Here is a 57671-nt window from a genome sequence, read left to right on the forward strand (position 1 = left end):
TTCTCTGGGCCTGACTCTGCTCTACAAAGGGTGCCGGATATCGGAGGCGCTGGCTCTGACACCGAACGACATCCAAGTTGAAACTCGCGTGATTACATACCGGACGCTCAAACGACGCCGAAGGAACGTGTTCCGCGAAGTGCCGATACCAACTGAGCTTGCAGATGTTTTGCAGGGCTACGCCAATCAAACACAACCTGACGCGCCGCTCTGGCAGCACCGCAACCGGCCACTCAATCGCAGCACTGCCTATCGCTGGATCAAGCAGCTGATGGCAGAGGCGGACATCACAGGCGTGCAGGCTTGTCCCAAGGGGCTCAGGCATGGGTTTGGGATCCATGCGCTCAATGCCAGCATTCCCCTCAATCTCCTGCAGAAGTGGATGGGGCATGCCGATATGTCCACAACGGCGATCTATGCAGATGCCAGTGGAATGGAGGAACGCGGGATTGCCGAGAGGATGTGGTGAGGGTGAGGGTGAGTTTGGCACTCAGAAGGATAAACATCCAGGGCGGCACGAACACCAATGTGCACAAACAATCATTCACTGGTAGTCCAAGCGACGTCCGACGTAATCCGCCTCTGGGAATTCGCGTCGAACGGAGCATCACATGCTTGCTGAAACGCCTCTCCTCTGCGCCCTTCAATTTGGAGTTGCGTATTTCACCTGTGCCGATATGGTTTCTTTAGGTTGTAGTCCAACTTTTCACAATTGATACATTTTGGTGATATTACATGATTTTTCTCAAGCGGTTTGCTGTAGCTGTTTTGGCATTCTCTCTCGCGACGCAAGCGTACTCCCACGATGAGAATGTTGCCGAGCAGTTCTTTTCTCGCAGCTCAATCTCGAATTTCCACGCAAATGATGTCCCCGCGCAGTGCCTGATAAACGCGAAAGTTAATGACCCTCCGTCCGCCCAAAACACCCGCGTCACTGCCATTGAGATTTTTGAGCATTTTTCTGCGAATGGCGTGCGTACAGGCACGGATTACACTTGCCATGCAGCACATGATGGATTTGGCAGCGTTACCCCGCCAGGGACATTCAGCGTTGGTGGTGATGAATACTGCGATACTGACCCAAGCGTGCACAGTACCTCGACCTTCGGCCTTGGTGCCTGCATGCCCGAACAAATCACCTTGCAATGTGACGTTGAGGATAAGGTCGGGAACCCAATTTATCTGGCAACCGGTCAGAAAAGTGAGGCGGTCACTGACTGGGCATCCCCCCTTGATCCAAGATTTAATTTCACCCGTTTCTACCGCACCGATGGCTTCACAAGCACCAATCGATCAACCGATGGATGGGGCCAAAACTGGTTCTCCAAGTGGTCACAGCGCATTGAGGTGCATGGATCGAGCACGCGCGTGGTTCACCTTGCAAATGGCACCATCCTGCATTTCTCGGGATCAGGTGCGACACCTGTCAGCGGAGACCACAACTACACCCTGGCGCTGTCGGTGGTGGTGGAAGGCGGACGCCATGTCCTGAGCCATGGGTCAGGTCGTGAGGATTTGTACGAGGACATTAACGCGGATGTCTCACTTCTCTCGGAAATTCGTTGGCCCGACGGCTATGCGATTTCTATAAACCGGGATGTCAACAACCGGGTTTCTTCTGTTTCTGACAATCGTGGGCAATATGCGGAGTTCACATGGGATGAGACGTTGAATCCCAGTGCTACCGTGCCGGTTGTCTCGCAGATTGACATCGATACTGACTATGATGGCGTTGCGATCTCTACGGATGTCGCGATCGATCTGGGCTATCAGGTTGCTGGTCTTTTCACAAACCGTCTCCTGATGACTTCTGCCACCGTCACGGATGTGAGTTCCAGTACGGTGATGACTGACAAAGCGTTCGCCTATGACAATACCGTTAGCAGTGTCAGCCGCGATCTGCTTGTGGGCATCTCAGACGGTCGTTTGGGCTGGACAGACGCATCGGAGGTACAGGTTTTCGCTGCGAGTGTGGAATCGAGCTCAGACTATGATGTCGCCTTGTACCCCCCTTCGAATGTAATTGATGGTTTGAAGTGGCGCGGAAACTTCGGTTCCACAAACAACGGTGCACTTGAGTTCTTCAAGTTGGATATGGGGTCTGATAAAACGCTGGCCACAGTAGTGGTTTCAAACCGGGATCGGCGAGGACGCGTCGGAAGGCGCCTGAATGGTGCAATGATCGTTTTGTATGACTCAGCAGACAACGAGTTACATCGATCCGCACCAATTACCGGTGCTGGCGACGAGTCAGTTCATACAATCTCAACCGGGGCCGTTGCCAATGTCCGCTACGTTTCATTGGAACATAGCAACCAATATCTGCATGTCTCGGAAATCGAAGTGTTCGAGCTCGTGCCGGCTAGCATCGGTACATACAACTACTCCGCGTTTGAGTACGATAGCCAGTATTCGACAACAAAGCCGCGTGCCATCACGACCAGCCACTTTGGTGCTGTCGATACGCACACGGTTGGCATGCCCGTTGATACAACAAATGGCTTCTCGATTACGGCAACCAACCCGCTGGGCAAAGATACGGTTTACTCCTTCGAGGAGATTGCGGGTCAGGACCGGATTGTTGGTGTGCAGGGTATCTCGACATCCAGTTGTCTGCCGTCTGACACAACCATGTCATACAATGCCAATGGGCGCATCATTGAGCGGATTGAGAAGAATGGTGCGCGGACCGCGATCACGCGCGATAGCATCGGTCGGATCTTAACACGGACCGAAGATGCGGATGGCACTGCACCGCGTGTGACCACATACACTTGGCCAACAGGTGATCTGCGCAAGCCTCTGTCCCGCGTGACCTCCGAGCTGTCTGAGACCTTCACCTATGACGCCGATGGCTTGCTGACATCCTATGCTCAGGAAGATGTGCTGACCGGCAGCCCTGACTTTGGTGAAGTGCGGACGTGGACCTATACCTACACCGCGCTGGCCTCTGGCCTGAAGGTGTTGACCTCACTTGATGGCCCGGGCTTGGTTGCCGATGGTGTGACCGATGTCACAACCTTCACCTACAACGCGCGTGGACAGGTTCTGACCGCAACAGATCCCAAAGGGCTGATGCAGGAGGTGTTGGCCTACGGGCCATCCGGTCAACCAACATCAATCCGTGATCATCAAGGCTTTGAATGGGCATTGACCTATGATCTCGAAGGTCAGTTGGTGCAGTCGGTGTTTGAACCAACCGGCGTCAATGACGTCACCACATATAGCTACGACATCATCGGTCAGATGACCTCGTCCACCGATGCGCTCGGGCGCATCTGGGACTATACCTATGATGAGGCCAAACGTCTGATCGAGATCGAGGCCCCATCCGGCGAGGCCATCACGTTTGATCATGATGCGATGGGCAATGTAACCGAGACGGAATACCGCGATACCGGTGCTGTGGCCACATATCTCGCACAGACCCAATACGATGAATTGGGGCGAATCCTGCAAAGCCTTGGGTCCAACGGGCAAAGCACAGCCTTCAGCCATGACGTGGAAGATAATCTGGCAACGGTCACGGATGCGACCAGCCTGACGACAACCATGTCCTATGATGCGCTGAACCGGATGACCGATCTGGTTGACCGGGCCAGTGGCACCACCACGATGGACCACGATGAGAGTGATCAGCTGACCAGCTACACTGATCCACGCAGTATCGCGACCAGCTTTGCCTATAACGGTTTTGGGGAATTGGTGAGTGAGGTCAGTGCGGACCGTGGGACCATGAGCTACAGCTACAACAGGCGTGGTCTGGCGACGTCCATGACCGACGGGCGCGGAACAGTCGCAAACTACACCTATGATGATGGCGGGCGCTTGCTTTCCAAATCCTTCCCGTCAGATGCGGCATTGGATCAGGTCTTCACCTACCACAATGATCCCTTGCAGCCGCAGAACATCGGCACGCTGGCCTCTGTCACCGATGAAAGCGGGCGTTCGGATTACAGCAACGGCACGGCACGCGGGGCCTTCCTTGAGGATCTGCGGACGTTGGATGGGATCGCCTACAGCACGTCCTATCAGAGTGATGCGGTGGGGCAGATCACCGAAGTTGACTATCCCAGTGGCTCACAAGCCTTGCTGAGTTATGACACGGATGGCGACCTGAGCGGAGTACAATGGCGCGCCTATGACCCGCTCACGAGCACCTATGGGCCTCCAGTCGATGTGGTCAGTGGGCTGACCTACCTGCCCATGGGGCCGATGTCGGCAATGACATATGGTGATGGAGGCACGCTCACAGCGACTCATGACAGCTCGTATCGCCTGACAGGGCTGCTGGATGTCCGCAGCGGGACCACGCTGCGCGATGAAACCTACAGTTGGACCAACCGGGACAATCTGGGCGCGGTTACAGACAACCTGACGCCAGCCCAAAATGAAACCTTCGGCTACTCCCCGCGCGAGTTCCTCTCATCAGCGGATGGGGCCTGGGGTGAGCTGGACTGGCTCTATGACGGGGTTGGCAACCGGACGCAGCAGATGTCCTTTGCTGGTGGCAGTACCACAACGGATACTTACACCTATCCAACGACCTCTAACCGCCTCGACCAGATCGCGTTCAGCGCCGGTGGCACCCGCACGCTGACCTATGATGCAGCGGGCAATGTCACCTTTGATAACCGCAACGGGCCCGGCTACGGCTATAACTACGATGCCGCCAACCGCATGTCCTCCTTTGCGATCAACGGGGTGATCCAGGCGGAGTATGACTACAACGCCCTTGGCCAGCAGGTCATCCGGCGGCTGACTCAAGCCGGCCAGACGATCCATTCCATCCATGACCGGGACGGGAACCGGATTGCCGAGTATGACTACGATGAGACAGCTGGCACCAGCAGCCTGATCCGTGAGTATATTTGGGCGAATGGCACAGTTGTCGGGGTTTATGAAAACGGCACGCTCTACTTCGTCCGCACCGATCACATCGGACGGCCGGTGTTTGCAATCGATGGCGCGGGCACAAAGGTTTGGGAAGCCAGCTACTTGCCATTTGGCGGGGTGCAGGCGTCAACTGGGCCGAACAGCGAGCTGCGCTTCCCCGGCCAGTGGTTCCAGGCCGAAGCAGGCCTGCACCAGAACTGGATGCGGGACTACGACCCGACAACCGGGCGGTATATGCAGGCTGATCCGCTGGGGCTCGTCGATGGGGCCAGCGTGTATGGGTATGCACTGCAGAACCCGGGGAGGTATATTGATCCACGGGGGGAGTTTGCTATTCCTCTAGTGCCACTAGCGTTAGGTGGCGCGGCGTTCATTTGGTGTTACTTCTACTGTGAGAAACCCGTAAACGACTTTATAGACGCGTGCGGGATGCTGATTGACGATTTGTTCAAACCGCCGATTATCTCGCCTTCTTCTCGCCCTCCAGGGTATCTGCCGGGTGACGTCGGAGCAATTGCTTGGGGCGGTCTAAATGGAGTAGGACCCCGGGATGCGAAAAATAAATTTCATGGAATCAAACAGCACACTCCAGATTCCAGAGGAGACGATGACTATGCCGTAAATCCTGATACTGGTGATGTCATAGATCAAGACGGTGAAAGCGTAGGAAACTTGTTTGATGAAGACTGATGAAGAGGAAGCAGAGGTTTTTATGCAAGTATCAATAAACCTCTTTGGTGACTTTCTTAATCCCCAACTTGTTGACGATGCACTTGGAGTTGCGGCGACAAAGTCATGGCGAAAAGGTGATAAGTTCACTGGACGTGGTTCTGAAATCATTAGAAAAACAGGTCTTTGGTCATATAGAATGCGACGGAATACCAAAGATTTGACGGTACTGGTGGATGATTTTTTTGGCAAACTACCCATGAGAACAGATTTACGCAAAGCTATACCTAACGTCGAAGCCGTACGTATCTCAATCTTTGTTTCGTCCCGGTTAGACGACAGAAACTCAAGTTCAAGGAGTTTGAATTTTTCCGCAGAACAAATCCAGATAATGGCTAGGTCTGGTGTTGAACTAGCCGTTGATGTGACTTCAGGAACTGAAGGGTAGCGAGTCTGGCCTGAGACTCAACACCTCTATGCCAAGAACGTGGCGAACCAAAAGTGAAAAGCACCGCGTTTAGCGTGTCATTGTCTGAATACGGCTATAACTACGATGCCGCCAACCGCATGTCCTCCTTCGCGATCAACGGGGTCATTCAGGCCGAGTATGACTACAACGCCCTTGGCCAGCAGGTCATCCGGCGGCTGACTCAAGCCGGCCAGACGATCCATTCCATCCATGACCGGGACGGGAACCGGATTGCCGAGTATGACTACGATGAGACAGCGGGCACCAGCAGCCTGATCCGTGAGTATATTTGGGCGAATGGCACAGTTGTCGGGGTTTATGAAAACGGCACGCTCTACTTCGTGCGGACCGACCACATCGGGCGACCGGTGTTTGCGACAGATGGGGTTGGCACCAAAGTCTGGGAAGCCAGCTACCTGCCCTTCGGCGGCGTGCAGGCATCCTCAGGCCCGAACCCCGCGCTCCGCTTCCCCGGCCAATGGTTCCAGTCCGAGACCGGGCTGCACCAGAACTGGATGCGGGACTACGACCCCACGACAGGACGGTACATCCAAGCCGATCCGCTGGGGCTGGTGGATGGGGCGAGCGTGTATGGGTATGTGCGGCAGAATCCGGGGCGCTATGTGGATCCGAGGGGGGAGCAGAGTACAACGACTATCTATCCCGGAGAATCTGGTTCGGACTTGCTCCCAAATACCGGTCAGTCGCCGGGTCTGAATGGAGTAGGCTCGGGTGCCAGCATAACCGCACGGATTGCCGCGCTGACGTTAACTTTGGCAGTGACGCCGACCGCTATGGGAAATGGGGAGGCGCTGCCGCTGAACTGCGGTGCTGACCAGTGCCTTGAACATTATAAAGCCTGCACTCTTTCCAGATTAGGGGGCTTCCCAGGTTCAGTATATGGTGAAAGTAGATGTCAAACCTGTTATAATGCATGTAGAGGAACCGGTGTCTGGCCGAGTTCTGTTCCCTCGGCCCGGAACGGTGCACTTACATGCCGGTATTGGCCGCGACGTAGAGGTTGAGATTTCGAACATGAAAGATGACTTTTCTTCATCAATTGAAGCGGAAATAACAAAGCGTAGGCAACTAATCCTACTTCTTGTGCTGGAGAACAGAATCCCAGATGCGAAGCGCGAACTATCAGACTTGTCAAAGCGGATTAAACACTGCGACCTGACTTTTGATCAAAAAAGAGAAGCACGTTGCAGGCTACTCGAATCAGAGATTGACATTGCGGAGTATGAAACTGCCCCGAAAAGGAGTCTCTTGAGTGTCATGAAGCGGATTCTGATGTCAAAAGATTTTACACGGGAAAGACAAACAGAGGTTCTGCTTCGCGGGTTATCACGTCTCGAATTGTTGGAGCAGTGAGTTACCAAACAGGCTTTTGAAGTGACGCTGACCCTCCTAAGAATTCCGGTATGTAAACTTTTGCCGCTTTCTACCGCATTTCCAGTAGTCGTGATTGCGTCGCCGATGAACCAAGATTGACCACACCAATCAGCCGTTCTCCCTGCCTGCCAGCCCGATAAACTGCAAAGTTTGCCATTGACGGCGCTGCCTCATCATTGACGGCTGCAATCTCCAACACGGCGTCTAGTGCGACGCTGGGTGCTATGCCACGCCGCCCGGAATGCACGGTCGCTACAAATTGCATGTCATCTAGCAAAATCGCATCAGCATTCGTCACCCGGATCACATCATCAATACGGATAAACCGCTGCCCATCTTGTTTCCAATCCCTCACAGATCTGGCGGCATCTTCCGGAAACCCAACCACGTCAAACATGCGTTCAAGCAGCTCCGGCGACGCAGTATTGAGATCAATCAACCCGCCAACATCCTGCAGTCTTACCGTTGCGCCCTCGAATGGGACGGGCAACGTCAGGGTGTCGAACGAAGCTGCTTCATCACCCATATCGCGTAGAATGGTCAAAATCGCGGCGTTCTCGTGCCGCTGTTTGGCCAAATAGCGTTCAGCGCTTTGGGTTTGCACATGCGCCATACTGCGCTGGCTGGCGATGGCAAAAAGTATTGTGAGGATCAGCAGCGACGAAAGCACAACGATGATCGCAAATCCACTTTGCCCACTTGTCCGATATTGTCTTGCCGTCGTTTTCATCATACCCGCAGTCCCATGACCTGGATGCCACCTTCACGCATATCGTTGATTGCGCTGCACGTCACATTCTACGCTGGTTTTGCGGTCGCAGGGTATTGGCATCTGCCGTTCCCATTTGCGCAGGCATTCATCTTGGCGGCCCTGCTGATCTGGATCAGCGTTGTTGATGTTGAACGTCTGGAGATACCAGACGTAGCAGCCTCCTTGCTGGCCCTGACCGGTGGTGCGTTTGCCTATGCCACCGGCAGCAATCTTATCGACGCGATTTCCGCCGGGATTGTTTGGCCCCTCTTGTTTTGGATTGTCGGCGCTGGCTATGGAAAGCTGCGTGGCTGGCAAGGTCTGGGATTTGGCGATGTGAAGCTGATGGTCGGCATCGGCTTGTGGCTGGGGTTTGCACAGACAACGCTGGTTGTCTTTACCTCGGCTCTTTCCGGGATTGCGGTCATTGCGTTGACAAAGCTGATCAATAGGCAGTCAACTGCGGATATCGGGACAACAGCGGTTGCGTTTGGCCCATTCCTTTGTCTTTCTACCTGGGTGATCTGGCTGTTCTGAAGGATACGGTGTGCATTCATCAAAAGATACCAAATGGACACGGACATCAGGTGTCACAATCCTCGAAGTTCTCGTTGTCCTGTCGATTATTGCGTTGATTGCTGCCGTCGCGGGACCACGGTTGATTGGCTATCTGGGTCGCGCCAAGACTGACACTGCCGACTTGCAAGCCGAACAACTGCGCCAGGCCGTGCAGCTCTTCTATATTGATGTTGGCCGATACCCTTCTGATGGAGAGGGCTTGGCAGCACTGCTTGCCTCTCCACCTGGAGAATCATCCTGGCAAGGGCCTTATCTGGAAACTGAGGATGCGATTACAGACCCTTGGGGCCGCGATTATGTCTATGTGGCACCTGAAGAGGGTAGCGATTTCAGCGTAATGTCTTTTGGCCTCGATGGCACACGAGGTGGTACTGGCGAAGATGCCGACGTTGGCCGCTAACCACTCTCTGCGAACACCAACCGGACAGTGAACTCTGGCCACGCTGGCGTACTTCCCTCATCTGCAATGATGCGGATCAGCAGCGGCAGTCGGTTTGGGTTGTCCCAATGATCGCGCCAACCAACGGCATCGGGTTCATTGCTGTAGTAGCTGATCTCAGCACCGCTGATCCCTGTTGCAAGCGTGCGATCATGCGTTGCGATCACACCCCCATCATCGTCAAGCTCCTCAATACGGAGAATTATTGCTTGCGCGCTTATATTAACGGTCATGCGCAGTGCCGCGCTTTGCGGGGCAAAGGGTGCAGGTGCCAGCGTTGTAAATTGAATTCCCGTCGCATCACCGACGATGCCTGTCCCATGATCGGTGACTGTCGCCGGAGATGTGGCTGTTCGAAGCCAATGCCGCAACCTCAGCCGCAAAGCGATCTCGGCGCTTGTTTCTTCCAAATTGCGCGTCCGGTCGAGGACCTGGATTCCAAGGCTGGTCGATGACGCAAGCCCAGTGGCGATGACGGCAACCAGAACCAGAGCCACCAAGAGCTCCATCAGCGTCATCCCACTTCGGCCGTGCCAGTTCATCGGGCGACCTTCAGCGTCTCGGCTGTGGCGAGGATTCGGTTTTGCTGATCACGCACGACAATGGTGATTGCGATTGTATCGACGCCATTTGCCAGTGCGCCACCCGGCAGAACCTCTGTTGTGACCTCCCAGTCGCGATAACTGTCCTGTTGGGTCTGCGCGACCAATGGTGCAGTCTCTAAAGCTGCTATGCGGGACAGTGCGTAGTCATAGGCAAGCAATTGTTCTTCCTGCATAGCTGCACGCCCGAGAAGTTGGGCTTGTCCGGGGATCAGCGCGGCGAGGACCAGGCTCATGATCACGAAGGCAATCAGAACTTCGAACAAAGAGTATCCGGCGCGGCGCGTCATGGTGCGTCCATTCGGGTCAGCAATCCCGTGAGCGGATCGAGATGCAACCAGTAGAAGTCCTCTTCGCCAGCCAAACAAATCTGTATCTCAGCGGCTGAGCCATCTGCAAAATACGTCAGAACCTGGGGACTACCCGAACAAAGCGGTTCGGTGATTTCAAACTGCTGCTGTGTGCCTTCAAAGATAGCTTTTGTTCGTGCCTGAGCCGCTTCGGCAATAAGATCACTTATGCGCGCTTCTTGCCGCATGCCTGAGGACGGCCCAGGCCGGGCTGTCGCAAATACCGCGACCGTGAGCGACAGAATTGCCAATACAACCAGAGCCTCCAGAATGCTGAACCCCGCTTGTCGATTGTCAGAGCACCACATCATTGAGATCCATGATGGCTGAAATCGTCGACAAGATAATCGCACCTACTGCCAGGCCAATCACCAGTGTTAGGATCGGTGTCAGCAACTTGACTGTCTGTGAAAGCATCTGAGATGTCTGCACCTGCAAGGTCGCAATCGTTGGGCCAAGGACAGACACCAGCTGATCGCTTTCTTCACCCGTCTTCAGAATTGTACTCGTCATCTGGTCAATGCGGGGATCACCTAGCAGCGCTTCACCCAGAGATTGGCCGTCTTCGATACCTTGGTTTGCCTTGGTCAGCATCGCGCGCCAGGATTGATTGCCGGTGGCGTCTGCTGCGGTTCTGAGGGCGTCGGTGATGTGGCCGCCACTACTCAGCATCAGATAGAGGGTTTGGCAAAGGAGAAGGGTTTCTTTTTTCGAGGTGTATTTCCTGTACCCTGGTAACCACCTGAATAAGGCATGGACGAGCGTTTTGATGCTTGAACGCGCTGCATAGCCCAACACTCCAATTGCAGTGATCCCAACAAGGATCAAAGGCCAATCCGTGGCTGTTGCGCGCTGAACCGCAAGCATGATCGCAATGATTGTCGGAGGTGCGGTGTCTGCCGACGCAAACACCGGTGCGAGGGTTGGTGCGAGATAAAAGATCAGGACACTCAACACAAAGACAGACATAGAAAGCAATATGATCGGGTAAATCAGCGCTTGCTGTACTTCACCGCGCAATCGCGCCTCGGACTCCAGCATCCTGGCCGCACGTTTTACGACTGGCCCGAGATTGTTCGAGCTCTCCCCCAATCGGATCATTGTTACCAGTCGCTCTGGGAATGAAGGGCTGCCGTCCGACAGAGCGTCTGCCAAAGACAGACCGTCTTCGATCTTTTCGAGAGCATTCTCCAGAAGCGGTTTCATCATCGGGTCAGTGGTAAGGTCTGCGCAGAATTCTAACGCTTTTGGGAGTGGCGTTTTGGCCATCAACATGGCTGATAGTGCAGAAAAGAACGCCTCGAGTTCCTTGGGTTTGAGCGCCGCTTCGCCAAACAACGCGATGTCGCGGTTCCACCAAGGCTGTGAGTGTGCGGCAGTGCGTAGGTCAATAGGGGTCAGCCCCTTTGCCGCCACCAGATCCAAAGCACTGATCTGATCAGCCGCGACAACTTCTCCGGTGGCGCGGGCCCCGCCTTGATCAATCGCGTTGTAGACAAAGCGTGGCATAGAACTACTGCACGATCCGATGGCCGACACTTGGTGTTGCAATACCATTTGTGATCAATCCGTCTGCACCACCAATCCGTTGTCGCAACTCATCAGTGACACTGCGTGCTTCCTGTCCATTGCGGATGACGCGCGGTGTGATCAGGATAAGGAGTTCTGTTTTGGCTGCCGTGTCGGATCTGCTCCGGAACAGCGTGCCAAGGATTGGTACGTCGCCTGCACCAGGTACCTGTGCATTGGTGCGATTGTTGCTTTCCTGAATGAGCCCGCCAAGCGCGATGGTTTGTCCATCACTGACAATCACTGAAGTCTCGATCTTGCGCTGCGCAATGGTTGGGCTGTCGATACCGGATGTTGTGGTGTTGGAAACGCTGCTGACCTCTTGCTCAATCTCCAGGATCACCTGCCCTCCGCTGGAGACCCTTGGTTTGACCCGCAGAATGATGCCGGTGTTGCGGAAAGAAATCGTGTTCACCACGGGGGCATTTGCGGCACCGGTATCGCGAACTTGTTGCGTGGCAATTGGCACCTCATCACCGATTTGCAGCTTCGCTTCCTGATTGTCGAGGACAAGCAGACTAGGTGATGACACGACATTGACGGTTGTGATTGAGTTCAATGCGTTGATCGCAGCCGAGGGCGACGCGCCATTGAAGACCAAAGACAGTCCGGGGAAGTTTGAAGTAACAGCACCATTGGACGCATCGCTGAATGTGCCGGACGCATCCCCGTTTTCAAAGAACCACCGGAGGCCAAACTCTAATTCGTCATTCAGGGACACTTCTGCGATGGTTGCTTCAAGTAAGACCTGGACCGGTGTTGTGTCCAGGGACGCGATGAGCCGTGCCAGGTTCTCTTGCTCTGTGTCATTGCCCCAAACAATGATTGCGTTCTTGGTATCATCCGCCACGATCCGGGCAGTGCCTTGCACAGGGCCACCATCTTCAGCCGCAACCTCCTGCAACATCTCTGTCAGTACCGGCGCAAGTTCCACCGCTCCTCGGTTTTGGAGGTTGTAGACAACGGGCCTGCGGGTCGCACCGCCTGCGGTGCGATCAAGATCACGAATCCAGCGTTCCGCGTCATCAAGATAGCTCTGCCGGGATGTGACCACCAAAACAGCGCTCAGACGTGTGGAGGGCACAAAAGTGACAACGTTCTGCAGGCTGCCACCTTCGCGGGTCTCAAAGATGACATTCAGCTCTTCAACGACGGCTTCAGGCTCAGCAGCACGGAGCCGGAACAGACCAACGGACTTGCCTTCCAGAACATCAACGTCAAAGAGGTTCACAGCCTCAATGGCAGCATTAATCTCGTCCCGGGTGCCTGCAATCAGCAGGATATTGCGCTGTGGGATGGGTTGCAGACGGACGCCGTCGCCAACGATTGGTTCAAGAAGTCGCATCATTTCGGCGGTGCCAATGAATGCCAGCGGTACCGCAACAACGCGCGCGCCCAATTGCTGCGGATCTCCGAGCCGCCCCACGCGTTGCGTCGCACCTGCCGCTGGCACGATGCTGATCAGGTTCTCATTGACCTGCATCACAGCACCATTGAGCTCTAGTATTGTCTGGAAAGTCTCAAGCAGCGCCCGCTCGGACAGGGGGCGGGTTGTCTGCAGCGTTACGGCTCCCACGACGTCTGGTCGGACCGAGTAGTTTCGGCCCAATGCTTCACCAAGAACGGCGCGTGCGGCCTGATCGATGGGCACGTTCACGAGATTGAGCGTGAAGGCGCCGTCAGTGGAGGTTTCGACCAGATTTGCGTTCCCACCAGGGACGTCCGACAGAAATGCGTCCGTACCCAAGACCCGTCGTTCGGGGGCTGGGCCATTCAGGAGAGTCCGAAACCGTTCAATGGCGCTGCCGCCTACACCCGCAGCATTTTCCTGATTGGCGAGAAGACGCGTGCGTTCTCTGTCTGAGGGTTCTGTACAGCCAATGCCCAGAATACACAGCGCCCCAATCATTGCCCGGGCGAGACCACCAAGAAATCCATTCTTCATTCAAATAACTCCAGGCGGACGTGTTCATCGCCAGCGGTAAATACGATCCAATCTGCCCCGATTTCGGTGACGCGCCAACCCTCAAAACTGTCATCAACGCGAAACCACTCTCCTTCATCGTTGTTCGCCACAATGAGAGCCACAGGGTCATCACCGGTGCCCAATACACCTGACAAGACGATGTCATCGGGCCAGCTCTGGGTTTGAGCTTTCGCTATCGGTTCGCGCGCAACCGACGTCTGTGCAACCAACAATTCCGTCGGACGGCGTGTTGGCGCAAAAAGTGGGCGGTGCGTGATGGCGGCATAGACCGTGTCGGGTTGTGCCGTAGGTAACGCCAGGTTTGCAGATTGCGATGGGAGCGGATTTGACGGGTTCTCTGTGGTGTTTTGACGGCTTAACGGCATCTGCTTTGGAGCGCCCGTGATGGCCAGATACCCCAGGCCGCCCGCACATGCGGCAAGCAGTAACGTACCCAACAATGGCAGCAACTTGCTCATCCTTCGCCTTCATCCGTGAGGGTTACAGGTGCGGCGAGCTCGATCTGCACAAAAAGTTCGGGTTGCGGATTGCTCTGATTGGGTCGTGAGAGCCTGCGCAAGTTTGCGCGGGTTACAACAAGAGCGGGTTGGCCAAATTCCACAGCCTTCAGAAACGGGACCAACTGATCAAGATGCGCTTCGAACTCCAGACGGAATCCAATGGCACTCTCGATCTCCGTTTCAGATCCTGAAGCGGGTGCAATAGAGCGCAAAACGATGCCGTTTTCTCGTGCCGTGTCGTTCACAGCGGACTGCACGATCGCCGTCGCCTCCGCCATTTGCGCAGCTTCCCATGTCAAACCCGATAGATCATCGGAGACAAATGATTGTTGCCCGATGGTCAGTGTCGCTACGCGAGCTTCCAGTTGAGCAATCTCGTTTTCGACTGACGAAAGTCCTTCAAGGCTGGCGCTTCGCCAGGCGCTCAGTGGTGCAACCACGGCAAGATACAGCGAGGCGACGAACATCGTGATCACCGAGAAAAGGATGAGACGTTGGCGGATCATTGACGGGATCCATTCGCATTGAACACAATCCCAAATCGCTCTTTGCCTTCAGCGGTGCGCGATACTGATCCGGACAGTGCAGGTTCAAATGGCAATCCCGCATCCGTTAATTCCAGCACGAGAGCTGCTGCTGACTGTGAAGTTTCGCCATTGATCAATATTTGCTCCGCCACAAATTCAACATCCGATACCCACACATGATCTGGCAGCGCGACGGTCATCTGGTGCAGCGCATCAACCAGTTTTGGGCGTTCGAACACATTCTCAATGAAAGCGGCTCGCGCCGTATCAAGCCCTTTGAGCGCCTCAATTTTGGTGCGGAGCGCTACCGCCTCACTGCGAAGCGTGTCCCGCGCGGCGAGCTGACGATCAGCTTCGATCTTTGCTTGCCACGCGGGTTGCAGCCAAAGCAATAGACCTGCGCCAATCGCTCCGATCAGCAATAGTACATTCATTCTGCGCCAGGTTGCTGCACGGGGAGCCACGTCCGAGGTGAAATCCGCAAGCACAGCTTGTCCTTTCTGACCGGCAACGACAAAGCGCCGGACCCGGTAGCCATGTGACAACAGCATGTTCCGGTAGTGTGAAAGATCACTCCTTTTGGCGACCCACTGGCACAGGACATCTGACTTAGACGTGGCATCACCACTCAGAACCCAGTGCACCTCTGAGAGGTTGAAGGGCGTTCGCCGCAGCAAGTTAAGTTCGGCAATTGCACGATGCTTCGAGACGGCGGTTGGCGGTATCTCGATGCTACGTTCCAGCAGTATCTCCTGTGGCAGAACAACGTCCACATTGCGTCGACCTGCAACGTTTCCCTGCGTTGTGAGAACCGAAATTGACTCATGAATTATGCCGCGAGCTGGTATCCCGTCAAAGCGCAACACTCTTGCAGACGGCTCTGCAAGAAACATCACCCGTACCCAACACGGCAGTGCGTCGTGAAGGACGCGGCGGATAGCGCGCCAAAGGTGCGAAAGGGTATTTGCGGTCATAATGTGTCCAGGCAGCGCTACACGCACACGTTTTGCGCTAGCTTAGTGTACTACTTGTAGTATGCATACCGCTGAGTAGAGGCAAATGCGTAGTAAGACATTGGCAAATCCATTGCAGTCGTTCGACGAAACAGCTTTTTTGGCCTTTCTGGCTGATCAGGCCCTCTTGCCAGAAATCACAACGCGTCGTGTCAGTATTGCTGCAAACGAAACCGGCATCAGCGTTATGCGGGCAGTTCTCGAACTGGGGTTACTGGAAGAAGATGCCGCCTATGCAGCATTGGCCAGCCATCTTGGCGTCAGCTATCTGACATTCGACGAGCTAGATCATGGACTGCTTCACTCGGGGCTGTTGAAATTCAACTTCATGAAGCGGTCGCTGGCAATCCCGGTCGCTCAAGGGCCCGACGGCTATGTCATTGCCACCTCAGATCCTAAGTCCGACGACATATTGGCCAGCATTGCATATCTTCTAGATGCACCCGTGCGCCGTGCAATTGCATCTCCGACAACCATCAAAGCGGCTTTGGAGATGGCCGAAACGAAAGATCAGGATCGCGCAGAAGGCGCAAACCAGAGCGATGTCGCGCGTCTTGAGGCCCTTGCCAACGATGGGCCGGTCATCACACTGGTCAATGACATCATCGGCAAAGCCGTCAGCCTGGGCGCGTCAGATGTGCATGTGGAAACACAAGAACGCGGCGCGCGGGTGCGATACCGGGTTGATGGTGTGCTCCAAAACGACCGGGCGATCCCGGATGATTTGCGGAGTGCCGTCGCCTCGCGCCTGAAAGTCATGGCCAACCTCAACATATCAGAAAGACGCAGGCCCCAGGACGGACGGGCTGACATCGTTGTGCGTGGTCGCAGCATTGATATCCGCATGTCCAGCATGCCCACGCAGCACGGTGAAAGCATCGTACTTAGGCTCCTCGACCGCAGTCGCATGCAACTTGACTGGAAATCTTTGAAGTTTCCACCCGAGCGCGTAGCCGAGATTGAGCAACTGATGGCCTGCCCAAACGGGATATTCCTAGTGGCTGGCCCAACAGGCAGCGGCAAGACAACAACGCTCTATACGGCTTTGCGCGGGATAAACTCCGAAGACCGCAAGATCGTCACTGTTGAAGATCCCATTGAATATGCGCTTGAGGGGGTCAATCAGGTCCAGGTCGATCCGGCCATTGATATGTCGTTTGCCAAGGCTCTTCGCGCGATCCTGCGGCAAGATCCAAATGTCATGATGGTTGGCGAAATCCGCGATGAGGAAACAGCAGAGATTGCGGTTCGCGCTGCTTTGATTGGCCGGTTGGTTCTGTCAACGATCCATACCAATGATGCGATAAGTGCAGTCGATCGCCTGCTTGATCTTGGTATTGCACCGTATCTCGTTGGCGCGACCTTGCGAGGTGTGTTGTCGCAAAGACTGGTCCGCACGACCTGTGAAAGCTGCCACGGCGGTGGGTGTGGCACCTGCAACACTACCGGCAAACAGGGCGGCATGGCGGTTTCCGAACTTTTGAGAATGACACCGGATCTCTCTGAAGCAATCGCGCAAGGTGGGCGAGGGTCGACGCTTCTGACACTTGCACAGAAGGACGGCTTTGTCGGCATTGCTGCACAAACACATGCTCTGGTCGAGGCAAGGACTATTTCACTGGATGAAGCGCATCGGGCGTTGGGGTTGGACTGAGCCATTCATTTGGAGCGCCCGGGGTGCTTTTGTATGTGAGAAGGGCAACCGATTTCAAACCAGACTGGTAAACGTCGTCTGTCCTGGCCATCAAAGCCGAGGTTCTTTTCTGCGAGAATGGTTGATATCCAATAAAAAACCGCCCCACACGGGACGGTTTCAGGTGTTTCGTATATGGCGTGGCTACCCCATCGCTGCGGCTAACCGTGTCGGCGGCCCCTTGATCACCTTGTCGGCCAGTGCCAAGGCTTCGAACAACACCATGCGGCGCGGTTCAAAATCAAAGATGCGCCGCTTCTGCTTAGGCAAGTAGCCTGCGCTCTCAGGATAGGCCTTTGCAAGCGCCTGTGCCTCCTCATACTTTGATGGGTATTGCCGTGGCCGGGATACGGACACGTCCAACACCGGGTTGTGACTGGCTAGCTCCGTGATTGATCGGATGAGCTCTTTGGCATGATCACCCTTGCGACAGCCCTTGCCGATCTTCTCGGTCACAACAACGTCTGGCTTCAACTCATTGATCAGCTCTTGCACAAAGCCAACCAGATCAGCACTGGACTTTGTGACTTTCACGCCAATGCCCCAGTCCTGCAGCTTGCCGCCTGAGATGTAGACATAGCCCACCTTGCTGGTGGCCACTGCAATGGCCAACACACTAAGCGCTGCCATGCGGTCTGGGATTGGCAAGCCGCTCATGCAGGGCTTTGAGCGAGGCGCCTCGGTTAAAGGTATGCACTGTCTGCCGCACATTGCTGGGCAGATGCTTCAGACGCCGTTTGAGGCGCCGGGTGCAGTCTTCCATCATCTCAGCAAAGAAGGCCTCAAAGGACCGTCCATAGATCAGTGACAGGGTGATAATTTGGGTCAGGTCAGGACGGGTTGTTCCGTCCTCGAGCTCTGAGACCACTGACTGGTGGTCACAAAGCAAAGCGGCAACATCCGCTTGGGTATAACCCGCCTTTCTGCGTGCAAGACGCAGATCAGCGGAGAATTGGGTTCTCATAGACTTTTGATTAATGGCTAAACGTCTGGAGCTTCAGTCTATGGGGGGAGACAAAGACATCCTAGTAGTCAGGATATCCCGGAGGGCAATACGGTGAGTGCTATGCAGAGAGAGACGCACATGGTGTGGTGATACATGCGCTTGGGGACCGGAACACCTGACGTGTTCCGCCGACAAACGCACATCTCACCCCCACCTGTTCATCTCTGCCTGCAATCTGATCGGCTGTGCAGCAATTGCGACTGATGCTGTACAACTCTGGGACAAGCGGCTGAACTATCCCAAGGCTGTCTACGATTTGACGGAGATATCGGGCCGGACTTACAACCCAAAACGGTTCCACCACATGATCGAAGCGCAGGCTAGCAGCACGGGCCACAAAGGAACCACATGCAATCCAACAAACGGGAAAGCCCCGGCACAAGGCCGGGGCTTGGGGAAGAGCAACCGCTTGCCTATGTGCATCCACTTGGGGAATGTGTGAGTGTCGCAGATACACGTAGATTCGATACGGTTGACGCGAAGGTAAGTTATCTACCTCAGATTGCAAGAAGCCTTGTGTTCGCGCATCGGCAACAAATTACGAACTGCAAATTTGTTACAACCGAGTAGTGAGGCGGCAGCGGACTTGCCAACCACCTCTGATCGTCACATCGTGATCAGGCCAACGACCGATTTGAGCCCCACTTCGACCGATGCTGCGCAGCACATGAACGACCGCTTTAGAGAATACCGCCCGCCCAAGTCTGGGGCGCTCATCCTGCACACAGACGACTACGTCAGACATCAATCTCGCTTGTTGACAGAAAATCGAACGTGAACAACGTTCACGTATGTTGATATGGAACGCCATATCACTATCAGGAGAGAAACTTTGCAAAGAATGACACCGTTACTATTGGTCGTAGCGCTTTTGACTGCAGCACCCGCGTATTCACAAGAGCAGAGCGTCGATCTTGATGCGGGCTTTGGCAATATTCGATCACTCTGGAAGTAGTTCCTAGAGATATCGTAGAACGCCAAACGGAGCAGTTCTGCTTAAGCGATAGCGATTCAAGCATGACTGCAAACGAACTGATCGGCCGCATGAGCCAAGATCAGTGTGCAACGTCAAATGAGCTTTTGCTGGTTGGTCGAGGATCGGCAGACATGACGTGTCAGTATCCGGAAGACAACGCGCGTGGACAAGGTCGTTTCGAAGCCACTTACACAACCACGACATACGACATTGACGCAAACATGACCTTTGTCGGACCTGGTGGCACAACACGCGCCATTTTCTCTGGCGAGGGGCAACGCATTGGCGACTGCTAGAGCACTGGCATGAGTTTTTCCTATGATATTGTCCTGACGCTGACCTAAGCGCTGGATTCAAGACTGCTCAGTGACTGAAACGGTAGGTCTTCTAGCGAAGGTCTCCGGATCATAGCCATCTTGACCTGCCTCGTTTGTATTGCATCAGACGAAACGTGGATCGACCAATCCGCGATTTCACGATCAGGGTTCTTGATGTTAGTCTCAGGTACCGCCGCGAGCCAAAGCCAATCCTTATTCAACGAAGCGCACAGTCAATGTCATAGCTCCGAACCCCGGGACCGGTGAAATCCCTTGAGATTGCACAATCAGCCGCATCGGCAGATGTGACAAGAAAGGCTTCTCTTTCATCCTCGAATTGAGCTGCGGCAAAGGTAATGCGACCGGTGTCTTGTGCGATCCTAAGCACAAAGTCGGTGTAGGCGCGATAAGAATCCTCGACATCAAGAGGTGCCCAAATATGGTTGTTCAACTTATTGATGGCATTCGCATTCAGATTTGCAACGACGGCGTCGGTGCTTTCCATGACGCGGGTGTCAAAGGGCAATTCACCCAAGATTGATATCTGCGGTTCTGGGTTGCGATTTTCATAATAGCGCAGCGTACGGGCAAACAGTAAATTGGGAACGACAGGGATGTCTGGGCGGGTCTGGATGTGTTCATATAATGCGCTTGTATCCTGGGAGATGTACCAGCCAGACAAAGTGAAGGAAGGCAGTCGAACGGCATTGGGCAACGTAAGTGTCGCGATGATCAATGCCACAGCGAGCCTAATGGATCGCGATTCTTCGCCCCATTTGAAGACTGCAAAGATAAATGCGGCCCCAGCAGTTGCTTTGACGGGTTGCGTGAACAATAGTTGCCGACCATTAAAGATCGGATATTGCCCGAGCACTGACAATAAAACAACGCTGCTGATCAACCCCACGCCGAGACGCAAAAACAGATAATCTGGGTTTCTGAGAATATGATCTGCTTGCTTTGACCGCCTATGCTTTATCACCATTGCAATGCCCCAAAAGATGCTTAGCCCGAGTGAGATGCCGAAATAGGAGGGGAATACCAAATGCTTCAACGGTGTTAAGAGGCCAGAACCTCCACTTTGTAGTATGGCCAGCAAGGTGTGATTGTCGTAGGATTCAGAATAGTTTGTGAGTTGATAAAATGTGACCGGCTTGAAGATGGTGACGTAAAGCCCAACCCATACGATGACAAAACCCACGAGTGCAGTGCCCCAAAGCAATCGGGTCCGTCCATTTGTGCGAAAAAGAACCGCATCGAGGAAGATCACCACGGAGATGAACATTGAAGAGAATGAAAATAACGCCAAAACGACGGATAGAACGAACAACACAACACATGCATGCTTGCGCGTGAGATCAAGTGTCACTGCGGCATGCATCAAGACAAGCGCTGCACCGAACTCAAAAATGTAGTGCTTTAATTCAGTAGAATAGCTAATGATATGCGGGGCAGTCATTAGAAACATGAGGGCAACCAACATCACTGCATCCCCCCGCCGGATCGCCGATAGACCGACGCCGCCAATCACTGTCGTTGTCACTCCCAACATCAACAAACGCATCGATGATACGTCGCCGTCTGCAAGACGCCAGATTATGTCTTGGAAGATCAATGCCAGCGGTGGTGCAGCTTGGTCGTTGTAGGGAAGTGCGGTGAAATACGATCCCCAAGGCAGACCGAGGTTTTCAAGAATAGCACTTTCGTCTTGCCAAAGTGGTCGGTCAGACTGAAGAACGCCCAGCAGGACAAACAATACAACGGCCAGAAGGAAGGCAACGGCGTACCCAGCTTTCCACGTGTCGTTTGTCATCCGCTGTGTCTTTCTTTGTAGTTTGGTGTCTCATAAGCAATCTTTATGCCGCATCGACGAAACCTCACAAGTCCTCTGCATCCAAGGATTGTTTTTTGTCCATTGAATGAGCCGGATGAGTGACACATTGCTTCGCAAAGTTCACATCACGTGCATGGTTGAGCCAATCGTATCTGGATACACAACGCGCCAGCGAAACAACTTGATTTGACGAACGTTAGCCGCGATCCTAACGCACATCGTTTTCGTTACTGAAAACATCACTTTAGAAATGTAAGGTTACCTCCTTTGGCAGTTGATGGCATCATTGGACATACTGGCTTTGTCGGGAGCAATCTTGCGCGCCAACATAATTTTGCGGCAAAGTTCAATTCGCGCAATATAGACGAGAGCGCAGGCACTGACTTTGACACACTCGTATGCGCTGCTGCACCAGGTTCTATGTTTGAAGCGAATACTTTGCCCGACCGCGACAAAGCGCAAATTGATGCGTTGTGCCAAAGGATAGCGGCGATAAAGGCCAAGCGTTTCGTCCTGATTTCGACTATTGCGGTTCTTGCCGACTTTGCCGGGCAAGATGATGAGGCGACAACGGCATTCCAAGAAGTTACCGCCTACGGAAGGCACCGTCGAGCGCTTGAAGCATTTTGTTCTGCACACTTCGATGACTGTTTGATCCTGCGTCTGCCAGCGTTGTTTGGTGCAGGGCTAAAGAAGAATTTCTTGTTCGATCTGCTGAACCCCGTCCCCAGCATGCTGACTGCAGCAAAAATGGATGCCGCGCTTGTTTGTGTTGCTCACAAAGAAGCGGATGTTTTGCGGCAGGTGTACCACCTGAACAATGAAAACGGGATGTTTGTGCTCGACCGTGCGGCACTGCGGTCATCTGGTGTACAGGCGCAGATTGAGACTGCGTGGGGCGCGAATGAGCTGACCGCTGTGCAGTTCACGCATCCTGAGACGACGTTTCAATTCTATGGCGTTGACAGGCTTTGGCGGGATATTGAAACGGCGTGGGCGCATGATATCGGGGTCTTGCATCTAGCGACCGAGCCGCTGCCAGCTTCTGAAGTCCACCAGATCGTAACCGGTCATCCGATGCCTTCGACCGGGGCACGTTTGCACAACGAAGATATGCGCAGTTTGCACACTGCAAAGTGGGGTCGGGTGGGCCCCTATCTCGAGGATGCCAGTCAGATCTCGTCCCGCGTAGCGGCGTTTCTACAGCAACAGCGGTCCCTTGCATGAAATTCGCAGCCTCAAATATTGCTTGGCCTGTGGTTGATCGGTTAGCGGTCTACGCTGCGTTGATGGATCATGGGTTTGATGGCCTTGAAATCGCGCCGGGTCTTTTCTTTTTTGATGCCTTAGATTCATTTGCTCCCGATCAGGAAACGTTCGATCGCGCTATGGACGAGATTGCCGATGCAGGCCTTTCGCTAGTGTCGATGCAGGCCTTGTTGTTCGGTGTCGATGGGGCAGCTTTGTTTGATGGGGACGCACCATTGCAGCGCTTGGAGGAGGGCATGGAACGTGCGATCCAACTTGCCGGGCGGATGGGCATCCCCAATCTTGTCTTCGGCGCGCCAAAGCAGCGGATCGTTCCTGAGGGTATGTCCACAGAGGATGCAACAGAATGCGCTGCTGACGTTTTCCGCCGCTTAGGTGATATTGCACTGACCCACGGCACAAAGATCGCGATTGAGGCGAACCCGGCAACCTATGGAACCAACTTTCTGACCCATGGGGATCAGGCCCTTGGGTTTGTACGCAAAACAGATCACCCGGCGATCAGTTTCATCCTCGATGTTGGTGCAATGCAGATCAACGATGAATTTGCACAGATACCTGCGCTTTCTGCGGAAGCGGGCGCGCTTTTATCTCATGTCCATTTTAGTGAACCTGATCTGGGACCAGCGCCTGCCAGTTTAGTTGAGGCCTCCACGGTGCTGACTGCGCTCGTACGCTCAAAATATGACAGCGCTGTCTCAATCGAGATGCGCGCGACATCTGATCCTGTCGTAGACATTGTCGCGGCGATAAAGCGGTTGGCGCAGTCACGCGATGCCGCATTGCAAAATGAGTATCCAGGATGACAAAAAAAACCACCAACCAACGCGATGACATCTTGGTTTCTGTCGGGCTCACCGAAGCATTACCCACTCAAAAAGGTTTTGACGCATTGCAGGGCATTGCAGCCGAACTCGATCAGCGGTTTCGCTATTGGGAAATAATCGTATTGGCTGATCCGAAAGAACATGATGCGCTGTCTGCGTTGTTCGGAATTGTTCCAAATCTGCGCCTTTTGAAAGTACGTACGGGTACATCGCATTACCGCCGACGGATCGTTTTAGCGGTACAAGCGATTGGCGATGTTCTGGCTATCACGACCAGTGCTGAGGCAGATCACGTTGATCTTATTACTATGATCGAAACCTCTGTGGATGAAACAGGTATCGTGGTCAGTCGCCGTGAGAAAGGAAATCTTCTTGATCCTGTGATTGGTGCACTTGGCAAGGCCAGCGGCTTTCATGTCTCATCGCGTGATCTGCAGACGGTTGTTTATCCACGCGCGCTGCTGGACACGTTGGCATCGCGACCCGACAAGGGTCTTGCGCTACGGTTTGCCCCCCGAGACGCCTTTGTCAATGTGATAGAAAGCACCGTGAAAACCCAAACAGGACTGCAGAAGCGCAGTCTTCATGACACAAGACGCAGACTGTCGATCATCCAAAAGTTGATCGTCAATCTGGCACCGCGTGTTTTGAGCTATCTGTCGGTACTTTCAGCGATTGTTGCTTTTGTAGCCATTCTATTTGTCTTCTATGTGTTTGGCGTCTGGATGTTTATGGAGACGATCCAGCCCGGGTGGATCACGACTTCACTTATCCTGAGTGGTACCGCGGCCTTTCTTGGAATGGCTGTCTTCTGTCTTTCGAGTGGCCTTCAGATGATTATCGAGCTTCTGTTGCCTGACCACGGGCGTGACGTCATAGGCGAAAGTAGTTCAGTTGATTTGTTCAGTGATGTGATGACTGAATTGAATGTTGACTTAGATATGGTGGAACCAGAGGTGGCGCCCCCTGTCGCTGATAAAGTACATGAGGCGAAATGACGTCTCGTTCATCATCTCAAGACAATGAAGTGGATTTCCTGATCATCGGGGGTGGGTTTTATGGCTGTTGTCTCGCCCTCTATTTGCGGTCGCTGACCGGTCGTATCGCAGTCATCGAAGCAGGTGATCAGATTATGACGCGGGCCAGTCGAGTCAATCAGGCACGTGTGCATACCGGGTTTCACTATCCACGCAGTATGCTGACGGCTGCGAAATCAATGGTCCTACACAGGAGGTTTGCTGAGGAATTCCCCGATGCGTTGATTTCTGACTTTCGTATGCTTTATGGAATTGCGCGGTACGGGTCGCGCGTGCCTGTTGCTCGGTTTTGGCGCAATTTCCATGATATGGGCGCACCGATCGCCAAAGCCTCAGTCTGTCAGCAAGCATTGTTTAACAGCGAGTTGGTCGAAGCCGCTTTCGACTGTACCGAATTTGCCTTTGACTACTCCGTTCTACGGCAGGGTTTGATGGCGCAGATCGACCGACACAAAATGGATTTACGGTTAAACACCGAAGTTGTGAACCTGACAGAAGAAAAGACAGGCGTGCGCGTTACTCTAACTGATGGGCGTGAAATTACCGCAAGCACCGTGTTCAACGTCACCTATAGCCATGTGAACAGACTGCTGCGTAAAGCGTCTCTTCCCCCGGCGGATATCAAGCATGAACTGACGGAAGTCGTACTGGCTGACATCCCGACAGAGCTGGATGGCCGAGCAATTACTTTAATGGATGGGCCTTTCTTTTCGGTAATGCCGTATCCTGCAGAACAGCTCTATTCATTGACGCATGTGCGCTATACGCCCCATCTCAACTGGGCAGACACCGCCGGGACAAAATCACCCTATCAGATCGCACAGTCCTATAAAGGCGAAAGTCGGGCGCATCAAATGAAGGTTGATGCCCAAAGATATGTGCCATGTCTCGCGAACTTAGGGATTCGCAAATCCATCTTTGATGTAAAAACTGTTCTGCAGAAGAACGAGCAGGATGATGGGCGACCGATTTTGTTTCAGCGCAAGCCAGATAGCAGCCGGATCATATCGATCCTTGGCGGTAAGATTGATAATATCTATGACTTGTTCGACCTGATTAAAACCGCAGAGCCAGAGTGGACGGATGCAAACTTGTCCTATCTTTTGCCCGGTACCGCATGATGAAGGTGATCAGATGAAACGGGACAAGGCCGCACAGACGACATACGAATCTTTGCGTTTTGGGATTGTTTCAATCATCGGCCTTTGTGTCGATATTGCGCTGACTTGGTTGGTGTTTGCGTCATTTGGTGTCAGCCTATTGGTGTCGGCTGCCATTGGTTTCGCCGCAGGCGCATGCCTCAACTATGCGCTGCATGAGTTTTGGACATTCAAACGCACTGAAAGCCGTGTCTCAATCCAAAGGTTGACGCGTTATGCTATAGCGTTGGTGGCAACTCTCACGGCACGGCTATGTGCTGTGTTTGTGTTTTCGCGGGTTATGGACGAAGTGCAATATGCGTTGCTGATTCTGATTCTGGCGACAGGAATATCTTTCGTTATGACGTATTTGATCAGCAAGCTGTTTGTGTTCAAGTCTGAGGGATCATCTGAGACTACCCATAAAGGGAATACGTTGTGACACGATCAATTGATGTTTCATCTTGGGATGTACCGGCCTCTGACAAAGCCGTATTTGCCATGAAACGTCATAACTACGTGTTGGTTATTCCCGTCATCAATGAGGGCGAAAGGATTCGCGCGCAACTCGAACGTATTCATCTTAAAAGTTTGCCTATTGATGTTGTGGTGGCTGATGGTGGTTCTACTGATGGATCTCTTGATCCTTCCTTCCTGCAATCAGTTAGTGTACGCGCCCTGCTGACAAAAACGGGTCCCGGCAAACTGTCAGCGCAACTGCGTGTGGCTTATGCTTGGTCTCTTCTGGAGGGGTATCGTGGTATCGTAACTGTTGATGGCAACGGCAAAGACGGTATGGATGCGGTCGCGCTCTTTGTTGAAAAGCTGGAAAGCGGTTACGACTATATTCAGGGGTCCCGTTATATGAAGGGTGGCATGGCCGAAAACACCCCGTTTGAGCGGACCATAGGCAATCGGTTGATCCATGCGCCATTGCTGAGTTTGGCGGGCCGTCGTTGGTTTACTGACACAACTAACGGGTTCCGAGGTTATTCATCGCGTTACCTACTTGATGAAAAGGTCCGGCCATTTCGCGCGATTTTCCAAAAGTATGAGCTATTGTTTTATCTCACTGTGCGTGCAGGGCAACTTGGCTATAGAGTGTGCCAAGTGCCTGTGCGCCGGACATACCCAGTAGGCCAGGCTGTTCCGACCAAGATCACCGGATCAGGTGCTAAATTTGATGTTCTAAAACAGACATTTCACGCCGCGCTCGGTCGATTTTCTGGTTAACGCATTTCCGTAACCGTCTGGTCTCCCCGTTCTGACGGGTCTTGATGGGGTCTGATAATGTCCATTGTTGATAATGGACATCTTGAGGACGGATATGGCGGGCAAGAAGGGTCAGAAGAAGCGATTCTGGTCGGATGATGAGAAGCGTTCGATTTGCGCGCAGACGACGGTGCCGGGCGTATCGGTTGCACAGGTTGCGCGCCGTTATGCAATGAATGCCAATCTCATCCATAACTGGTTGAATGATTCAAGGTTTGCGCCGGAGCCTGACACCAATGCGGTGGTGGATACCGGTACAGGCTTTCTGCCGGTTGAAATTGAGGGCGCAGTCGCTGTTCCCTTTGTCGATGAAACGCCCCAGTTGACCGCCGCGGTTTCAGCTGACCGTGTGGACATCACGTTGTCGGACGGTCGGCGGATTTTGGTGAAAGGTCCCACGGTATTGTCTGGGGTTCTGGCTCTCGTCGAAGGGCTGATGGCGTGATCCCGGTTCCGTCGCACACGCGGGTCTGGCTGGCGGCGGGCGTCACGGACATGTGCAAGCAGTTCAATGGTTTGTCGGCCTTGGCCGAGGTTATTCTGAAGCAGGATCCGTATTCGGGGCATCTGTTTGTGTTTCGTGGTCGCCGGGGCGATCTCATCAAGATCGTGTGGTGGGATGGTCAGGGGGCTTGCATGTTTTCCAAGCGTCTGGAGAGGGGCAGATACGTTTGGCCCGCAGCTTCAGATGGCAAGGTCACGGTCAGCCCGGCGCAACTGTCGATGCTGCTGGAGGGGATTGACTGGTGTGCGCCACAACGGACTTGGCGGCCTCTGACGGTCGGCAATTTATCAGCAAATCCAGCGCCATAGGATTCACATTGGTGTGCCGATCCGCTATCAATCGGTCATGTATGACGCACCTAAATTCCTGCCATCTGACCCAACAGAACTGCGTGTTGCGGCAGAAGGTTTGGTAGAGCTGGTCAAGGCCCAAGCGTTGCAGATCGAGAAGTTGAAGCACCAGCTCGCCGGCCACCAAAAGCATCGTTTTGGATCAAAGTCGGAATCGTCTGACCAACTCAACTTGCAGCTTCGGCTGGAAGAGGAAGAAACAGCCGCCGCCCGGATCACCCCACCTGAAGGGGCGGCTGATCACGAACCAAAGCAAAAACCACAGCGCAAGCCGCTGCCGCCAACCCTGCCGCGTAATGAGCAGATACTGAGGCCCGGTGAGGCGTGCAAATGCGCTGGCACATTGCGCGCAATTGGTGAAGATGTGACCGAGGAACTGGAATATGTTCCCGGCCGGTTTGTTGTGAACCGGATCGTCCGCCCTCGGATGGCTTGCAAATGCTGCGACAAGATCGTGCAGGCAGCTTTGCCGTCGCGCCCGATTGAGCGCGGCCGACCTGGTGCCGGTCTGTTGGCCCATGTGCTTGTGAACAAATACGCGGACCATTGGCCTTCATATCGCCATCAGAATCTCCTCTTTCAAATTCGAGAAAATTCTACTTCCGCACACCCCTAAATTTCGGGGAGATTGCCAATACGGTTCCACCACAGGAATGATCGGCAGGCTAGGAGCGGCTCCAGTGGTAAAGCACTTCAGCAACGTCGAACTCACGCTGGAACAACGCTACTTTGTACTTTAAAGCGGCCCATCAACAGTAAGTGGACACTACCTTGCGCACTGTGAACAATGGTTGGAAGTTGATTCGGGAAATTGTTTTTCTTGATTAATGGAAAGTTGACTGTCGGACTAAAGTAGAAAAAACATGAACTTTACTACAATAAATACAAACGCATAGCCAAATCGGAATATATTATGTTGCCAATTTCTTGAGACCGGCGCAACGTAAGTGTGTTTTTGTGAGGTTTTGTTATGCGTGTTTTCCAAAGATCATTAACCCAATTGTCAATTCTGGTTCTCTTGACCGCTTGCGGCGCGAATCCTTTCGTGCCACCGAAAGCGAATCCAATCATAATTGACCGTACGCCGGACGAAGGCGACTATACTCAAACCGTTGCAACTACCGCGGAAAGAAGACTTGTTTTGGTAAGGCAAGTTGGGACTGATGAGCAACTGAGACTTCGAAATGCCAATATTCACATAAACGAGGGGTTTTGTGCCGAACCTTCTCCTGATGCGATTGAAGCCATTGCGGCTACGTTTGAATTATCTGCAAGCAATACTGCGGCAGCTAATTCTCAGGAAGCTCAATTTGGGCAAGCTCTTGCATCGAGCGCGGCGCTTGGAACAAAAAGAACACAAGGGCTACAGTTCTACCGGGACACTATTTTCGGACTGTGCCAAGCGCGTATGAATGGTTTCATGAGCAATGCTGAATTGAAAACTCAACTTAGATTTGCACGAGAGGCGGCAGTGCGGTTGATGCTAGCAGAGATTAATTCGACCGGTTTCAGTACACCTCCGACAGTTAATGTCACGGTTGCTGCGCCTGAGATTTCAAGTCAGACTAGCAGTGCTCCTGCGCAATAAGGGTAGATTCTCGTCCATCTCGAAAGAAGTTGGTCAATGAAATAGCCGACATCGCCAACCGCAAAAACGCCGCCCCAATCCGGGACGGCGTTTTTTTCTTAGAACAACGACAACTGCCGCCGTTCTACCATGTGCATTTGCCAGGCCTTGCTCTGCGCCGCCTCATCCAGCGCCGTGACCACAAACGCCCGGATGTCAGTCTCACCATCAAGCTCCGCATCCGCCACAAAGATCGATCGATAGCCCGTCTGCGTCACCGGTAACGGCTCATCACATCTTAGCTGGATGTGCCAGTTACCGGAGTTCAACCACTGCCACTGATACTCCACCAGGATGCTAAACTCGGACCAATGCAGTGTGAATGCCTCATAGGCGTCATCTCTGCCCGCCATCAGTATTCACAGGCCAGCATAATGGTGAGGACGCGGTGGGTGAGTGCGTCATTGGCGGGGTTCTCCGATCCCTGCTTGAGCGTCAGATCATAGTAATCAAGCTTCCAGAAGACCTTCTGGCCTTCTATATCGACCGCCCCAAAGTCATGTTCACCCCAGGGATCATTGTCCTCGGAGAAGTCCTCGAATGCACGCACGGCTTTGATGGCAGCAAGCACAAAGTCAGTGCCCTCTGCCTGCATGCCGCTGGTGACAACGATACTACCGTTGCCCAGACCTTGCGTCCTGAACCGGTCATTGAGAGCCCGCACCCGGCGGTTCTGGATGGCATCAGCCGGGATCCAGTCGAGCTTGGTTGCGCCCTCACAGCTATGACAGTGCTCATCATCAAAGACGTTCTCGAGCTCCCACAACCCGCTCTCGCGGTTGAAGCAGGCCCAGGCGTCGCGTGCGACATGTTCGGATCCACAGCTCCGACAGACTGGCACGGAGTTGATCGTTTCTGGTGTGGCTTGTTTGGTTTCCATGGGTATCACCTTTCAATCGGGCGGGGCTGAGCGGGATTGCTCAGACGCGCCCGATTGCGCGGCGATGGATGGAGAAAGAACTGTACTGAGATCATGATGCCGTAGGGTCAGATCGATACAAAGCACTCACCCTATCACCCCGGGTGATAAACCGGCTGCTATCGTGTGATAAAGGTATGGCTGACAATCAGCCCATGATCACCAAACACCAATCCGTTCTGGGCCTTGCCTATCAGCGATACAAAGCGCCAGAGCCCTTTGTCATTGCCGGGGCAGACCGACATCAGCATTTATTCATCTGCGGCATGACGGGGACAGGTAAGTCCACGTTGCTGCTGAACCTGATGCATCAGGACGCGATGCAGGGCACCGGGTTCTGCCTGATTGATCCACATGGTGACCTGGCAGAGGCCCTGCACAACGACATGCTTGCCCCGCATCTCTATTGGGACATCAGTGATCCGGATTGTACCCTTGGATATAACCCCCTGGCCAAGGTCTCAGCCTTGCACCGGCCACTCGTGGCGTCAGGGCTGATTGAGACCCTCAAAAAACAATGGCCGGATGCCTGGGGTGCGCGCATGGAACACATCCTGCGCTTTGCCCTATTAGCCCTGCTGGAGACAGAAGATGCTGATCTGCGGGATGTCCTGCGCCTGCTCACATACAAAGGATACCGCCGACAGGTCATCGATCAGATTACAGACGCGCAAACACTGTTCTTCTGGAAGACGGAGTTCCCGGCACTGAACTACCAGGGCGGCGCTGATGGCATCACCCCTATTGCCAATAAGTTGGGTGGGTTCCTGGCACAGCCTGCTGTGCGGACAGCATTGTGTGAACCCAAGGACCCGCTGCGGTTCCGCAGCCTCATGGACACCGGACAGATCCTCATTGTGAACCTGGCAAAGGGGCGCTTGGGAACCGACATCACCAATATCTTGGGTGGGTTGATCACCTCATCCATCATGCATGCCGCCACAACCCGGCATGGGCTGCCAGAGGCCGCCAGGCGCTCATTCTTTCTCTATGTGGATGAGTTTCCAAACCTGACCACCAAGAGCTTTGCAGGCATGCTCTCAGAGGCCCGCAAGTACCGTTTGGGCTTAATTTTGGCGTCGCAACATCTCTCGCAGATGGACAATGATGTCACTGATTCCGTATTTGGGAATGTTGGCAATATGGTGGCGTTCCGGGTTGGTGCCAAAGACGCGCCGTTCCTGGCCCGGAACCTGACACCATTCGACGCCTTCGATCTGCAGAACCAGCCGAACCATCGGGCGGCAGTCCAGGTCATGCGGCATGGCGAACGCCTCACGCCGTTCTCTGCCTCCATGTATCCACCGTATCACCCTGGGGGATAAGCTGGGTGCTAGTGTGGTTTGGGAGCGCAGGTATCCTTTGAGGATGAAGTCATTTGATCCGTTTGAACCAAGAATGTCTGAGGAGGCCTTTCATGAGTACCTGCGTGTTTGTCAGGAACTCTATCTTGAGATGCTGCAAGCGGGCACCTGGCTCTGGCCCGAAGATTCGTCAAATCCTGATGATTTGCTAGAGTCTGAAGACAGCTAATCAAATCATATGAAACACTACTACGGATACACCCGGGTCTCGACCGTCAAGCAGGGCGATGGGGTGTCACTGGAGGCGCAACAAGACGCCATCAAGGCCTATGCTGACAAACAGAACTTGCTGATCAGTGGCTGGTTCGAAGAGAAGGAGACGGCGGCAAAAAGCGGTCGTCCGGTGTTCAACAAACTGATCTCGTCCCTCCGACAAGGCGAAGCTGATGGTGTTGTCATCCACAAGATCGACCGGTCTGCCCGCAACTTCTCTGACTGGGCGCTGATTGGGGAACTCATTGATAGCGGGATCGATGTAAGGTTCGCGCATGAAAGCCTGGATATGCAATCGCGCGGCGGGCGTCTGACGGCGGATATACAGGCTGTCATAGCCGCTGACTATGTGCGCAATCTCCGTGAAGAATGCATCAAGGGGATCGAAGGGCGTCTGAAGCAGGGTTTGTACCCATTTAACGCACCTATTGGCTATATGGATCAAGGCGCTGGAAAGCCGAAAATTCCGGATCCAGTGCGTGCGCCTTACGTCCGGCAAGCCTTCGAGCTTTACGCATCTGGTGAGTTTAGCATTCTGGGGTTGCTGGAGGAGTTGCGTGCACGTGGCATGCGAACCCGGCGCGGCGGCCAGATCTCCAAAGGGTGTCTTGAAAACCTATTGTTCAACCCTTTCTATCACGGCGTGATCCACATCAAACGCGGTAACCGCACCTACAAAGGTATACATGAGCCTCTGATCGAGAAGGCCTTGTTCGACAGGGTCCAGATCATGAAATCCGACCGCTGCAACAAGAAGCACAATAAGCATGAGGTGATGTTCCGCCGTCTCGTGGATTGTGGATATTGCGGCTGCCGCCTCTACGGCGAAGTACAGAAAGGGCATATCTACATGCGTTGCCATACGTCAGGATGCCCAACGACCACGGTCCGGCAGGATGTCTTAGACGCGGAAATTGAGCTTAGTTTGGCGGGGATGCAGATCCCGGACACCGACCTGCGGCGGCTCCGCAAGCAGCTTGAGAATATGTTTGCGCGACGCACACACGCACAGGATCAGCGGGCAGTTGCACTGCAAATCCAGAACATCGACAAACGTCAGGATCGACTGACCGAAGCGCTCATTGACGGCTTGATTGACCAAAACACTTTCCAAGAACGCAAGGTGCGGCTGACAGGTGAGCGAGAAAAGCTTGAGCTGACCATCACCGAAATGGGCGACATCACGCGAGAACGGGCGATAGCGGAGAAATTTCTCGAACTGACAAAAAGCCTTTATCTGATTTACCAAATGAGTGATCCGGGCAAGAAACGCCGACTAGCAGAAATCGTGTTCTCGAACCTTACCTTAACTGGAAAAAACCTAGTGCTCACACCGCGAAATTGGTGTGTGAAGGTCGATCAAACCCTCAATTTGATTTGTGGTGCTCCAGACCGTGACACACTTCGAACTCGAGAGGAGATTGAAGAAGTATTTCAAGTCGTTGATTTGTAAAGCACACTCCATCATATGGCTACTAGCCGGTAAGGTAAGCTAATGGCAGTAGTTTCACTCTAGAAATCCAGGTAGAAGTGCTGTTGGTGACCGTGCCATCGCCCTGAGTATATCTTGCATAGTTGAGCAGATATGGTAGCGTTGAAGTTGGAGGCGCCAGATGTAGTGTCACAGGAGCTTGACTGCCATAGGGACTTATTTTCTTGATAAGTAGTCCGTGGAGGTATAGTTTAGTCCGGTGATGTTCCTTTGGGACGTTTCAGTATCGCCGATGAGTCAGGTTCTAACTTTCAAGTTGTTCCGAACTAGTCCTTGACGGGCGACGTTGACTCAAAGGCTAGACCCCGGTTGTGTTGGACCACGCCGGGGTCTTCCTATTTTATACTAGATGTTTTTGAATGCCCGAACCATCGGGCCCGGGCATTCGCGTAGCAAACCTAGATAGCGGTTAGCTACACAGTGATGTGCGAAGCGCCCACCAAAGCCCAGCCATAGTGCAGAATGATATCAGCACAGATGACCACGATAAGGTGGAACGCGAATTGAACAATGAAGCTCATATCGCTCTCCCTATGTTGGTTCCAGTATAGCCTGCCCGCACCGCCTAGGGCGGTTGGACGCGGACAAACGTGATGAAGGATATCCAGATTAAGTTCGAAACGGCAAGTCAAAACATGGAGTCATTTCGACGCTGGCTGCCACTAGCTTAGCATGCCGACTTGATTTCGACATGTGGCAAAAATCTGCGGAATATCACCGAAAGCAATATTCTGCCTCCTAGCATTATCTGGAAATTGTGTTCTGTGCAGCAGACCGTGACAGTTCTCGAACTACGAATGAAGTAGCCCAAGCAATTGAGATACTTCATTCTTGGTCTGTTAACATACGAACCTAGATCAGTCTTTAGGCTAATCATTGGTATCGATGGCGATTACAACGTTGTGTCCCGCCCCAAACGGGTCGACACCCACAGCTGGCGCGAGACTCATTACTGACGTCTGACAGTACAGATTTGGTTGGAACCATCAAACGCCTGGCTCGCTCCTTCTCGAAGTCAATGACGTATTGTGGCTCTAATTTAGTCTGAACATCAATTTCCAATGTGAGGCGAGTGAAATCGCCTTCAAGTACAATTAGTAACTTCATCATCATTTGTTTGATGACTGCTTTCTCGGCTTCAAGCGCTGCAGCATCATCTTTTTGTTTGTCAAGTTGTCGATGTGCAAGTTTTTGGTATACTGAAACGACCAAAGAGACTCTTAAGTGATATTTTGAGATTTGGTTTAAGCGGGGTCGGTTTGACGGTTGGCCCCGCTTTTTATTTTTGTTTCCCGGCGGTTCAAAATCTACTTCAACTTCCAAGCTCAACATAACTGTCCTTCCCCAAGTGTAATTAGCTGTACGCCACAAATACAGCTGTCAAGAAGGAAAGTCAATCAAATGTCAAATACGTGTCAATTTGGTAATTTGACTAAGTTAAGCTCACACAAAAGGTCGAAGATCGATATTTCACCATTGCCTTTTTCAATCGGCAATAGCGTCTCAGAACCATCGGCGGCCACAACTGCATCCTTGTCCAGATTGAGTCGAAGGCCCAATGCCTCACAAACTTCGCAAGCCGCCCTGTACGATAACAAGCTTGCCTCGCTCTCGCACGAAATCTTATTGATAAAATCTTTGAGCCCCGCTTTCTCCTTTGCAGATACGAAAGCGAGTAAGCGCGAGTATACAGCGTCACTTAGTGCTTGCTCAGCGTCTATTTTTCTCGGAAAAATCGTGTTTGGCTCGAACACTGAAGGTATGACCGCTCTGAAACGATTTTGTCGCTTTGAATACTCAATAGAAGCCTTCAATCCAGGCCAAACAGTGCGATGTAGCACATCTGCAAAGTTAACTTCTCGGCGTTTTTCCACAGTGTCTTCGAAATTTGCGTCTTGCTGATCGAATTCCTGGTTGGGCACATGGGATAACCCCATAAGCTCTACACTGAGTATTCTTTGCCCAGCTAAAATCTCAAAACGCTTGGTTCCGAAGTTCAAAACCACAAACTGCAGCTGATCGTTAAAGGCGGGATCTATTTGAAAGCCGTGGATTACCTGCAGACCTTGTCTGACGTACTCAGTGGTACCCCCAACGCGGCCAACCATTTGATTCTTCAGATTTATGCGTTCCTGTGTTAGAAGAGTGATAGCTTCACCCTTTTCAAGCCAGTAACCTCGGCCTCGTGTCAACTCGAGCTGCTCTCCATCCCCCAACAATGCGCGACTACTGATAGTTAAGTCCAAAGAAGCCTGTTTCAGGTTTTCTTTCCTAAACGGATCAATGCTAATCAGATTAGACCTCACCGCATCTTCGATAGCGCAGTCAACGAGTACACCTGGCGCTATTGCAAGAGAGGCACCACCCTTTAGAGTGCCATTGGACCCCTGCCCTTCAGACGTAGAAAAATGGTCTGTAAGCCAATAATCCTTTGGCAGGCCCATTAGCCGAGATAAAGCATGGCCTACCTCGATAGAGATTTCCTGATGGTCATTAACAATATAATTAACTGTTTGCCTAGAAACGCCGATCTCATCTGCCAAGCGCTTCTGGTCAAAGCCCCGGCGTTTCATTTCTCTCCGAAGATGTTGGCCAGCGGTGAGAGGTTCGTTGGCCTGATTGTGGTCTAACATCGCCTATTATCCCGCCCCAAGTTCATGCCAGACTAGACGAGACTCGCCAATCAGTCTACTTGTATTTGACAAATGCTTGACACAAAGTTCAATGTCGCCCGAACTGGGTCTAGTGTCATAGCATTGTCAATCATGTTTCGATCAACTCGTGCAGTAGATTTGGCTCGTATTAATGCGCCAAAGAGTGTGCCGCACTCAGCTGTCCGCAAGAAACAAGCTGGAATTCCATCCCGCGCACCGAAAAAGAGCCTAGATTGAGCCTAAGATCGCAAGGCGAATAGCTCAAGTATCTGATTTAGTGGTGAGCCGTGATGGGTTCGAACCATCGACCTACTGATTAAAAGTCAGAGGCATAGTAGTTTTACTCAGTTGTCGCCTCCTGTTGCCGGGCGTCTCACGGTGTAGCGCCACCCTAAAATTATCCTAATATTTATTAGCTGTCCTAACTTGTCCCCCAGTCAATTTCTGTCTAAAGATGTATCAGATTGGATCATGTAATCTCGCTTAATTTGTCCCCCAGTTGTCCCCCAGCAAGGCATAACATGAAACGAAATCTCAACGACCGCTTCCTCAAAAGCCTTGTTGCACCTTCTGAAGAGGTTGGACGCATCGAATATTCGGACACCAAACGCCCGGGTTTGCGTTTTCGGCTTTCATACACGGGCCGTGCGTCATGGGTTTACGAGAAGCGTGTAAAGGGCGGTGCGAAACGCAAGCACACCTTCGGAGCGTGGCCAGAACCAATCAGTTTGGCGACAGCGCGGGCTATGGCGCTAGAGATTGAAGCCGAAGCTGTCAGGGGAATTGATCGAGTCGCCATTGCGAAGGCCGACAAACTTACCGCCGAGATAGCGAATGCGAAGCGGTTGCGTGTTTGCGACGTCATCGAAATCTATGACAAACTGCATCTGTCGAACCTGCGTCGAGGCGCAGAACGCAAACATCAATTGCGGCAATCGTTTTGCTGCCTACAGGAAAAACCAATTGGATCCCTGACGAAGTCAGATTTACAGAAACCGATTGATGAAAAGTTGGCGGCAGGACGGAGAGTCTTTGCAAACCGCATCCGGTCCGCACTGATGGCTTTCACGAGGTGGGCTTGGGAGCGGGGTCACTTAGACACCGACATTGGTGCAAGTTTGCCCAAAGCTGTCAAGGAAACTGAGCGCGAACGTGTGCCATCCATCGCCGAAATCCGGTTGATCTGGCAGGCCACGTTCGCGATGGGCGACATTTGGGGACCATTTCTGCGTTTGTTGATCCTAACCGCGCAACGGCGGGGGGAAGTTTTGGGGTTGGCTTGGTCAGAGATAGATTTTCCAGGCGCGCGGATCGTCAAGCCTGGATCACAGACCAAGAACGGCAAAGAACATATTACCCATCTTTCAGAGCCAGCGTTCAACGAACTTGTTTCGCTAAAATCGTTACTGGAAGTCGCCGGGCAGCCGGCCTCGGGCCTGATCTTCACAACCACCGGTAGGACACCGATTTCAGGCGTCAGCAAGGCCAAGGCTCGGTTAGACAAATTGCTTGTCGATGATGTTGAGCCCTGGCGATTACATGATATCCGCACATCGTTTTCCACGGCCATGGCTGAGGCAGGAGTACCGGAAAGTGTTGCTGACAGGGTGCTAAACCACTCAGCTGTTGGATCTGCGCCGAGCGCCGTTGCCCGTGTATACAATCGGGCTGAGTTGCTACCGCAGCGGGCATCTGCGTTGGATCGGTGGGCAAGTATGATTACACAAAAAGCATCAATCGTCGTAGCGCTTGGAGGGAGACAATGAACAACGACTGGGGTTTGCCTGATTGGCGCGACAGTTTTAGCTACGGTGATACAACAAGATGGAAATTGTTGAGGTGGCGTTGGGAGTTCTACAGGCGTCGAGACGATTTACGTCAGCTATTTCAAAGCAAAATCAAGACCCTGTGTCAAAATACAGATGGCACGCACACAGCAGTTTCTGATTTACGAGACAACTTGTTGCGTTCACCTTTTGACCCGGGGTTCCTAGTTGATTGTAGTGAAGCCGAGAAATTGGAGTTTGGCTATGCGGGTATCCCTAACCCTAGAATATCAGATCAAGAAATGGGGGCCATTTTTTCGTTGCATGACGCAGTGACCATCGAGTCGGAGAAATCCTTTGCCAATTCAAAGGGACTAGGCACCAATCGCCCGCTCAGCGGTGGCAAAATGCACATAACATTTGATATTGATAGACCAATAGATCCACAGTTGAAAGCGGCCAATCGTGCGTTGAAGAAACACCAAGTAGCACATCACGGTAAGAATTTTCAAAGACGTCGGCATCCCAAAAAGTGGCTTGGATACTTACAAACTCTTGATGCAAGGGAGGCAAAAGTAACCTGGTCAGAAATTGCTAAAATTCACGCACACACAAAGGGAGATGAACAGGCCGCTCGAGACATCTGGGAGCAAGCCAATATATTGCGATTTGACTTCTGAGATTATGCCGCATGTGTTTTAACGCCGTTTTTCTTTCCGCAATTACCTGAGTTTGCTTCAAACTCTAGCTTCACCCCATCAATGCATCAAGATGGAGTGAAGCACATGACGACAGATTTTGGGATAGAACCCCGCATCCTTAGCTTGCCTCACGCGGCAAGTTATTGCGGTGAAAGCCGCGCCACCCTTTATCGTGAATGGAAACTTGGCAACCTCAAGTTCATCAAAATGGGTGGTTCAACGCGCATCGAGCGAAGCGAACTTGATCGTTACATCGACGCAAAGATGGTAATCGCCGCCTAAAAGAAACCCCCACCGTTTGACGGGCGAGGGCGAATTTCTTTGCAGCGGTGCTTAGAACATAGTCCTTTTTTGCCCGTCCTGACAAGAACAGGACAACAAGAATGAAACACAATAAGAAAAACACCAGACACCGCTTACGCATGAACACCAAAGCCACGCCCACCTGCATTCTTCAGGAGCGTCGCATCCGTTGGATGCACGACCTTTCCCAGTCACATGCCGCGTTGATCGCGCGTCTGCACTACGGGGAGGCGCAGCAATGACGACCACAATAGATCCGGCCCAACTCACCCGAGACTTGGGCGGCAAATGGCACCGCAGCTATGGGGTGGCACCTTGCCCCGTTTGCCAGTCAGAGCGCCGCAAAGATCAGAATGCGTTGACCGTAAATGCCAAAGACGACCGATTGCTCCTGCACTGCAAAAAGAATGGATGTGACTTTTGTGACGTCTTGGTCGCTGCTGGCGTAATGCCTGGCACCGTCGAAGTCGACCACAAGGCAATGGAGGCTGCCCGCCAAGAACGCTTGGCACATGAGGCTAAGGCACTAGCCCGTGCCCGATCCATTTGGGATTTTGGTGACGCCATCGGCGGCTCTCATGGCGAAGGATACCTGAGAACGCGCGGGATCACTTGCGCACTGCCGGACACGCTTCGTTGGGTCGCTGACACCTATCATGCACCAAGCGGTCAATACTGTGGTGCAATGGTGGCAGATATCTCGTCTGGCGGTATTCATCGGACGTTTTTTTCCAAAATGGGCGAGCGCTTAGAGCAATCAGCAAAGATGATGCTTGGTCCGTGCAAGACCGGCGCTGTGCAGCTTTCCGACACCGCTGGCCCACTTGTCGTGTGCGAGGGCATCGAAACTGGCCTCAGCCTTTTGTCAGGGCTGCTTGATGGACCTCATAGGGTATGGGCGACGTTGTCCACGTCTGGAATGAAAGGTCTCAGCTTACCAGCCAATCTGGGTCAATTAATTGTCGCCACAGATGGCGACGAGGCGGGTGCCTCCGCAGGCAACGCACTTGCTACCCGCGCTCATGCATTGGGCTGGGACGTTTCAATGCTACCGGCTCCAGACAGACAGGACTGGAATGATGTGTTGCGGCGCGAGGTGGCAGCATGAAGGTCGTGACCGCTTCCCGATTCGACTCCAAAGACAGTTGGTCCAAACCTGACCCAAGTATAATTCGGTCCGAACGACCAGCACCTCCAGAAATGACGCGTGACGAATTCGACATTGTATTTGGGCCTTGGTCTGATTGGTTACGCGATGCCGCCGAGGTCAAGGGCGCGCCAGTAGATTTCGTGGCATTGAATCTGCTGTCTTCCGCCAGCGCTATTGTCGGCAATGCACGCTGGGCCGTGCCTTGGGAGGGTTGGAAGGAGCCGCCTATCATTTGGGGCATGCTTATTGGCGATCCCAGCTCCGGGAAAAGCCCCGCTCTTGATGCCATTCTGGACCCTATCAAGGCCATCGATAACGAGCTTAGTGCTGAATACAAAACCGCGCGCAAGGTTTGGAATGAAAAGGATGAGCTCGCGAAACTGGTGCTTGCCCAGTGGAAGATAGATGCCAAAGCTGCGATCAAGGAGGGAAATGAGCAACCCGCGAAACCATCTGGTGCTGATGCAGGCGCGCCGCCAATCCGTGGCCGCATCCGCATCACCGATACCACGACGGAGAAGGCAGCAGACCTGATTCGCGATAGTTGGCGCGGGCTGCTATTGTCACGGGATGAACTATCTGGGTGGCTGGGGAGCATGGACCGTTACTCCGGTGGTGGTGATCGACCGTTTTGGCTGGAGGCGTATGGCGGTCGCAGTTTCACGGTGGATCGCAAAAACTCGCCGGAGCCAATCATCGTTGATCATCTGTCCATCGCAATTCTTGGGGGAACCCAGCCTGATAAGTTAGATAGCCTGTTGTTGCACAGTGATGATGACGGCCTATTGGCTCGTTTCTTGACCGTGTTTCCGGCACCAATGCCGCTCAAACGTCCGACTGTTACCCTGGGCACGGAAAAGGCTCAGCAGGCCTTAGAGAGGCTACGCAAGCTTGAGCCAATAACTGATGACAAAGGCGAACGTAGACCATACTTCCTGCATTTTCAGGAACCGGCGCAGCAGGCTCTTCAGGAATTCCGGCAGCAATGTCGTGATTGGGAGGGCGAGGTGTCAGGCCTCATGAAAAGCCACATAGGCAAGTTGCCGGGTTTGGCTGTGCGGGTCGCAACGGTGCTCGCTTTGCTGGATTGCGCAATCATGAACGGCGAACCCGTCAACAGCATTAGCGCCGCACACCTAGGACGCGCCTGCCATTATGTCGGAGAACATATGCGTAGGCATGCTCACCGAGCCTATGGTGCGGCATCGATGCCCGCCGAGGTAAAGGCCGCCAGTCGTATCGCCGAGATCATCCAGTCTGAGGGTTTGAGGCAAATCAGCACGCGAGAAATACAACGTCGTGGCTTGGTTGGCTTGCAGTCAGCGAAGGAAATCGCACCTGCCTTTGCCGTCCTGCAAGGCGCTTCTTGGATTGATACGATTGCACAGTCGGGACCCGGGCGACCTGCAAAGATTTTTGCTGTCAATCCACACCTGGAGAACATGAGATGAGCCGTTGGTTAGCCCTAGCCGATCACCTGGAAAAGGGTATTCAATCCTCACTCGACAATATGACAAAACCAGACAAAATCCCTTCGGTCCAACTCCAAGGTGTGTTTTGTCAGGTATTGTCCAATTGTCAGACGGGTATCGAAGAGAAAAGTCGGACCCAACCGCCAGTGCTCCCAAGGTGGTCAGTCGGTGGTCGTCCGATGACGCAGACTGGCCGCATTGTCTCAATTCAAGAATGGCGGCGAATGTCGCGGGGTGAAAGTCCGCAATGACGGGTCGCATCACAGCATCCGAGATGGTTGCTGGACGGCGGCTTGGTCCGGTCGCCGATTGTGAAGGTGTTTAGGAACGAAAATTCGTCTATTTCCAAATGTCGTGATCTTTCCAGTTTTCCGGGAATCCCGCTGAAGAAAGCGAGTATCTCGGAGAGCTTGGAAATGTATCAATGTGAGTGACAAAGCGCTCCTTCCAGGAGGTCCTAGGATTGGCAAATCCGCCGCCATTGCCTACACCTTGATCGAAACGGCCAAGCTCAACAACGTTGATCCGCAGGCCTAACAAACATGGGTGCTGGAACGCATCGCTGATCACAAGATCACACGCCTCCATGAGTTGATGCCTTGGCGCTACGCGGCTTTGGCAGTGTAACCGGTCACATTCTGCGGGTGCGAACACAGACCGGCGCGTTCACCGAACCAGCCGTTCAAAGAAGAATCGCGATCACGGGCAGCTCAATGGCTCAGTTGCGGGACAAAACCGACCTTCGGTTATTGAACTTCGCTCACGCAGCATTTACTCGCACGCGCAGCGCAGAAATCTTGGCGGCACAGCAGCTTTCACCAAACCTGCCATTCGAACGGGTAAAAACAGGTGGAAATCAACTTTGCCTTTCGCCGCGACCTGCCGGAACAGGAAGTGAGCAGATGAATTTACCTTATGCACTAAAAGCTATTGCTCACCAAGATTACCAAACATCTGGGGCATGCCAGTCGCAGCGTTGCAGCTCATGTCGACGAGGCGGTTGTGAACCTCGTTACAGGACAAGGAACCCATGTCGAATGCCGCAAAGTTGTGACAGGACCAGAAAAGAACATGCGGTAGGCGTCCTCGCACCAACTAGTTTTGTTTCAAATAGTCTTTCGGACGTGGCGCAAGGATATCTGCGTGGGAGTATTTTCTTGGGTCAGCACCTGAACAGACGAAACTAAGGCACTTACTGGTCCGGTTGAGAGCTGATGATATGCAAGAAAGGCGTCAAATACGTTTCTCACATCTGACCGCAAATCGTGGTGCAGAATGAAGTCCAGCCTCTGATCAAAAAGCAAATTATGATTTTCTTGATTGAGATCATGAGCCATAAATAACCCTGGCCTAAGCCGGTTGTGTTCTAGTATGTCGAGGATCGATCGATTGCCAACACCTAACGAATACAGGGCGCACAGATTGGGGACTGTTGCCAGAACATTCGATAGGGTTTTGGATGTTTCAGAGCTCGATCCGCAAATGTTGGGAACTTGGAGTATTCGAAGTTGGGGGCATCGATCTGCCAATGCCTCAACAAATGCCGTCTCGCGTTCCTCTTCACCCAGAACCCGCTCAAGATTCCGGATAACCAACACAGTCCCTGAATCGTCCCCAACGAACTTGGAGACTAGGTAAGCGGCAGTACGACCCGCGCCGATGTTGTCTAGACCCACGTAGGAAATCCGATCACTGCCAGAAATATCCGTCAAAAGTGTCACCACGGGAATTTTGGCGGCAGAAAGCGTGTTCACAGTTTTTCTGATCTTCGGAGTGTCCCTTGCAGTTAGGCACACACCATTGCTGCCCCGCTTCAATATGCGCATCAGGGCGTGGACAATTCCCTCCTCGTCCAAAATGTCATGTTGTAAAAAGCGGGGCCGACACACTGCCGCGTCGATTTGGTGTTGGACTGATTCTGCTGCTGTCTTGATCTCGTGGTTGAAGTAATCCGGTCCCATCACGATGAAATCAAAGAACAGGCGTCTGCCACGAGCGGTGGTTTTTGCTTCTCGTGCAGCAAGCTCATCAATCGCTGCCCTCACTCGTAATTTTGTCTGAGGGCTCACATGATTACGATTGTTTAGGACCCGATCGACCGTGGCCAATCCTAACCCAGCTTGAAGGGCAATCTCTCTAATTGGGAAACGGTGCGTCAATTGATTGGCTGGCTAGGAACGACTGGGTTCGTGATGGAGTGTCTCACTGTCTTGGACTCGTTACTGAAGGAATCTCGGGGACGTTTGGGTTGTTCTGGATACGGGACGCAACAGCCAGAGCGATGGTCTGCGCCAGGCAAATTGGTGCGGTCACGGACCGTGACAAAGGCCCGGCATGCTCGTGCGCTGCGAAAAGGACTTGCGCGGATTTGGCCAATGGGGACAGTGAGCTATCCGTTAACGCGATGATTGTCCGCCCCTGCGCTGCGACCTCTTCGACAATCGAAACAACTTCGTTTGCATAGAACCGAAACGAGACCGCCAGCAGCACATCTTTGGTGCCCATCGTACGCGACACATGGGTGGCAAGTCCGCCGCTAGGATCAAGCATTATACATTTTTTCCCTACCATCGTAAGGAGATAGCGGATCAATTCGACCACTGGCGCAGATCGCAATTGACCGAGAAGAAACACCGTTTCTGCTTCGCTCAAAATCTCGGCGGCTTCGGCCAGATCGTTGGAGTCGATCTCATCAAGCAGGCTTTGCACAGAGGCGGCATCGCTGATGACCATATCCCGCAACAGTTCCGCCTCTGACAGATCAGCACGTGACTTCAGTTCTTGCTTAAGCGAATGGACCCGTGCCTCAAACCCTGGGGCCGCTGTCGCGAGCCGTTGTTGAAACATTGCTTGCAGACTTTTGAAGCCATCGTACCCAAGAGACTGCGCGAACCTGACAAAGCTGGACGCATGGATGTCACAACTTTGGGCGATTGCATTGACCGAACGGACCGCCACGTCATTGGGGTTTTGCGTGAGATATACCGCAATCTGCTGATATGTCTTGCTCATGCTGTCATGACGATCATGGATCAGACGGATCAGGCTTTCGTAATCCTCAGGTGGCGACGCTTGGTTCATTTTGGATAGTCCCGGTTGTCATGTTTCGGCGATTAAACGTCGATCCAGCTTGAAGAGACCGAAGACCTTTGAATGCTCTCAACAAGGTGTTGAATCCGCAGCCCCTTTCGGAATGAGAACGGCTCTGGCCCTTGTCCGGCAATCGCGCGGACATATCCAGCGACTTCGATGGCTTTCAGATCGTTAAATCCGATCTGGTGGCCCGGAGCCACACAGAAATTGCCATATGGTGCGTGGTCTGGCGCGGCTTCGATCCGGCGGAACCCTCTGCGGCCGGGCGCATCGTCGGTCGCATAAAAGTGCAGTTCGTTGAACCGTTCCTGACTGAAGCACAGCGCGCCTTTTGATCCATAGACCTCAAAATCGTGCTGCATCTTGCGCCCTGTGGCGATCCAGTTGCCTTCGATTGATCCACTGGCGCCGTTTTGAAAACGCAAGAATGCGCGTCCGATGTCGTCGGCCTCAATGGCGCGACGACCGCCCTTGCCATCAGGGCGTTCGGCAATTGCTGTGACGCAATCGCCCATGACGCGTGTTATCGGGCCCAACAGGAATTCAGCGGTCGCCAGCGCATGACTGCCCAGATCGGCCAGCGCGCCGCCGCCGGCCGGATCATGGCGGAAGGTGTATGGATCATCGGCATTTGCCATGTAATCTTCGGCATGTAACCCGCGATAGCCACGGATGTCGCCAAGCTCCCCGCCTGCAATCATCTCGCGCGCGAGGGTGAGCATCGGGTTGCAAATATAGTTAAATCCGACTTGCGTCTTGATCCCCGCGGCCTCAGCTGCGTCGGCCATCTCAGCGGCGTCATTAGCGAGCGGGGCCAATGGTTTTTCGCAATAGACATGTTTGCCTGCGGCAATCGCCTCAAGCGCCATTTCCTTGTGCAAGGCATTGGGCGCGGTGATGTCGATCACGTCGATTTCGGGGTTGGCGAGCATCGTGCGCCAGTCGGACGTCGCGTTGCGAAAGCCGAACTCATGGGCGGCGCGGGCAGCGGTTTCGTCATTGATATCGGCCACCGTGTGCATATCAATCTGCATCGGCAGGTCAAATACCTTTTGTGCCGTGGCAAAGCCAAAGACATGGGCCTTGCCCATAAAGCCCGAGCCGATCAGCCCAATGGAGAGTTTTGGTTTTTCAGTCATTTCAATGCATCTTTGTTAACGATCAGGGCGGGATCAAGGGTGCCGTTTAGGGCGTCCATTGCGTTATCGACACAGGAGAGGGCCATGCGCTCGCTGGCTTCTTTCGTCAGGCCTGCGATATGCGGTGACAGGATCGCGTTGTCGTGGTTGGCCAGCGCCATGTCATCTGTAGGCGGTTCAATATCGAACACGTCCAGCCCGGCGGCGTGGACACGGCCATCGGACAGTGCCGCCGCAAGCGCGGTTTCACACAGCACCCCGCCACGCGCGGTATTGGCGATGACCATGCCGGGCTTCATCTGGTCGAACTCGGTCGCACCAAGAACCGGTTTTTCCCCCCGTGGCACATGCAGCGACAGGCAATCCGCCCAAGCCAGCCCCTCTGACAGCGTTTCAACCGGGTCTACGGGGCCGTCAGGCCAACCCTGTGATTGCAGATAAGGGTCGTAGGCACGAACCGTCATGTCAAAGCCTGCGGCCATCCGCGCCAGTTTTTGCCCCGCACGGCCATAGCCGATGATCAACAGGTTCCGGCCGGAAATTTCGCGCTGTTCCAATTGGTTGCGCCATCCCCATTTCGATGGATCGCGCACGGCGCGGTCGGCGCGGATCGCCTGTTTCGCACCCGCCAACAGTTGCATCATCGCCTGTTCCGCGACCGAGACCGAGTTCACATCGCTGACAATCGCCAGCGGTATGCCACGCGCGTTCAATGCCGCCACATCAACTGCATCATAGCCGACCCCATGACGCGACACGACTTTCAGGCGCTCGGCAAGGGCGATCGTGGCCGCAGACAGCGGTTGGGTTCGGATCACCAGCGCATCCGCCGTGGCGATGTGTTTGGCAACGCTCGGCTCATTAATTTCTTCGAGATAGGTGATTTTGATACCGTCGGATTTCAGCGCATCCAGCCGTGCAACGCCCGTGGGGTGCAGTTTCCCCGCGACAAGAAGATGCGTCATCAATACATCCCCCCATCGTCGCCTGCATCACCGTCGCGTCCGTTCAATTTGCGCCATGCCGCGACAGAGGCACCTGCGGCCCCCGCGAGCAGGCGGGAATCGCCGCCGACTGTGGTCAGGTCATAGCCCCAGCCAATGGCCTGCGCCGCGTATTCGGGTGTGCCGCAATGCAGGCATGCCTTGATGCCATTGGCCTTGCAGACATCCGCGATGCGTTTGATCAGCGCGATCATCTCGGGTTCCTGCCGATCAAAGCCGGGGGGAAGCCGCCCTTCCTGCGTCCCCAACGTCAGGTCGGCGGGTCCGACATAAATGCCATCGAGCCCTGGCGTCGCGGCGATCTCTTCCAGATTGGCCACACCGTCGGCGGTTTCGATCATCGCGAGCGCCAGCACCTCGTCATTCGCTGCCACGCCGTAGCCGGGCATCGCAACAGCGGCGCGTGTCGGGCCAAAGCTGCGTTGCCCATGGGGTGGATAGCGCATGTAGGACACGAATTCTTCGGCCTCGGCGCGGGTGTTGACCATCGGGCAGATGATTCCCATCGCCCCCGCATCCAGCGCCTTCATGATATAGCCCGGATCGCGCCACGGCACCCGCGCCATCAGCGTCGCACCCGACGCCTTCATCGCCTGTAACATCGGCAGGACGTCGCCGTAATCAAGCGCGCCATGCTGAATGTCGATTGTCACGCTGTCATAGCCCTGTGCGGCCATGATCTCGGCGGTGAAGGGATTGCCGATGGAACACCAGCCATTCAATGCGGGTTTTCCTGTGGCCCACAGCTGTTTAAGCTTATTCTTTTGCATCATATGCCCCTCAAAAGACGATCTGGGACAGCTTGGTGTCGAGATAATCCTCGATCCCCTCGGTGCCGCCTTCGCGGCCAAGGCCGGAATAGTTGGTGCCGCCAAAAGGGGCTTCGGACGCGGCCAACGCAAAGGAGTTGATCCCGACCATACCTGATTTCAACGTGGCCACAGCCCGACGTGCCCGCTCGGGGCTTTGGGTGAATGCATACGCCGACAGGCCCATGGTGGAGGCATTCGCACGTGTCAGCGCCTCATCGTCGTCCGAGAATCGGCTGATCGCGGCAATAGGACCGAAATTTTCTTCAGCAAAGGCGCGCATGTCGTCGGTGACATTGCTCAGCACCGTCGGCTCATAGAAATGGCCCGCATTGAAACCCGAAGCGCGCTTGCCACCCGTTTCCAGTTTGGCACCTGCCGCAATGGCATCTTGCACGATTGCATCGACCTCGGTCATCCGGCCTGCGTTGATCAAAGGTCCCATTTCGGTCGCGTCGTCCAGCCCGTCGCCCAAGGTCAGGGCAGCAGCACGTTTGGCAAATTCAGCGACAAATTCATCATGCATGCTGTCATGCACAAAAAAGCGGTCAGGGGTTACGCAGACCTGGCCCGCGTTGCCGAACTTCGACGGGACACAGACATCTAGTGCAGCCCCCAGATCGGCGTCGTCAAATATGATGCAGGGCGCGTTGCCGCCCAGTTCCATCGACACTTTCTTCACGGTATCAGATGCATCACGGATCATCTGCTGGCCAACACGGGTGGAACCAGTCAGCGACACTTTGCGCACGCGTGGATCGGCCATAATCGGGCCATAGGTGTCGGCTGTCGACCCAACCACAAGGTTTACCGCACCGTCAGGCAGGCCACCCGCGCGGATGCAATCGACCATCACCATGGCAACGCCCGGTGTCTGCGAGGAAGGGCGCAGAACAACCGGGCAGCCCGCCGCAAGAGCGGGAGCAATCTTGCGTGCAGGAAGGGACGCCGGAAAGTTCCACGCGGTAAATGCGCCAACAATCCCAACAGCTTCTTTCGTGATTTCAAAGCGGCCACCGGGCACGCGGCTTTCGACCACGCGACCGTAGATCCGGCGTGCTTCCTCAGCGTACCAACGGAACTGATCAACCGAGAGCACCCATTCGCGACCTGACTGCGCCAGCGGTTTGCCGGTCTCGGTTGAGATCATGCGCGCCGCTTCATCCGCGCGCGCGGTCATTTCATCTGCGATCCGGTGCAATGCGTCAGCACGGGCAAAGCCACCCATGTCACGCAGGGGCGGCAACGCGCTGTCTGCAGCGTCAATTGCGCGCTGGGTATCAGCGGCAGTGGCGGATGTGACATCACCAAGTGATTTTTCTGTTACAGGGCTGATTACGGTCGCAGTTGCTGCGCCGGATTCCCATTGCCCCGCGATGAAAAGGCCGAATTTCTGATACATTTTTGCTACCTCGTTGATGTTGATGAAGGGCCTGACACAGCCAAAATGATGGCGTCCATTGGGCCTGAAACGGCAGACCTTCCCGTGCCGATGTGGCCAGGGACGAGTCTAGAAATGCCAGGCATAACCCCTCCCAAAAAAGCTCTTGCAATATTTGTTGCGAAAAATATCATTAGTCAATAGTTATTGCACAACACTGTGAGAATCTCGGAGGGGAAACGGCATGGCCGGAGATACGATCAAGTTGACAGTAGGACAGGCGCTGGTGCGTTACCTGATCAACCAGCACACTGAAATCGACGGACATCGCGTACCGCTTTTTGCCGGTGTTTATGGCATTTTCGGCCATGGAAACGTGACTTGCCTCTCTGAGGCGCTGGAACAGGTTCAGGACGTTCTTCCAACGTGGCGCGGCCAGAACGAACAATCCATGGCGCTTGCCGCGATCGGCTATGCCAAGGCAAAGCTGCGGCGGCAAATCATGGTCGCCACCACCTCTGTCGGACCGGGCGCTACCAATATGGTGACTGCTGCGGGTGTCGCGCATGCCAATCGTTTGCCAGTGCTGCTCTTGTCGGGGGATACTTATATCAACCGTCTACCAGACCCGGTTTTACAGCAAGTTGAACACTACGGCGAACCGTCAACAACTGTGAATGACAGCTTCCGCGCTGTGTCGCGGTTCTGGGATCGGGTCACCCATCCTGCACAAATTATTTCGTCCTTGCCGCAGGCAATTGCGACGATGCTCGACCCTGCTGATTGCGGTCCGGCGTTCATTGGCTTGCCGCAGGATGTTCAGGAAATCGCCTATGATTACCCAGTAGAGTTTTTCGAGGAAACGCTCTGGGCCATTCCGCGCTCCCGCCCTGATCGTGATCAGGTTGCAGCAGCAGCCGCGCTTCTGAAAACCGCAACCAAGCCGCTGATCATCTCTGGCGGTGGTGTGCGCTATTCCGGCGCTGCGGAGGCGTTGGCCGATTTCGCTAGGGCGCGAGGCATCCCCATGGCTGAGACCATCGCAGGAAAAGGCGCGGTGATGCCCGATCACCCCGCCTATGTTGGACCACTTGGCATCGAAGGCACGGATGCGGCCAAAGAACTGGCCGAAGGTGCTGATGTCGTAATTGCAGTTGGCACGCGGCTACAGGATTTCACCACTGGATCGTGGACGACATTCAATCGCGACACGCAGTTCATCAACATCAACGCCGCACGTTTCGACGCGCGCAAACATCGATCCCTGCCAGTGGTTGGAGACGCATTGGAGTGCCTGTCAGATTTTGATGCTGCTATGGGTGATTGGGTCTGTGATCCCGCGCGCATGACACAGGCGCAGGCGCTTTATGCGGATTGGAATATCATGCTGGATGCAGGCCAAGCGCCCACAGATGCGCCTCTTCCGAGCTATGCACAGGTCATTGCTGTGGTGAACAGGGTCGCGACGGAAAAGGACACGATGGTCACCGCTGCTGGCGGCCTACCGGGCGAAACGGTCAAGAATTGGCGCGTGAAAGCGGCCAATACTTTTGACTGCGAGTTCGGGTTTTCCTGCATGGGGTATGAAATTGCCGGAGCTTGGGGCCACGCGATGGCCAAGGATGGCGATGGCGTGCCGATCGTCATGGTCGGTGACGGTTCCTACATGCTCATGAATTCAGACATTTATTCTTCGGTCCTATCGGGGCACAAGATGATCGTTGTTGTCTGCGACAACGGTGGCTTTGGTGTCATCAACCGTTTGCAAACGGGTATGGGCGTGCCGGGTTTCAATAACTTGCTCAAAGACTCGCGGGTTCTGAACAAAAACAACCCGCTGCACGTAGATTTTGCCAAACATGCGGAATCTATGGGTGCCCTTTCGCGGCACTGCGACAGCCTCGCCGATCTTGAAGCGGCGATGGAGTGGGCCCAGACCACGGATCGCACAACTGTCATCAGCATCAATTCCGATGCCTACACTTGGACTCCCGGTGGGGCCGACTGGTACGTGGGCGTCCCTGAAATCAACGAACGTGAAAGCATCCGTGAAGCCCGAAAAGGGCAGGAAGCCTTCCGCGCCAAACAACGTCGTGGGGTCTGATCGATGCTGAAAGCACAACTGGGGATCGCACCAATTGCATGGTGGAATGACGATCTGGCCGAACTTTCCGACGACGTCAGCCTTGATGAATGTTTGCGGCAAGCGGCAGAGGCTGGACTGACTGGTATGGAAACGGGCCGCCGCTTTCCGATGAATATGCATGAACTTGGGCCGATCCTTGACCGCCACGGCATCTCCGTCTGTGGTGGCTGGTTTTCGGGTCTGCTGCTTGACGGCGATATCGAGGTCGAGAAAGATCGAATTGCCGAGCAGCACGCGTTCTTTGTGGCCGCCGATGCGCCTTGCATCGTTTATGGCGAAACTGCGCGTTCAGTTCAAGGCGAGCGCAACACCCCTTTGGCGCAGAAGCCGATGCTGACCGAGGCCGAGATGGCAGAATATGGGCGCAAGGTGTCGGATTTTGCCGATTGGTGCGCGGCAGAAGGCATGCCGATCAGCTATCACCACCATATGGCGGCCGCGGTAGAAACCGAGGCCGAGCTTGATCTTTTCATGAAACATTCCTCTGTGCCGCTGTTGTTTGATGCCGGTCACATGGCTTTTGCCGGTGGCGACAATCAGCGTGTTATCGAAAACCACCACGCGCGGATCAGCCATGTTCACACCAAGGACGTGCGATTGCCCGTCATGGAAGCGTTGGATCGCAAAGTGGAGAGTTTCCTTGATGCGGTGATCAAAGGGGCCTTCACCGTGCCCGGCGATGGATCGCTGGATTTCGAAGAGATCGTGAAAGCACTGGCCGCCCAAGGGTATGAGGGTTGGTTTGTCATCGAGGCGGAGCAAGATCCCATCGCAAATCCACCACTGGACATGGCGATCAAGGGACGTGCCGAGCTGAAGCGCGTGATGGATGCCGCGGGCTATGAGGTGGCCGGATGAACCGTATTGACGGCAAAATCGCTGTGGTCACAGGCGGTACCCAAGGGCTGGGGGCCGCTGTGGCAAGGCTTTTTGCCGAGGCCGGTGCCGCTGGCATCGTGATCGTCGGTCGCGGTGCAGAAAAAGGGCGGGCCAAGGCGGAAGAGATCACAAACGTCACAGGTGTTCCCGTGCACATGGTCGCTGCCAATCTGGCGGACATGGATGATGTTCGCAACATCATGGCGCAAAACGACAAATTGTTTGGGCGCGTTGATATTCTGGTCAACGCCGCTGGCTTTACAGATCGGGGCAACCTTCTGAACACAACGCCGGACCTGTTCGATGAGATGATCGCCGTCAACACGCGCGCGCCGTTCTTTCTGATCCAGGATGCGGTGAAGATCATGGAGCGTGAGGAGATCGAAGGCCGGATCGTAAATATAGGTTCAGTCTCTGGTCAGGTAGGGCAGCCGTTTCTGGCACCCTACGCCACCTCCAAGGGCGCGCTTTCGACGCTAACGCGTCATGCGGGCTTTGCGCTGATGCGCAATCGCATCCACGTCAATCAACTCGATATTGGTTGGATGAATTCCGATCACGAACGCAAGATTCAAGAGGCCGAATCCGGCGATCCCGACTTTATCGACAAACAGGCGGCCTTGTTGCCGTTTGGCCGATTGTTGGACCCCAAAGAAGTCGCCAAGGCCGTGTTGTGGATGGCGTCCGATGACAGCGGGATGTTGACCGGATCGGTTATACATTTTGATCAATCCGTTTGGGGCGGCTGCGACGCGCAGGCCCCTGCGCCGGCAGAGAAGTTGGTGCCGTGATCGCGAAAGACCAGGGCAACAGGCTTGGCCTGTTGTTCACCGAATTCCTCAATGAAGAGGAAATGAGCCTATCAAATGGCTTCCGGATTTCAAAGGTGCGCCGGACACCATCCTATGGGAGGAAACCATGAAGAAAGTACTTATGGCGGCCATGACTGCCTCTATCGTAGCGGGTGCGGCATTTGCCGAAGAGCGCTATGTCATGATCACACACACGCAAGGCACAGATCCGTTCTGGCCTGTCGTTGAAAAAGGTGGCCGTGACGCCGCTGAAGACGTGGGGGCAACGCTTGAGTATAACTTTGACGTGTCCGGCGACATGGCTGCAATTGCAAAGCTGATAGAAGCAGCTGCCGCTACACAGCCTGATGGCATTATCGTTTCGTTGCCTGACGCTGATGCACTTGGGCCTGCGATCCAGGCTGCGGTTGCTGATGGCATTCCAGTTGTGACCATCAACTCTGGCCTCGAACATTCTGCTCGTCTGGGTGCATTGATGCACGTTGGTCAACCCGAGAGCCTTGCTGGCAAGAGCGCCGGAGAGCGCGCTGCTGCCGAAGGTGTGACCAACGGTCTTTGCTTGAACCAGGAGGCATTCAACACGGCACTTGTTGATCGTTGTTCTGGCTATTTCGAAGGCCTCGGCGGCGAACTGAACATGATCGACGTGTCGAATGACCCGGCCCAAATCGAAACCCGTACTGCTGCTGCACTGCAGGCTGACGAGACGATCGACGGCATTCTGGCTGTTGGACCGCATGTTTGCGAAGCAGCAACCAACGCTATCGAATCAGTTGGTGCAGATGTTCATCTTGCGTGTTTTGACCTTAGCCCAGGTGTGATGAATATGATTCAGGACGGACGTGCTGCCTTTACCATCGACCAACAGCAGCGTCTGCAGGGCTACATGCCCGTGATCGTTCTGCATCTCTACAACAACCACGCCGGTCTGTTGCCCGGTGCAAATATCCCATCCGGCCCAGGCTTTGTGGATGCTTCTAACGCAGCTGGCGTCGCTGCGCTGGCTGGTATTGACCGCTGACATCGGACGAAACGATATCAGAACAGGCGGGATGCTCCCGCCTGTTCTTTTCGTTTTTCGCAAAGGCATATTGAAGAGGACACAAAATGGCCAATACGAATGAAGCCGGAAGGCTAAAGCAAGAAACTGCAATTGAAAAAATAATTCGGCGCCCCGAGATCGGGTCCTTTGTTGTGATGCTGGTGATCATCGTTGCACTTGCAATCGCATCTGAAGGCAAGTCCTTCAATGCTCTGGGCTTGAAGAACAATGTCGCGATCATTGCGCAGTATGGTATCATCGCAACCGGTGCGGCCGTGCTGATGATCGCAGGTGAATTTGACCTCTCGATTGGATCCATGATCGGCTTTGCAGGCATGGCGATGTCGATGATGCTTAAATGGGGTCTCCCGTTTGGCATGGGCGAGGCGACACCTGTTACCGCTTTTGCAGTCACACTGGCGATGACACTGGCACTAGGCTGGCTGATCGGCACGGTCGTTGTGCGCTCTGGCCTTTCCAGCTTCATCGTGACTCTCGCATTTCTGTTCTTGCTGCGCGGCGTGACCGAGGTGAGCTTTCGCCTGATCAACAAGTCCACTCAGATCTCGGGCTTGCCCGACTACAAAGAAGAAAGCTGGTTCGCCAACCTTCTGGGCGGTGACGTCTTTGGTTGGTTCTATGATCTGTGGTTCATGCTTGGTGGCAATCTCAATCGCCGTGGCGAACAATGGGTCGAAGGCTTTGACGCACGCTTCCTTTGGTGGCTTGTCATCGCTGGCATCGCGTATTTTGTCTTGAGTCGCACACAGATCGGCAACTGGATTTACGCCACCGGCGACAACAAAGAAGCCGCCCGCGCAAACGGTGTTCCCGTCAATCGCGTTAAGATTGGCCTTTTCATGTTTACAGCTTTCTGCGCGACCATGTTTGCAGCCTGCCAGGTGTTTGACACCAACACATCGGACGCCGCAAAAGGCAATCTGATGGAGCTTTTCGCGATTGCCATTGCGGTTGTCGGCGGGACGTTAATGACCGGCGGTTTTGGGTCGGTAATCGGCGTTGTCTTTGGCGCGATCACAGTTGGCCTCGTGGCAAACGCGGTGTTCTTTATCCCGGCAATCGATGGCGCATGGTTCCGTGTCTTCCTTGGCGGAATTCTTTTGGCGGCTGTGTTTGCGAACGAACGTATCCGGAAACGTATTACAGGAGGTATCTGATATGGCTGATCCGTATCTGCGCGTCGAAGGACTGGTCAAACGGTTCGGTCCGTTCACTGCACTTGGTGGGGTAGATCTCGAGGTTTTCCCTGGCGAAGTCCACTGCCTGCTTGGCGATAACGGCGCTGGCAAATCCACCCTGATCAAAACCCTGGCCGGCGTTCATGAACCGACCGATGGCAAGATCTACATCGAAGGTAAACCGGTCGAGTTCCGTTCGCCACGTGATGCCTCTGATGCCGGGATTGGCACAGTGTATCAGGATTTGGCCATCAACCAGCTCCTCAGCGTGACCCGCAACTTCTTTATGGGGCGCGAGCTTAAGGGCCCACTGGGGACTCTGCGCATGGACGAAATGAACATGATCGCCCATGACGAAATGCTCAAGATCGGAATCGATTTCTCGGATCCGACACAGGCCGTAGGAACGATGTCTGGTGGTCAACGCCAAACCCTGGCGATCGCACGTGCCATCTACTTTGGGGCTAAGGTTCTGATCCTTGATGAGCCGACTTCAGCCTTGGGTCAAAAGCAGCAAATGGGTGTCTTAAAGACAATCAAGAAGGTCCGCGCACGCGGTGACATCGCGATCATCTTTATCACCCACAACGAAATCCACTCTCGGCTTGTGGGGGATCGCTTTACGTTCCTAGCGCTTGGCCAAACGATTGGTGCAGGCACAAATGCCGAAATCGGGGACGAAGAGATGCGCCGCCTAATGTCCGGTGGCGCTGAAATGGGCGATCTGGAGCAGGAGTTGGCTGCGATCTAATCCTCCCGGATCGTAGCTTACCAGACGCGGCTCAACGGAACCGCACAACACTCGCTTTCCGGTTCGTCCAACACCGGTCGACCCAAAAACGATGAACCAGAAAGCGAGTAATAATTGTGCCCATGCTTTGATTGAAGGCAAGATTCTTTCTACTAAAATACTCACCTTCACGGGCCGGCTGAACTGGTCCAAAACCTGCTGAATCCAAACAGTCCGCGCAACTGTGAAACACGACCGCATAAACTCCAAATTACAGCCTACGAAACATGCTACCTCTTGTGTGAAGGACTGGTTTTCTCGCTGCTCGGCAAGACCAAAGCTCTCGCTTTTGCAGCATTCTTCGTGCTGCGTGCGCTCGCAGCACGAAGATCAAATTCACAGTTTGGGCTCTCAGCGGACCTTGATGCCGCTTGGGCGAGCTCAATGGTGCCCGATGGCGGGTCAGAGCCCAGAGAAACCGATGCTGCGCGATGCACGAATGGCAGCTTGGGGTCTTTTCCGCAGATTGCAATCAAACTAGCCATAATGTCTCCACAAATACATTGATAATGAAATTTCATTATTATATAAAGCGCTGACAGAGAGCGAGAATCACCATGCCCAGAAGCACCAAAGAGCAAACCGGAAAGAAACTGCGCGATGCGGTCGTCGCAGAAGCGGTTGAGAACGGGATTGGTACGGTGGGCGTGTCTGCTGTTGTGGCCCGCGCCAAAGTGTCTGCCGGGACGGTCTATGTTCACTACCAAAACAAAGATGACATGCTCGCCCGTGTTTACATGGACCTCAAAGCTGAGCTGCACGCTCGTATTACGGATGGACTGGAAACCACAAACACGACCGAGTTGATCCGCGAGATGTGGTTCAATATGTTCGCTTTTGTCAGCGAGAGACCTCGAGACTTTCTCTTCCTTGAATACTGCAGCACTGCGAAGCTTTTGAATCCAGATCAACAGCGTGTCGTCGACGGCTACACCGAAGACATCGGAGATGTGCTGCAGCGTGGCATCGACGATGGCACATTAGCCCCGCTGGATCGCCGCCTTTTAACGCTCATGCTGATCGCTCCGGCCGAGAGGTTGGCGCGCCGCGCGGTCTTGTCTGGCGAGAATATCCCGACCGAGACCATCGAGCAGATCTTTGACAGGGTCTGGCTCTCAATTTCCAACTCTGCATAAGAAAGGGCACACATGCCTAAGGTCATTCTCATCACGGGGACCTCGACAGGTCTCGGCATTTCCATCGCTGTTCAGGCGGCCCAGGCAGGGCATGTTGTCTATGCGACAATGCGCAATCTGGAAAAGCGGGCGACGCTTGACGAGGCCGCAAAGGCCGCTGATGTATCCCTGAATGTCTTGCAACTGGACGTTCAGGACGCGGCTTCTGTCTCCTCGGCGGTTGCGCAAATCCTCGCAGAACAGGGGCGCATCGATGCATTGATCAACAACGCGGGCCTTGGGTTCGCGCGCAATATCGAACAGACGAATGAGGCAGACATTCTGCGTATCATGGACATCAACTTCATGGGGGTGATGCGCACCACGAAAGCGGTTCTGCCAGCGATGCGAGCGGCAAAATCCGGGCATGTGGTGAACATCTCGTCCGTGGGCGGACTTGTCGGGCAACCTTTCAATGAAATCTACTGCGGCGCCAAGTTTGCTGTCGAAGGATTTACTGAGGCGCTGGCCAGCTATGTTACACTCGGCTTCGGCGTGAACTTCTCGCTCATCGAGCCCGGCGGCATTGCGACAGAATTTGCCAACACCGTCTTGAGAGAAATCGCCGAG

General features: G+C 53.9%; 57 protein-coding genes and 3 pseudogenes (1 of these 60 running past the window's edge). 37 read left to right on the top strand and 23 right to left on the bottom strand.

Going from position 1 to position 57671, the window contains the following annotated elements:
* The 5 genes from DHN10_RS00005 to DHN10_RS19940 form a co-directional block, all read left to right on the top strand.
* The coding region (locus DHN10_RS00005; RefSeq protein ID WP_108813217.1) for a tyrosine-type recombinase/integrase at window positions 1–469 on the top strand (469 nt) is incomplete at its 5' end.
* 266 nt (window positions 470–735) lie between these two features.
* Window positions 736–5586: an RHS repeat-associated core domain-containing protein gene (locus DHN10_RS00010; protein ID WP_108813218.1), complete on the top strand. Its 4851-nt coding sequence runs from the start codon at window positions 736–738 to the stop codon at window positions 5584–5586.
* Window positions 5576–6013, top strand: coding sequence for a DUF4279 domain-containing protein (locus DHN10_RS00015; RefSeq protein WP_108813219.1), 438 nt, complete (start codon window positions 5576–5578; stop codon window positions 6011–6013). The genes DHN10_RS00010 and DHN10_RS00015 overlap by 11 nt, the downstream gene beginning before the upstream one ends.
* A 53-nt stretch (window positions 6014–6066) precedes the next feature.
* Window positions 6067–7059, top strand: a complete 993-nt coding sequence (locus DHN10_RS00020; RefSeq protein ID WP_159086863.1) for an RHS repeat-associated core domain-containing protein — start codon at window positions 6067–6069, stop codon at window positions 7057–7059.
* Window positions 7060–7069: 10 nt separating this feature from the next.
* Window positions 7070–7408 (top strand): hypothetical protein, encoded by a 339-nt coding sequence (locus DHN10_RS19940; RefSeq protein ID WP_108813221.1) that lies wholly within the window; start codon window positions 7070–7072, stop codon window positions 7406–7408.
* A gap of 70 nt (window positions 7409–7478) precedes the next feature.
* On the opposite strand, the gene DHN10_RS00030 is transcribed toward DHN10_RS19940, so the two are convergent.
* On the bottom strand, window positions 7479–8162 hold the full coding sequence (locus DHN10_RS00030) for a hypothetical protein (RefSeq protein WP_159086864.1): 684 nt from the start codon (window positions 8160–8162) through the stop codon (window positions 7479–7481).
* A 21-nt stretch (window positions 8163–8183) separates the two neighbouring features.
* Here DHN10_RS00030 and DHN10_RS00035 point away from each other — a divergent pair, with 21 nt between their 5' ends.
* Entirely contained in the window at window positions 8184–8717 is a 534-nt protein-coding gene (locus tag DHN10_RS00035) for a prepilin peptidase (RefSeq protein WP_159086865.1), read from the top strand.
* A 10-nt stretch (window positions 8718–8727) separates the two neighbouring features.
* Window positions 8728–9159, top strand: coding sequence for a type II secretion system major pseudopilin GspG (gspG, locus tag DHN10_RS00040; RefSeq protein ID WP_108813224.1), 432 nt, complete (start codon window positions 8728–8730; stop codon window positions 9157–9159).
* Here gspG and DHN10_RS00045 read toward each other — a convergent pair.
* The 9 genes and pseudogenes from DHN10_RS00045 to DHN10_RS19620 all read right to left on the bottom strand — a co-directional run bounded on the left by DHN10_RS00045 (window position 9156) and on the right by DHN10_RS19620 (window position 15599).
* Window positions 9156–9740, bottom strand: a complete 585-nt coding sequence (locus DHN10_RS00045; protein ID WP_108813225.1) for a prepilin-type N-terminal cleavage/methylation domain-containing protein — start codon at window positions 9738–9740, stop codon at window positions 9156–9158. The genes gspG and DHN10_RS00045 overlap by 4 nt on opposite strands.
* Window positions 9737–10090: a type IV pilus modification PilV family protein gene (locus DHN10_RS00050; protein WP_108813226.1), complete on the bottom strand. Its 354-nt coding sequence runs from the start codon at window positions 10088–10090 to the stop codon at window positions 9737–9739. The genes DHN10_RS00045 and DHN10_RS00050 overlap by 4 nt, the downstream gene beginning before the upstream one ends.
* Complete coding sequence (locus tag DHN10_RS00055) at window positions 10087–10338, bottom strand: hypothetical protein (RefSeq protein WP_234416929.1); 252 nt, start codon at window positions 10336–10338, stop codon at window positions 10087–10089. The genes DHN10_RS00050 and DHN10_RS00055 overlap by 4 nt, the downstream gene beginning before the upstream one ends.
* Before the next feature lie 42 nt (window positions 10339–10380).
* Window positions 10381–10461, bottom strand: a pseudogene (locus tag DHN10_RS20145) (prepilin-type N-terminal cleavage/methylation domain-containing protein); the annotation flags it as partial.
* A complete protein-coding gene (locus DHN10_RS00060) occupies window positions 10445–11659 on the bottom strand; it encodes a type II secretion system F family protein (protein WP_159086867.1) in 1215 nt (404 codons plus the stop codon). The gene DHN10_RS00060 and the pseudogene DHN10_RS20145, both read right to left, overlap by 17 nt.
* Window positions 11660–11663: 4 nt before the next feature.
* On the bottom strand, window positions 11664–13664 hold the full coding sequence (gene gspD / locus DHN10_RS00065; RefSeq protein WP_108813229.1) for a type II secretion system secretin GspD: 2001 nt from the start codon (window positions 13662–13664) through the stop codon (window positions 11664–11666).
* Window positions 13661–14164 (bottom strand): hypothetical protein, encoded by a 504-nt coding sequence (locus DHN10_RS00070; RefSeq protein WP_108813230.1) that lies wholly within the window; start codon window positions 14162–14164, stop codon window positions 13661–13663. Before DHN10_RS00070 ends, gspD begins: the two co-directional genes overlap by 4 nt.
* On the bottom strand, window positions 14161–14712 hold the full coding sequence (locus DHN10_RS00075; protein ID WP_108813231.1) for a GspMb/PilO family protein: 552 nt from the start codon (window positions 14710–14712) through the stop codon (window positions 14161–14163). Before DHN10_RS00075 ends, DHN10_RS00070 begins: the two co-directional genes overlap by 4 nt.
* A complete protein-coding gene (locus DHN10_RS19620) occupies window positions 14709–15599 on the bottom strand; it encodes a PilN domain-containing protein (protein ID WP_159086868.1) in 891 nt (296 codons plus the stop codon). The genes DHN10_RS00075 and DHN10_RS19620 overlap by 4 nt, the downstream gene beginning before the upstream one ends.
* Before the next feature lie 193 nt (window positions 15600–15792).
* Between DHN10_RS19620 and DHN10_RS00085 the strand changes: the two genes are divergently transcribed.
* Window positions 15793–17400 (top strand): GspE/PulE family protein, encoded by a 1608-nt coding sequence (locus DHN10_RS00085; RefSeq protein ID WP_108813233.1) that lies wholly within the window; start codon window positions 15793–15795, stop codon window positions 17398–17400.
* A 183-nt stretch (window positions 17401–17583) separates the two neighbouring features.
* Here DHN10_RS00085 and DHN10_RS00090 read toward each other — a convergent pair whose 3' ends face one another.
* Window positions 17584–18069: a hypothetical protein gene (locus DHN10_RS00090; RefSeq protein ID WP_108813234.1), complete on the bottom strand. Its 486-nt coding sequence runs from the start codon at window positions 18067–18069 to the stop codon at window positions 17584–17586.
* A complete protein-coding gene (locus DHN10_RS00095) occupies window positions 18056–18403 on the bottom strand; it encodes a helix-turn-helix transcriptional regulator (protein ID WP_108813235.1) in 348 nt (115 codons plus the stop codon). The genes DHN10_RS00090 and DHN10_RS00095 overlap by 14 nt, the downstream gene beginning before the upstream one ends.
* A gap of 975 nt (window positions 18404–19378) precedes the next feature.
* Here DHN10_RS00095 and DHN10_RS00100 point away from each other — a divergent pair.
* A pseudogene (locus tag DHN10_RS00100) lies at window positions 19379–19717 on the top strand (DUF3617 domain-containing protein); the annotation flags it as partial.
* A gap of 238 nt (window positions 19718–19955) precedes the next feature.
* Here the strand turns inward: DHN10_RS00100 and DHN10_RS00105 are convergent.
* Entirely contained in the window at window positions 19956–21551 is a 1596-nt protein-coding gene (locus tag DHN10_RS00105; RefSeq protein ID WP_108813237.1) for a hypothetical protein, read from the bottom strand.
* A 288-nt stretch (window positions 21552–21839) separates the two neighbouring features.
* Between DHN10_RS00105 and DHN10_RS00110 the strand changes: the two genes are divergently transcribed.
* From DHN10_RS00110 to DHN10_RS00155, 10 genes are all read left to right on the top strand, one after another.
* Entirely contained in the window at window positions 21840–22799 is a 960-nt protein-coding gene (locus DHN10_RS00110) for an NAD-dependent epimerase/dehydratase family protein (protein ID WP_108813238.1), read from the top strand.
* 29 nt (window positions 22800–22828) lie between these two features.
* Entirely contained in the window at window positions 22829–23647 is an 819-nt protein-coding gene (locus DHN10_RS00115) for a sugar phosphate isomerase/epimerase family protein (RefSeq protein WP_234416931.1), read from the top strand.
* Window positions 23644–24666, top strand: coding sequence for a hypothetical protein (locus tag DHN10_RS00120; RefSeq protein ID WP_108813240.1), 1023 nt, complete (start codon window positions 23644–23646; stop codon window positions 24664–24666). The genes DHN10_RS00115 and DHN10_RS00120 overlap by 4 nt, the downstream gene beginning before the upstream one ends.
* Window positions 24663–25826: an FAD-dependent oxidoreductase gene (locus DHN10_RS00125; protein ID WP_108813241.1), complete on the top strand. Its 1164-nt coding sequence runs from the start codon at window positions 24663–24665 to the stop codon at window positions 25824–25826. Before DHN10_RS00120 ends, DHN10_RS00125 begins: the two co-directional genes overlap by 4 nt.
* Window positions 25827–25839: 13 nt before the next feature.
* Window positions 25840–26286: a GtrA family protein gene (locus DHN10_RS00130; RefSeq protein WP_159086869.1), complete on the top strand. Its 447-nt coding sequence runs from the start codon at window positions 25840–25842 to the stop codon at window positions 26284–26286.
* Window positions 26283–27077 carry a glycosyltransferase family 2 protein gene (locus tag DHN10_RS00135; protein ID WP_108813243.1) on the top strand — a complete coding sequence of 265 codons (795 nt, stop codon included), beginning with the start codon at window positions 26283–26285 and terminating at the stop codon, window positions 27075–27077. The genes DHN10_RS00130 and DHN10_RS00135 overlap by 4 nt, the downstream gene beginning before the upstream one ends.
* A 94-nt stretch (window positions 27078–27171) precedes the next feature.
* Entirely contained in the window at window positions 27172–27561 is a 390-nt protein-coding gene (gene tnpA / locus DHN10_RS00140) for an IS66-like element accessory protein TnpA (RefSeq protein ID WP_108813244.1), read from the top strand.
* Entirely contained in the window at window positions 27558–27929 is a 372-nt protein-coding gene (gene tnpB / locus DHN10_RS00145; protein WP_108813245.1) for an IS66 family insertion sequence element accessory protein TnpB, read from the top strand. The genes tnpA and tnpB overlap by 4 nt, the downstream gene beginning before the upstream one ends.
* Before the next feature lie 37 nt (window positions 27930–27966).
* Complete coding sequence (locus tag DHN10_RS00150; RefSeq protein WP_234416932.1) at window positions 27967–28587, top strand: IS66 family transposase zinc-finger binding domain-containing protein; 621 nt, start codon at window positions 27967–27969, stop codon at window positions 28585–28587.
* Between the two features lie 384 nt (window positions 28588–28971).
* Window positions 28972–29559, top strand: a complete 588-nt coding sequence (locus DHN10_RS00155; protein ID WP_234416933.1) for a hypothetical protein — start codon at window positions 28972–28974, stop codon at window positions 29557–29559.
* 98 nt (window positions 29560–29657) lie between these two features.
* Here DHN10_RS00155 and DHN10_RS00160 read toward each other — a convergent pair whose 3' ends face one another.
* Window positions 29658–29951, bottom strand: a complete 294-nt coding sequence (locus DHN10_RS00160) for a hypothetical protein (RefSeq protein WP_108813247.1) — start codon at window positions 29949–29951, stop codon at window positions 29658–29660.
* The gene (locus DHN10_RS00165) at window positions 29951–30478 is read right to left on the bottom strand and encodes a DUF3768 domain-containing protein (protein WP_108813248.1); all 528 of its coding nucleotides are present in this window, start codon (window positions 30476–30478) and stop codon (window positions 29951–29953) included. Before DHN10_RS00165 ends, DHN10_RS00160 begins: the two co-directional genes overlap by 1 nt.
* Before the next feature lie 176 nt (window positions 30479–30654).
* On the opposite strand from DHN10_RS00165, the gene DHN10_RS00170 reads away from it, so the two are divergent.
* The 3 genes from DHN10_RS00170 (at window position 30655) to DHN10_RS00175 (ending at window position 33547) form a co-directional block, all read left to right on the top strand.
* On the top strand, window positions 30655–31842 hold the full coding sequence (locus DHN10_RS00170; RefSeq protein ID WP_234416934.1) for a type IV secretory system conjugative DNA transfer family protein: 1188 nt from the start codon (window positions 30655–30657) through the stop codon (window positions 31840–31842).
* Between the two features lie 73 nt (window positions 31843–31915).
* The gene (locus tag DHN10_RS20075; protein WP_267895691.1) at window positions 31916–32050 is read left to right on the top strand and encodes a hypothetical protein; all 135 of its coding nucleotides are present in this window, start codon (window positions 31916–31918) and stop codon (window positions 32048–32050) included.
* A gap of 9 nt (window positions 32051–32059) precedes the next feature.
* Entirely contained in the window at window positions 32060–33547 is a 1488-nt protein-coding gene (locus tag DHN10_RS00175) for a recombinase family protein (protein WP_108813249.1), read from the top strand.
* Window positions 33548–34459: 912 nt separating this feature from the next.
* Here DHN10_RS00175 and DHN10_RS19625 read toward each other — a convergent pair.
* Window positions 34460–34915, bottom strand: a complete 456-nt coding sequence (locus tag DHN10_RS19625; protein WP_159086870.1) for a hypothetical protein — start codon at window positions 34913–34915, stop codon at window positions 34460–34462.
* A gap of 86 nt (window positions 34916–35001) precedes the next feature.
* The gene (locus tag DHN10_RS00180; protein ID WP_108813250.1) at window positions 35002–36219 is read right to left on the bottom strand and encodes a dCTP deaminase domain-containing protein; all 1218 of its coding nucleotides are present in this window, start codon (window positions 36217–36219) and stop codon (window positions 35002–35004) included.
* Between the two features lie 542 nt (window positions 36220–36761).
* On the opposite strand from DHN10_RS00180, the gene DHN10_RS00190 reads away from it, so the two are divergent.
* The 7 genes and pseudogenes from DHN10_RS00190 to DHN10_RS19945 form a co-directional block, all read left to right on the top strand.
* Window positions 36762–38006: a tyrosine-type recombinase/integrase gene (locus tag DHN10_RS00190; RefSeq protein WP_108813251.1), complete on the top strand. Its 1245-nt coding sequence runs from the start codon at window positions 36762–36764 to the stop codon at window positions 38004–38006.
* Window positions 38003–38686, top strand: coding sequence for a hypothetical protein (locus DHN10_RS00195; RefSeq protein WP_108813252.1), 684 nt, complete (start codon window positions 38003–38005; stop codon window positions 38684–38686). Before DHN10_RS00190 ends, DHN10_RS00195 begins: the two co-directional genes overlap by 4 nt.
* A 105-nt stretch (window positions 38687–38791) precedes the next feature.
* Window positions 38792–38989 (top strand): helix-turn-helix transcriptional regulator, encoded by a 198-nt coding sequence (locus DHN10_RS00200; RefSeq protein ID WP_159086871.1) that lies wholly within the window; start codon window positions 38792–38794, stop codon window positions 38987–38989.
* 101 nt (window positions 38990–39090) lie between these two features.
* A complete protein-coding gene (locus DHN10_RS19630; RefSeq protein WP_159086872.1) occupies window positions 39091–39252 on the top strand; it encodes a hypothetical protein in 162 nt (53 codons plus the stop codon).
* Window positions 39249–40118, top strand: coding sequence for a toprim domain-containing protein (locus tag DHN10_RS00205; protein WP_108813254.1), 870 nt, complete (start codon window positions 39249–39251; stop codon window positions 40116–40118). Before DHN10_RS19630 ends, DHN10_RS00205 begins: the two co-directional genes overlap by 4 nt.
* 92 nt (window positions 40119–40210) lie before the next feature.
* Window positions 40211–41611 (top strand): YfjI family protein, encoded by a 1401-nt coding sequence (locus DHN10_RS00210; RefSeq protein ID WP_108813255.1) that lies wholly within the window; start codon window positions 40211–40213, stop codon window positions 41609–41611.
* 486 nt (window positions 41612–42097) lie between these two features.
* Window positions 42098–42259, top strand: a pseudogene (locus DHN10_RS19945) (transposase domain-containing protein); the annotation flags it as partial.
* A 479-nt stretch (window positions 42260–42738) separates the two neighbouring features.
* Here DHN10_RS19945 and DHN10_RS00220 read toward each other — a convergent pair.
* The 6 genes from DHN10_RS00220 to DHN10_RS00245 are packed head-to-tail and all read right to left on the bottom strand — an operon-like array spanning window position 42739 to window position 49079.
* Window positions 42739–43791, bottom strand: coding sequence for a LacI family DNA-binding transcriptional regulator (locus DHN10_RS00220; RefSeq protein ID WP_108813256.1), 1053 nt, complete (start codon window positions 43789–43791; stop codon window positions 42739–42741).
* A gap of 43 nt (window positions 43792–43834) precedes the next feature.
* A complete protein-coding gene (locus DHN10_RS00225; protein WP_108813257.1) occupies window positions 43835–44713 on the bottom strand; it encodes a MurR/RpiR family transcriptional regulator in 879 nt (292 codons plus the stop codon).
* Window positions 44714–44745: 32 nt separating this feature from the next.
* Window positions 44746–45864 (bottom strand): Gfo/Idh/MocA family protein, encoded by a 1119-nt coding sequence (locus DHN10_RS00230; protein WP_108813258.1) that lies wholly within the window; start codon window positions 45862–45864, stop codon window positions 44746–44748.
* Window positions 45861–46829, bottom strand: a complete 969-nt coding sequence (locus DHN10_RS00235; RefSeq protein WP_108813259.1) for a hydroxyacid dehydrogenase — start codon at window positions 46827–46829, stop codon at window positions 45861–45863. The genes DHN10_RS00230 and DHN10_RS00235 overlap by 4 nt, the downstream gene beginning before the upstream one ends.
* Window positions 46829–47638 (bottom strand): HpcH/HpaI aldolase family protein, encoded by an 810-nt coding sequence (locus DHN10_RS00240; RefSeq protein ID WP_108813863.1) that lies wholly within the window; start codon window positions 47636–47638, stop codon window positions 46829–46831. Before DHN10_RS00240 ends, DHN10_RS00235 begins: the two co-directional genes overlap by 1 nt.
* Window positions 47639–47648: 10 nt before the next feature.
* Window positions 47649–49079 carry an NAD-dependent succinate-semialdehyde dehydrogenase gene (locus DHN10_RS00245; protein ID WP_108813260.1) on the bottom strand — a complete coding sequence of 477 codons (1431 nt, stop codon included), beginning with the start codon at window positions 49077–49079 and terminating at the stop codon, window positions 47649–47651.
* 223 nt (window positions 49080–49302) lie between these two features.
* Here DHN10_RS00245 and iolD point away from each other — a divergent pair, with 223 nt between their 5' ends.
* The 8 genes from iolD to DHN10_RS00285 all read left to right on the top strand — a co-directional run.
* Entirely contained in the window at window positions 49303–51162 is a 1860-nt protein-coding gene (gene iolD, locus DHN10_RS00250; protein WP_108813261.1) for a 3D-(3,5/4)-trihydroxycyclohexane-1,2-dione acylhydrolase (decyclizing), read from the top strand.
* 3 nt (window positions 51163–51165) lie between these two features.
* A complete protein-coding gene (iolE, locus tag DHN10_RS00255) occupies window positions 51166–52062 on the top strand; it encodes a myo-inosose-2 dehydratase (RefSeq protein ID WP_234416936.1) in 897 nt (298 codons plus the stop codon).
* Entirely contained in the window at window positions 52059–52874 is an 816-nt protein-coding gene (locus DHN10_RS00260) for an SDR family oxidoreductase (RefSeq protein WP_108813262.1), read from the top strand. Before iolE ends, DHN10_RS00260 begins: the two co-directional genes overlap by 4 nt.
* A 127-nt stretch (window positions 52875–53001) precedes the next feature.
* A complete protein-coding gene (locus DHN10_RS00265) occupies window positions 53002–53916 on the top strand; it encodes a sugar ABC transporter substrate-binding protein (RefSeq protein WP_108813263.1) in 915 nt (304 codons plus the stop codon).
* 86 nt (window positions 53917–54002) lie between these two features.
* On the top strand, window positions 54003–55115 hold the full coding sequence (locus DHN10_RS00270) for an ABC transporter permease (protein ID WP_108813264.1): 1113 nt from the start codon (window positions 54003–54005) through the stop codon (window positions 55113–55115).
* Window position 55116: 1 nt separating this feature from the next.
* Window positions 55117–55887 (top strand): ATP-binding cassette domain-containing protein, encoded by a 771-nt coding sequence (locus tag DHN10_RS00275; protein ID WP_108813265.1) that lies wholly within the window; start codon window positions 55117–55119, stop codon window positions 55885–55887.
* 596 nt (window positions 55888–56483) lie between these two features.
* Window positions 56484–57062, top strand: a complete 579-nt coding sequence (locus DHN10_RS00280; RefSeq protein ID WP_108813266.1) for a TetR/AcrR family transcriptional regulator — start codon at window positions 56484–56486, stop codon at window positions 57060–57062.
* Window positions 57063–57074: 12 nt separating this feature from the next.
* Window positions 57075–57671, top strand: the 5' portion of a protein-coding gene (locus DHN10_RS00285) for an SDR family oxidoreductase (protein ID WP_108813267.1). It continues 255 nt past the right edge of the window; the window shows 597 of its 852 coding nt (coding positions 1–597); the start codon lies at window positions 57075–57077; its stop codon lies off the right edge, out of view.

It is taken from the genome of Loktanella sp. Alg231-35, from assembly GCF_900143545.1.
GTDB lineage: Bacteria > Pseudomonadota > Alphaproteobacteria > Rhodobacterales > Rhodobacteraceae > Yoonia.

Bases quoted from the DNA above. Each gene is read 5' to 3' on its own strand.
- DHN10_RS00055 (WP_234416929.1), bottom strand. From the start codon at position 10,338: ATGCGGCAAGAAGCGCGCATAAGTGATCTTATTGCCGAAGCGGCTCAG.
- DHN10_RS19940 (WP_108813221.1), top strand. From the start codon at position 7,070: ATGAAAGATGACTTTTCTTCATCAATTGAAGCGGAAATAACAAAGCGT.
- DHN10_RS00075 (WP_108813231.1), bottom strand. From the start codon at position 14,712: ATGATCCGCCAACGTCTCATCCTTTTCTCGGTGATCACGATGTTCGTC.
- DHN10_RS00165 (WP_108813248.1), bottom strand. From the start codon at position 30,478: ATGGAAACCAAACAAGCCACACCAGAAACGATCAACTCCGTGCCAGTC.
- DHN10_RS00225 (WP_108813257.1), bottom strand. From the start codon at position 44,713: ATGAACCAAGCGTCGCCACCTGAGGATTACGAAAGCCTGATCCGTCTG.
- DHN10_RS00240 (WP_108813863.1), bottom strand. From the start codon at position 47,638: ATGCAAAAGAATAAGCTTAAACAGCTGTGGGCCACAGGAAAACCCGCA.
- DHN10_RS00270 (WP_108813264.1), top strand. From the start codon at position 54,003: ATGGCCAATACGAATGAAGCCGGAAGGCTAAAGCAAGAAACTGCAATT.
- DHN10_RS00045 (WP_108813225.1), bottom strand. From the start codon at position 9,740: ATGAACTGGCACGGCCGAAGTGGGATGACGCTGATGGAGCTCTTGGTG.
- DHN10_RS00175 (WP_108813249.1), top strand. From the start codon at position 32,060: ATGAAACACTACTACGGATACACCCGGGTCTCGACCGTCAAGCAGGGC.
- DHN10_RS00090 (WP_108813234.1), bottom strand. From the start codon at position 18,069: ATGGCAGCGCTTAGTGTGTTGGCCATTGCAGTGGCCACCAGCAAGGTG.
- DHN10_RS00085 (WP_108813233.1), top strand. From the start codon at position 15,793: ATGCGTAGTAAGACATTGGCAAATCCATTGCAGTCGTTCGACGAAACA.
- DHN10_RS19630 (WP_159086872.1), top strand. From the start codon at position 39,091: ATGAAACACAATAAGAAAAACACCAGACACCGCTTACGCATGAACACC.
- DHN10_RS00125 (WP_108813241.1), top strand. From the start codon at position 24,663: ATGACGTCTCGTTCATCATCTCAAGACAATGAAGTGGATTTCCTGATC.
- DHN10_RS20075 (WP_267895691.1), top strand. From the start codon at position 31,916: ATGTCTGAGGAGGCCTTTCATGAGTACCTGCGTGTTTGTCAGGAACTC.
- DHN10_RS00095 (WP_108813235.1), bottom strand. From the start codon at position 18,403: ATGAGAACCCAATTCTCCGCTGATCTGCGTCTTGCACGCAGAAAGGCG.
- DHN10_RS00275 (WP_108813265.1), top strand. From the start codon at position 55,117: ATGGCTGATCCGTATCTGCGCGTCGAAGGACTGGTCAAACGGTTCGGT.
- DHN10_RS00010 (WP_108813218.1), top strand. From the start codon at position 736: ATGATTTTTCTCAAGCGGTTTGCTGTAGCTGTTTTGGCATTCTCTCTC.
- DHN10_RS00160 (WP_108813247.1), bottom strand. From the start codon at position 29,951: ATGGCGGGCAGAGATGACGCCTATGAGGCATTCACACTGCATTGGTCC.
- DHN10_RS00265 (WP_108813263.1), top strand. From the start codon at position 53,002: ATGAAGAAAGTACTTATGGCGGCCATGACTGCCTCTATCGTAGCGGGT.
- DHN10_RS00280 (WP_108813266.1), top strand. From the start codon at position 56,484: ATGCCCAGAAGCACCAAAGAGCAAACCGGAAAGAAACTGCGCGATGCG.
- iolD (WP_108813261.1), top strand. From the start codon at position 49,303: ATGGCCGGAGATACGATCAAGTTGACAGTAGGACAGGCGCTGGTGCGT.
- DHN10_RS00210 (WP_108813255.1), top strand. From the start codon at position 40,211: ATGACGCGTGACGAATTCGACATTGTATTTGGGCCTTGGTCTGATTGG.
- DHN10_RS00200 (WP_159086871.1), top strand. From the start codon at position 38,792: ATGACGACAGATTTTGGGATAGAACCCCGCATCCTTAGCTTGCCTCAC.
- DHN10_RS00245 (WP_108813260.1), bottom strand. From the start codon at position 49,079: ATGTATCAGAAATTCGGCCTTTTCATCGCGGGGCAATGGGAATCCGGC.
- DHN10_RS00235 (WP_108813259.1), bottom strand. From the start codon at position 46,829: ATGACGCATCTTCTTGTCGCGGGGAAACTGCACCCCACGGGCGTTGCA.
- DHN10_RS00260 (WP_108813262.1), top strand. From the start codon at position 52,059: ATGAACCGTATTGACGGCAAAATCGCTGTGGTCACAGGCGGTACCCAA.
- DHN10_RS00060 (WP_159086867.1), bottom strand. From the start codon at position 11,659: ATGCCACGCTTTGTCTACAACGCGATTGATCAAGGCGGGGCCCGCGCC.
- DHN10_RS00105 (WP_108813237.1), bottom strand. From the start codon at position 21,551: ATGACAAACGACACGTGGAAAGCTGGGTACGCCGTTGCCTTCCTTCTG.
- DHN10_RS00030 (WP_159086864.1), bottom strand. From the start codon at position 8,162: ATGATGAAAACGACGGCAAGACAATATCGGACAAGTGGGCAAAGTGGA.
- gspD (WP_108813229.1), bottom strand. From the start codon at position 13,664: ATGAAGAATGGATTTCTTGGTGGTCTCGCCCGGGCAATGATTGGGGCG.
- DHN10_RS00050 (WP_108813226.1), bottom strand. From the start codon at position 10,090: ATGACGCGCCGCGCCGGATACTCTTTGTTCGAAGTTCTGATTGCCTTC.
- iolE (WP_234416936.1), top strand. From the start codon at position 51,166: ATGCTGAAAGCACAACTGGGGATCGCACCAATTGCATGGTGGAATGAC.
- DHN10_RS00015 (WP_108813219.1), top strand. From the start codon at position 5,576: ATGAAGACTGATGAAGAGGAAGCAGAGGTTTTTATGCAAGTATCAATA.
- DHN10_RS00130 (WP_159086869.1), top strand. From the start codon at position 25,840: ATGAAACGGGACAAGGCCGCACAGACGACATACGAATCTTTGCGTTTT.
- tnpA (WP_108813244.1), top strand. From the start codon at position 27,172: ATGGCGGGCAAGAAGGGTCAGAAGAAGCGATTCTGGTCGGATGATGAG.
- DHN10_RS00170 (WP_234416934.1), top strand. From the start codon at position 30,655: ATGGCTGACAATCAGCCCATGATCACCAAACACCAATCCGTTCTGGGC.
- DHN10_RS00230 (WP_108813258.1), bottom strand. From the start codon at position 45,864: ATGACTGAAAAACCAAAACTCTCCATTGGGCTGATCGGCTCGGGCTTT.
- DHN10_RS00120 (WP_108813240.1), top strand. From the start codon at position 23,644: ATGACAAAAAAAACCACCAACCAACGCGATGACATCTTGGTTTCTGTC.
- DHN10_RS00180 (WP_108813250.1), bottom strand. From the start codon at position 36,219: ATGTTAGACCACAATCAGGCCAACGAACCTCTCACCGCTGGCCAACAT.
- DHN10_RS00070 (WP_108813230.1), bottom strand. From the start codon at position 14,164: ATGAGCAAGTTGCTGCCATTGTTGGGTACGTTACTGCTTGCCGCATGT.
- DHN10_RS00195 (WP_108813252.1), top strand. From the start codon at position 38,003: ATGAACAACGACTGGGGTTTGCCTGATTGGCGCGACAGTTTTAGCTAC.
- DHN10_RS00190 (WP_108813251.1), top strand. From the start codon at position 36,762: ATGAAACGAAATCTCAACGACCGCTTCCTCAAAAGCCTTGTTGCACCT.
- DHN10_RS00035 (WP_159086865.1), top strand. From the start codon at position 8,184: ATGCCACCTTCACGCATATCGTTGATTGCGCTGCACGTCACATTCTAC.
- DHN10_RS00150 (WP_234416932.1), top strand. From the start codon at position 27,967: ATGTATGACGCACCTAAATTCCTGCCATCTGACCCAACAGAACTGCGT.
- DHN10_RS00205 (WP_108813254.1), top strand. From the start codon at position 39,249: ATGACGACCACAATAGATCCGGCCCAACTCACCCGAGACTTGGGCGGC.